Here is a 55,294-nt window from a genome sequence, read left to right as displayed (position 1 = left end):
CCGAATTTTGCAGTGTCCGCAGCAATGATGAAATCGCAAAGCATTGCCAACTCGCATCCCCCACCCAGAGCATAGCCCGCAACCGCGGCGATGATCGGTTTGCGAATCGCCAAAACCCGGTTGTTTGCATCAGCAAAAAGGTTGGTGGTGTAGACATCTACAAAGCTCATCTCGGACATTTCCCGGATGTCCGCGCCAGCGGCAAAGGCCTTGTCCGATCCGGTGATGACGATGCAACGCACCTTGTCGTTGCTATCCGCCTCTTCCAGCGCAGTACACAACTCACCCAGCAACTGGGAGTTCAGCGCATTCAACGCATCCGGTCTGTCGAGTTTGATTAGGGCGACGTGGTCTTCGATTTCGACGATGATCGTCTCAAAAGCCATGAGAAAGAAGCTTCCGGTTGTTCAGTTCAGTTACGAGTCCTTACCACGCGAATTCTCTGGATCAAGCTATCTTTGGCATTGCGCACAGTAGAAGGATGAGCGACCGGACTGGGTGATTCTCTGGATCAGACCATTGCAACCCTCGGTCCGGCAGGGCTTTCCTTCGCGGCCGTAGACATCAAAGCTATGCTGAAAATATCCAAGTTCTCCATCGGCTTGCCGGAAATCCCGCAGGGATGATCCGCCTGCTTCGATCGCGTCCTGCAACACCTTCCGAATGATCGGAACCAGCGACGATACACGTGCCGCAGATATTTGCCCTGCTTTGCGACGTGGCGACACCTTGCCGCGATAAAGCGCCTCGCAAACATAGATATTCCCCAATCCGGCAACGATTCCCTGATCCAGCAGAGCTGATTTGACAGGGGTATTCCTGCCTTTGAATGCTTCAATCAGGTGTTGCTCATGGAAATCATTACCCAAGGGCTCTGGTCCCAGAACCGCCAGAAGCTTGTGATCTTCGGCCGTGGCTGTGGGCAGTAGGTCCATCGCCCCGAACCGGCGTGGGTCGTTAAAGGTGATACGCGCCCCGTTGGCCATGTGAATAACAACATGGTCATGTTTCTCAGCGGCAGGATGTTCGCGCAGGAAATGACCCAGTGGGTCCCCTGACACCGTCATTCGCCCCGACATCCCCAGATGGATCAACAAGGTCTCGCCACTGCTGAGATCGGCCAGGATGTATTTTGATCGCCGCCTTAACCGATCCACCCGTTGCCCGGTCAGCCGTTCTGCCATGCGTTCGGGAAATGGCCAGCGAAGATCGGGGCGGTTCACATCGGCGCGTTCTATCACCATGCCCTCCATCGCGGGAGCAAGACCCCGTCTTACTGTCTCGACCTCGGGCAATTCTGGCATTACAGGGCTCCTATTCCAAAGGGCCGCATTGTGCCCCGCTTCCAGAGCCCTATAACAGAAGCGAAATTCGACAAACGGCAAGGCTTATGTCCGACAACAGCGACAACACCACTCATTTCGGGTTCGAAACCGTACGCGAGGCTGACAAGGCCGGGCGCGTGCAGGGCGTGTTCAACTCGGTCGCCTCGAAATATGACGTGATGAACGATGTCATGTCGATGGGTATCCACCGGGTTTGGAAAGATGCGATGATGGACTGGTTGGCGCCACGCCCCGGTCAGCGTTTGCTGGATGTTGCAGGCGGAACCGGTGACATTTCCTTTCGCTTTCTGAAACGCGCAGGCTATGGCCATGCCACGGTTCTGGACCTGACAGAACCCATGCTGGTCGAAGGACGGCAACGCGCCGAAGCCGACCAGATGGCCGACAGCCTGAACTGGGTGGTGGGCGACGCTATGGCCCTGCCGTTCGAAGACAAAACCTTTGATGTCTACACGATCTCGTTCGGCATCCGGAACGTGACCCGCCCGCAAGAGGCCCTGAACGAAGCCTTTCGCGTTCTGAAACCTGGTGGCCGCCTGATGGTGCTGGAGTTCAGTCAGCTTCCCAATGACGGGCTGCAAAAGCTCTATGACCTCTACAGCTTCAATGTCATTCCACGCATGGGAAAGCTGATCGCGAATGATTACGACAGCTATCAGTATCTGGTGGAGTCGATCCGCAAGTTCCCCGATCAGGAAACCTTCCTGAACATGGTCCGAACCGCTGGCTTCGAAAACGCGAAGTTCCGCAATCTCAGCATGGGTATCGCCGCGCTGCATTCCGGCTGGAAGATCTGACGCATGCGCGGTCCCCACAACATCATCCGCCTGATCCGAACGGGCGCCACGCTTGAGCGCACCGGTGCCATGAACGTGGTCCTCGACGCGTTCGAGGCACCAAGGGCTATCCGGTTTCTTGCCCACGCTCTAGGCAAACCGTTTTGGTGGCTGGGTTACAAGGGCGACCCAAAGATGCCGCCTGCAACACGTGCGCTCACCGCTCTGGGCCCGGCCTACATCAAGTTTGGTCAGGTGCTTTCGACACGCCCGGATGTTGTGGGCGATGAACTGGCTGTGCAACTTCGTGTTTTGCAAGACAAACTGCCGCCGTTCTCAAAAGCCGTGGCTTTGGCCGAAGTAGAAAGGGAACTGGGGCAACCTGTTGCCGAGATATTCAGCGAATTCAGTGAACCCATTGCAGCCGCGTCCATTGCTCAGGTCCACAAAGCCAAACTTGTTAGCACGGGCGAGGATGTCGCCGTCAAAGTTCTGCGCCCAGGGATCGAGCGCGCATTTCGCAAGGACGTGGACGCGTTTTACTTCGCCGCTCGCATAGTCGATTTGTTTGCGCCGGGTGCTCGCCGATTGCGTCCGATGGAGGTCATTGAACATTTTGATGGCGTTGTACGGGGTGAACTGGATCTGCGTCTGGAAAGCGCTGCTGCCTCGGAATATGCGGCCAACACAAAAGACGACAAAGGGTTCTGGCTGCCGCCTATATTGTGGTCACTGTCGGCACGGCGCGTGATGACACTCAGCTGGGCCGACGGTGTTCCATTGGGTGAAAATGACGCACTGGACGCCGCTGGCCACGATCGCCGCGACTTGGCTGAACGTGTGCTGCGCCTGTTCCTTCTTCACGCCCTGCGCGACGGCTATTTCCACGCCGATATGCATCAGGGCAACCTCAAGGTCGCCGCCAACGGTGATATCATCGCTTATGATTACGGTATCATGGGCCATATCGACGAATACACGCGCCGGGTCTATGCCGAGATTCTGTTCGGTTTCATCCGCCGCGACTACAAGCGCGTGGCCGAAGTGCATTTCGAAGCCGGTTACGTTCCTGCACATCAGGACGTCGATGAATTCGCCCGCGCCCTGCGTGCGGTTGGCGAACCGATCTTCGGTATGGATGCCTCGCATATTTCGATGGGCCGTTTGCTAAGCTATCTGTTCGAAGTGACAGAGCGTTTTGGCATGGAAACCCGAACCGAGCTGATCCTTCTGCAGCGCACGATGGTCGTGGTTGAAGGCGTTGCCCGGTCACTGGACGACCACATCAATATCTGGGAAGTTGCCCGCCCCGTGGTCGAAGATTACATCAAACAATCCATCGGCCCGCGCGCCGCGCTTCGTGACTTTGCCAAAACCGCTATGGTTCTGGCACGCTTTGGTCCGCGCCTGCCGACATTGGTCGAAAACGCGTTGATTGCACAGACGCACAAAGAAGAACCGGAAAACTCGGGTCTGTTGCCAAAATTCCTGCCCGCCGCTCTCGGTGCGGTTGCCGGCGCAGCCGTAGTTCTGTTGATCACTACACTCGGCTGATTGTGATCCGCAGCTTCATCTGGCTAAAAATATCCTCGGGGGGAATCGCGCCTTGCGCGATGGGGGGCAGACAGCCCCCCTTTGCCCAGACCCGGATCAGAGCCGCTCGATGGCAATGGCGATCCCCTGACCACCACCAATACACATGGTGATCAACCCTTTTGATCCGCCTGTGCGCTCCAGCTCATAAAGCGTCTTCATGGTAATGATGGCGCCCGTCGCACCGACAGGATGCCCCAGCGCAATCGCACCTCCATTCGGGTTCACCTTCGCTGCATTCAACCCAAGCTCCTGGTTGACGGCCAGCGCCTGCGCGGCAAATGCTTCGTTGCTTTCGATCACATCAAAGTCTTCCACTGACAAACCCGTCCTCCTGAGCAGGTTTTGCACAGCCGGTACCGGGCCAATACCCATGACTTCGGGGCGCACGCCAGCATGTGCATATCCGATCACGCGCGCTTTTGGCTTCAACCCGGCCTTTTCCGCCGCGTCTGCCGTTGCCAGCACCATCGCCGCCGCACCGTCGTTGATGCCCGAGGCATTGCCCGCCGTCACACGCCCATCTTTCTTGAACACTGGTCGCAACCCGGCCAGCGCATCGGCTGTCGTCGCTTTGGGATGCTCATCAACTTTGAAATCCACCATGTCGCGCTTGACCTTCACCTGAACGGGCACGATCTGGCTTTCGAAATATCCGGCTTCAATTGCGGCTGCCGCGCGGGTCTGGCTGGTCAGGGCGAAGTCGTCCATCTGTTCACGGCTGATCTGGTGTTCATCGGCAACGTTCTCGGCCGTCACACCCATGTGCCCTGTGCCAAAGGGGCAGTTCAACGCACCCAGCATCATGTCCAGCGAAGTGACATCACCCATTTTCGCGCCCCAGCGTGCCTGTGGAACAATGTAAGGGCTGCGCGACATGCTTTCTGCGCCACCTGCCACAGCGAAATCGGCATCGCCAAGCATCAAGGACTGCATCGCCGACACGATCGCCTGTGCGCCCGAGCCACACAGACGGTTTACATTCATCGCAGGGGTGCCATTCGGAATCCCAGCCTGCATCGCGGCAACACGCGACAGGTACATGTCCCGAGGCTCGGTATTGATGACGTGGCCAAATACAACATGCCCGATTTGCGCACCTTCTACCCCTGACCGTTCTAAGGCCGCTTCGGTGACCACCGTCGCCAGATCAATGGGTGCGGTTGACGCAAGTGCGCCACCGAAAGTTCCAATCGCGGTGCGCGCACCATCCAGCAATACGATGTCTGTCATGTCTTTCTCCTCTTGGAATCGTCGTCAGTATGCACATGCAGCATGATCCTGTCCTATAGGACGTGCCGTCACGGATGGAATTGACAAGCCGGGTCCCAACACGCATGGATTCCGTCATGACGGAGAATACAGACGATATCCTGAACCTTTTGCCTGCTCGCCTGAAAGAAGCACGCCGGGCCAAAGGACTGTCGCTGGAAGCAGTCGCAAACCTCAGTGGTGTGTCCAGGTCCATGGTTAGCCAGATCGAACGCGGGGAAAGCAGCCCGACGATCTCGACCCTCTGGAACCTGACCCGTGCATTACAGGTGGATTTTGCCGGTCTTCTGGAAGGATCAAAAGCCAGTGATCAGATCGAGGTGCTGCGCGCGTCCGAAGTGCCCAGCATCGACAATATGGGGCAGAACTGCCGCATTCGCATCCTGTCCCCACCGGAAGAAGCCGGTGGTCATGAGGTTTATGATATCGAGTTCGACAAAGGCGGGGCCTTGAACAGCCAGCCGCATGCGCGCGGCGCGCGTGAGCAGCTGACCGTGCTGGAAGGCGCCGTCAAAGTTAAATCGGGCAGTGCCGTGTCGGATCTGAGCCAAGGGGACACCGCCCGCTATGCCGCAGATATCGTGCATTCCATCTCGGCCAAAGAACCAGCGCGGGTGTTCTTAATCGTAAAGAACGCCTGACATCAGCAATTTTCCGCCTTCACGGAAATTTTTCCTGTATATTGAAATTCCCCTATTTGGGAAATTCATCCGCTATGTTAGATGTGCGACTCAGTTGAACGGAGGTCGCCATGGCAGATGCATTCCTGTCCCATATCACGGACACACTCGCACAGATCGAATCCGAGGGGCTGTATAAGCGCGAACGAATGATCACCTCGCCTCAGGGTGGTGAGATTACGGTGGGCGGCAAACGGGTGATCAACCTGTGCGCCAACAACTATCTGGGTCTTGCGGATCACCCCGCGCTGATCGAGGCCGCAACAAATGCGATGGGTCCGAAAGGATTCGGCATGGCCTCGGTCCGGTTCATTTGCGGGACGCAGGATATTCACCGGGAACTGGAACAGCGGTTGGCCAAGTTCCTGAACAAGGACGATGCGATCCTGTTCGCGGCCTGTTTTGATGCCAATGGCGGGCTGTTCGAACCGTTGCTGGGGCCTGAAGATGCCATCATCTCGGACAGTCTGAACCACGCCTCGATCATTGACGGGGTGCGGCTGTGCAAGGCCAAACGCTATCGCTATCTGAACAATGACATGAATGACCTTGAAGCGTGGCTGAAGCAGGCGCGCGAGGATGGCGCGCGTCACATCATGATCGCAACCGATGGCGTGTTCTCGATGGATGGCTATTTGGCCAACTTGCCGAAAATTCGCGAACTGGCTGATAAATACGATGCCATCGTCATGGTCGATGATTGCCATGCAACCGGCTTCATGGGCCCGCGTGGCGCCGGAACACCGGATCACTTTGGTGTTGATGTCGACATTCTGACAGGAACTTTGGGCAAGGCACTTGGGGGGGCAATCGGCGGCTACATCGCCGGGCCGCAGCCAGTGATCGACCTGCTGCGGCAGCGGGCGCGGCCCTATCTGTTCTCGAACTCGCTGCCGCCATCCATCGTCGCCGCAGGACTTGAGGCAATCCGCCTGGTCGAAGAAGGCGACATTCTACGCGCGCAGTTATTCGGAAACGCAAAGTACTGGCGTGCCGGTCTGGAAAAGCTTGGCTTTGACCTTTTGCCCGGTGAACATCCGATTATCCCTGTCATGCTGGGCGATGCAACGCTGGCACAAGAGATGGCCGCCAAGCTGTTTGACGAGGGCGTGTATGTCTCGGGCTTCTTCTTTCCTGTTGTTCCCCGCGGGCAGGCGCGGATCAGAACGCAGATGAACGCCGCCCTGACGCGGGACGAACTGGACCGCGCGCTGGCGGCCTTTGGCAAGGTCGGCAAGGAACTGGGGGTGATCTGATGCGACCCAACACGATGAAAGCGCTGGAAAAGTCGAAACCTGAAGAAGGGTTGTGGATGGTACAGGCCCCGGTCCCTGAAATCGGGCCTGATGAGGTACTGATCAAGATCAACAAGACCGGAATTTGCGGTACCGACATTCACATCTGGAACTGGGATGAGTGGGCCTCTCACACCGTTCCGGTTCCGATGATCACTGGTCATGAGTTCGCCGGGGAAATCGTCGAGATTGGGAGCAACGTCACCGGCCTGGACGTTGGGCAGCGCTGTTCCGGCGAAGGGCATCTGATCGGCACTGAAAGCCGTCAAAGCCGCGCAGGCAAATTTCACCTCGACCCCGGTACGCGCGGGATCGGGGTGAATGAACAGGGCGCGTTTGCGCAATACCTGAAATTGCCCGCCTTCAACGTTGTTCCCCTGCCGGACGATATCCCGGATGAGATCGGGGCAATCCTTGATCCGCTGGGCAATGCTGTACACACCGCGCTAAGCTTTGACCTTCTGGGCGAGGACGTCCTGATCACCGGCGCAGGACCCATCGGCATCATGGCCGCCGCCGTTGCCCGCCATGCAGGCGCCCGCAATGTTGTGATTACAGACATTAACGCCGAACGGTTGAAACTGGCCGAACATGTGGTGCCGTCGGTGCGGACCGTTGATGTTTCCAAGCAAGATTTGCACGACATCATCGCACAGCTTGGAATGAAAGAAGGCTTTGATGTGGGGCTTGAAATGTCCGGCTCACAAGCCGCGCTTGACCAGATGGTCGAAGCGCTTGTGATGGGTGGGAAAATCGCCCTGCTGGGGATACCGCCGGGGAAATCTCCGGTCGACTGGTCGCGTATCGTTTTCAAGGCGATCACAATCAAGGGTGTCTATGGTCGCGAGATGTTCGAGACCTGGTACAAGATGATCGCCATGCTGCAAAACGGTTTGGATGTGTCCCGCGTGATCACGCATCGCTTTGCGGTTGATGATTTTGCGGATGGATTTGCCGCGATGAAATCCGGCCTCTCTGGCAAGGTTGTCCTTGACTGGATCTAACCCGCTGGAAAGTTACGAACTCAACGCCTAGACAGGTGCAAGGATCGCACAAGGGAGGCATGAGATGGGCGAGAACAAAGACGATCGTCTGCTGCAAAGAGGTGTCGAAGACACTCTGGTCACTGATTTCGCCGAGACACATCGCAAAAGCTATGGAGATTTTCTGCAACTCAAAACACTGCTGAATCTGCAAAAGACTTTTCAGGACCCCGCGCAACCAGACGAGATGCTGTTCATTATCATCCATCAGGTCAGCGAACTCTGGCTGAAACTGATGCATCACCAACTGGTCGAGGTGCGCCGTTTTCTGCAACAGGACGAGTTTGGCCCAGCGATGAAAAACCTCGACCGCATCAAGGCCATTCAACGGCAGTTGATTGCGGCTTGGGAAACATTGCTGACCATGACACCTGCCGACTATATAACGTTCCGGCAGGCTCTCGGCAACTCGTCAGGGTTTCAGAGCTACGGCTACCGGCAAATCGAATTCATTCTTGGCAACAAGGATGCCTCAACACTGAAGGTCCATGCGCATGACCCAGAGGTGATGGAGATGCTGAATGCCGCACTGACCAAACCGTCACTTTATGACGAAGTGTTGCACATGTTGGCCCGCCAAGGATTCGATGTGCCCAAAGATCTGATTGAACGCGACTACGCCCAACCCTATTCCGGCGATTCGCGCGTGGTAAAAATCTGGGTCGAGGTATTCCGCAACACTGAAAAGTACTGGGATCTTTATGCTTTGGCCGAAAAACTGATGGATGTGGAAAGCCTGTTTCAACGCTGGCGCTTTGATCATGCCACCGCAGTTGAGCGCGTGATCGGGATGCAACCCGGCACTGGTGGCTCAAGCGGCGTGGCCTTTTTGCGAAAGGCGCTAGAGCTGCGGTTTTTCCACGACCTTTACGACGTGCGCACCGAATTGATGTACAGCGGGCAGACCTAAGACATGTTGTATCGAGGATTTTCGCAACCCGAGCTGGAGCGGGAGTACTCCCCCAGCACAATGATCGGCGGCGACCTAAGCCCGTATCTTGCCAGCTATAAGGCGCTAAGCGCTCAGGCGCGGGCCGACTATCCGGTACGGGAAAACCTGGCTTATGGTGACAGCCCCGTACAAATTCTGGATTTTTTTCCCGCTCGCGATGACAAGGCACCCCTGAACGTCTTCATTCATGGCGGGTACTGGCAAGCGCTCAGCCAGAATGAATCGTCTCTGATGGCACCAGGTCTGGTAGAACACGGGCAAGCTTTTGCGACTTTGAACTACACGCTGGCGCCCGATGCCCGGATTGGCGACATGATCGACGAATGCCGTGACGCGTTGTTGTGGCTGGCGGTCAAGGCGGGGGAGTTGGGGTTCGATCCGTCGCGGATCACCCTGTCAGGTCACAGTGCAGGCGCGCATCTGGCGGCGATGGTGATGGCAACCTCATCAGATGCCCTTGCCAAAGCGGGGCTCCGGGTGCGGGATGTGATTCTGATCAGCGGAATATACGACCTGGAACCGATCAGCCTGATGTCGGTGAACGATCCACTGCAATTGACGCCGGTCGAGGTCAACGATCTGTCACCCATCCGCAATCTGCCCCGGCCGGGTCCTCGATACCATGTTTCGGTAGCCGAACGGGATACAGGTGAGTTCATTCGCCAAAGCCGCGACTATGCTGAAAGGCTGCGAAAGGCCGGACACTCTGTCAGCTTTATGCTCGCGCAAGGAATGCATCATTTCGATATCATCATGCATTCAGATGCGTTTCTGCCCCAGACAAAATAAGCGCTTCGGTAAAAGAAAACAGCGGCCTAAGGGGGCCGCTGTTTTTCGTTTTCATCCTTTGCCGGGCTAGTCCAGCGTGCGGGTGACTTCTTCGCGCTCGAAGATTTCGATCACGTCGCCTGCGCGGATATCGTCGTAGTTTTCGAACGCCATACCGCATTCCTGACCCGACTGAACCTCGGCCACTTCGTCCTTGAAACGCTTCAGCGTCTTCAGCGTGCCTTCGTGAATCACCACGTTGTCGCGCAGCAAGCGGACACCGGCAGAACGACGCGCCACGCCTTCGGTGACCAGACAGCCAGCAACCTTGCCAACGCCAGTAACCTTGAAGACTTCGCGAATCTCGGCGTAGCCAATGAACTTCTCGCGAATTTCGGCGCTCAACAGGCCGGATGCGGCTGCTTTCACGTCGTCTACGAGGTCATAAATCACCGAGTAATAGCGAATCTCGACGCCCTTCTGGTTTGCGGTATTCCGCGCTGAGGCATTGGCCCGCACGTTGAAGCCAAAGATTGGAGCGCCCGACGCTTCGGCCAGACCGACATCCGTTTCAGTAATGGCACCAACACCCGAATGCAGAACGCGCACGCGTACTTCTTCGTTGCCGATCTTCTCCATTGCCTGAACGATGGCTTCCGCCGAACCCTGAACGTCTGCTTTCATCAGAATGGGCAACTCGGTGACGTTTTCGTCTTCCTTGGCCTTCTGCATCAACTGTTCAAGGGTCGTTGCGGCACCAGCGGCAGCGCGTTTGTCCTTGGCGGCCTGTTCACGGTAGGCGGCGATTTCACGGGCTTGTGCTTCGGTCTCGGTCACGTTCAGAACATCGCCTGCTTCAGGCGTACCGTTCAGACCAAGAACCTCAACGGGAACCGACGGGCCAGCTTCCTTGACGCGCTCACCCTTGTCGTTGATCAGAGCACGGACCTTACCATACTGCTCACCCACGACAAAGATATCGCCCTGACGCAATGTACCGTTCTGAACCAGAACCGTTGCGACCGGGCCGCGGCCCACGTCCAGCTGTGCCTCGATCACGGCACCTTGGGCAGCGCGATCAGGGTTGGCTTTCAGTTCCAGAATCTCGGCCTGCAATGCGATGGCTTCCAGCAACTCGTCCAGACCCTGACCGGTGATGGCAGACACTTCTACGTCCTGAACCTCACCCGACATCTTCTCGACGATCACTTCGTGTTGCAGCAGATCGGTGCGCACCTTGTCCGGATTTGCATCATGCTTGTCGATCTTGTTGATCGCCACGATCATCGGCACTTTGGCTGCCTTCGCGTGATTGATCGCCTCAATTGTCTGCGGCATGACCGCGTCATCGGCAGCGACGACCAGAACCACGATGTCGGTCACCTGGGCACCACGCGAGCGCATCGAGGTAAAGGCTGCGTGGCCGGGTGTATCCAGGAAGGTCAGCGTCGAGCCGCCATCGGTTTTCACCTGATAGGCGCCGATATGCTGGGTGATGCCACCGGCCTCACCAGCCACAACACGCGCATCGCGGATTGCATCCAGCAGCGATGTTTTCCCGTGGTCGACGTGACCCATGATGGTGATGACGGGCGGACGAGGCTTCAGATCGTCTTCGCTGTCTTCGACCTCTTTGATGACGTCCTCAACATCCGAATCAGAGACTCGGGTGACCTTATGGCCAAACTCTTCGATGATCAGCTCGGCAGTATCAGCGTCGATGGTCTGGTTCTGCGTGACCATCATGCCCATCTGCATCAGTGATTTGACCACGTCAGCCACGCGCTCGGCCATACGGTTGGCCAGTTCCGAGACCATGATCGCCTCAGGCAGTTGTACGTCGCGGATCACCTTTTCCCGCTCGACCGAACCGCCCATGGCTTTCTGACGGGCGCGTTCCTGCTTGCGCTTCATCGCTGCCATCGACCGCTGGCGGCTGCCTTGGTCACCGGTGGCCTGACCCAGTGTCAGCTTGCCCGAACGACGGTTGTCTTCACGACCCTTGCCACGACCGCGCTGTTCGCGTTCGCGATCCTGCTTGCGAGGTGCGGCAGCAGGCGCAGGTTTGCTGGCCGGGCTGCGTGCAGCTTTGGCTTCTTCAGGGGCCGGCGAAGCGGCAGCAGCAACAGCAGCACGCTTGGCTTCTTCTTCAGCCTCCACGCGCTTGCGCTCTTCATCTTCGGCTTTCTGACGCGCGCGCTCTTCGGCTTCACGCTGCTCGCGCTCTTTCGCTTCCTGTTCCGCACGACGGCGCACGCGCTCTTCTTCGCGTGCCTTTTCAGCGGCTTCGCGTTCAGCGGCCTCTTCGACCTCGCGGGCCTTGGCAGCCTGCAAAGCCTTCATACGGCGCGCCATTTCCGCGTCGGAAATACCTGCGGGACGACGCGACGGATCACCCGAAGGGGCGGCACCGCCACCCGGCTTTGCCGCGCCCGGCTTGGGGACCACCACGCGCTTGCGTTTGGTTTCCACCACGACATTCTTGGTGCGTCCGTGGCTGAAACTCTGTTTCACATTTCCGGGGCGTGCCCCGCCACGAAGACCCAATGTCTTTTTGCCGTCACTATCGCTCATAAAGCTTCTTACCCTTCCGCGCGGCCCTTGCCGCCGTCATCCGTTTCGCGCAAGCCACGCAGGCGCTGCGCTTCCTCTACAACACGTTTGGCGAGTCCGCCAGAGGCCAAGGCCGCATGAATCACCGTTTGGCGCCCAAATGCCTGCCCTAATTCGTCTGCCGTCAGCCAACCGATGTATTTTCCGAAGTGCGGCGTACTGAGCTTCGACTTGCCGCGCCCCGATCCATCAGTGGCCTGAATCAGCACCTGAGCCTCTTCCCGGTCCAGCCACGACTTGACCTTTTCATACCCGGCAACCGCGTCGCCGGACTTGCGCGCCAGACTGAGCAGCTCAATCACACGGCGCGCGATCTGCTTTTCAACTTCTGTCGCCAGGTCCTGAGGCACAGTCACCTGTGCCTTGAACCCCCGCGCAAACAGTTTCTTACCAATGGCCTTGTCCAGCGCAGCACGATCCGCCGCCACATAAACGCCCCGCCCCGGCAACTTTGCCGCGACATCCGGAAAGACCTGACCGCCCGGGCCCGTCACAAAGCGGATCAAGCCATATTTAGGCTGAACCTCGCCTGTGGCGATGCACTTGCGTTCGGGTCCGTCAGACCGATCCTTATGGACGCCACCGCGACCCATACGCGCCACCCGAGACCTGAGATCAGGCCTCGACCTCCTCGTCTGCTGCGTCGCCGTCGATGTCTTCTTCCGCCTGCTCCAACTCGGCCGGATCAACCCAACCCAACAGGATACGCGCAGTCATGACCATGTCTTGTGCTTCTTCGAGCGTGACGCCAAAGGGCTCCAGCACGCCATCATCCTTGACGCGTTCACCGTCGACCGTGGTCCAGCCACCGGCCAGTTCCCAGTCTGCACAGGTTGCGAAGTCTTCCAGCGTCTTCACATCGTCCTTGGCCAGCGCCTCTACCATCTGAGGTGTCAGGCCTTCGAATTCAATGAGGCTGTCCTCGGCACCCAGTGCGCGGGCCGCATCCAGAGCGGCTTTGGCCTGGGCTTCCAGGAACTCGCGCGCCCGGGTCTGAAGTTCCTGCGCAGTGCCTTCGTCGACGCCGTCAATGACCAGAAGTTCATCAATCTCGACATAGGCAACTTCTTCGAGGTTGGTGAAGCCTTCGGAAACCAGCAGTTGCGCAAAGAACTCGTCCAGATCCAGACTGTCCATGAACAGTTTGGTACGAGATTCGAATTCCTTCTGACGACGCGCCGATTCTTCAGCTTCGGTCATGATGTCGATATCCAGCCCGGTCAGCTGGCTTGCCAGACGCACGTTCTGACCGCGACGACCGATTGCAAGAGACAACTGCTCTTCAGGAACGACAACCTCGATCTTGCCTGCTTCTTCGTCCAGAACAACCTTCGAAACCTCGGCAGGTTGCAGTGCGTTCACCAGGAAGGTCGGTTGGTCTTCGTTCCACGGGATGATGTCAATCTTCTCTCCCTGCAGTTCGTTCACAACGGCCTGCACGCGGCTGCCGCGCATACCAACGCAGGCGCCAACAGGGTCGATCGAGCCGTCATACGAGATCACGGCGATTTTGGCGCGTGAACCGGGGTCACGGGCCACGGCCTTGACCTCGATGATACCGTCATAGATTTCCGGCACTTCCATCTTGAACAGCTCGGCCATGAATTCTGGCGCGGTACGCGACAGGAAGATCTGGTGGCCACGCACTTCGCGGCGGACTTCCTTGATATACGCGCGCACACGATCATTCGGACGATAGCTTTCGCGACCGATCTTGTCATTGCGGCGCAGAACAGCCTCGGCACCGCCGAGATCGACGATAACATTGCCGAATTCCTCGCGCTTGACGGCACCGTTGATGATGGTACCCGCACGATCCTTGAATTCTTCATACTGACGATCCCGCTCGGCTTCGCGGACCTTTTGCAGGATCACTTGCTTGGCCGACTGCGCCGCGATCCGGCCCATTTCGACCGGCGGCACTTCTTCAACGAAAACGTCACCGACCTGCGGATCTTCCATGTACTGCTTGGCTTGTTCGACGGTGAACTCGGCCTGATAGTTCTCAAGCTCCTCATCCTCGACCACGGTTCGCACACGGGTGAAGGTCGCCTTGCCGGTCTTGCGGTCGATGGACACGCGGATGTCCATCTCGGCACCGTAGCGGCTCTTGGCAGCGCGGGCGAGCGATTCCTCCATCGCTTCGACAACCAGACCGGGGTCGATCATCTTTTCGCGGGCCACGGCCTCGGCAGTCTGCAGCAGCTCCAGCTGGTTGGCTGAGGTAATTGCCATCAGTTCGTCTCCTCTTCGGACCCTTCGGTCTCAATCTCGTCGAAAGCGTTTTCGTTCAGGGCACCGGCGTCCTTGCGCTGGCGCAGCATTTCCTTGATCAGGTCATCGGTCAGGACCAGCTTGGCATCACTAAGCCAGTCGAATTGCAGGCCGATGGTGATCGTCTCGGACCCTTCGGGGATATTGATCAGAACCTCTTCCCCTTCAATCCCGGCCAGTTCCCCTTTGAACCGGCGGCGGCCATCGATCAGTTCAGAGGTTTCGATCTTGGCCTCATACCCCTCGAAAGTCTCAAAATCCTTGAGGCGGGTCAGGGGGCGGTCGATACCGGGGCTGGACACCTCAAGCGTATAGGCGTCAAGGATCGGGTCCTCGACATCCAGGGTGGCGCTGACCGCATTCGAAATCTCGGCGCAGTCATCCACTTCGATGCCGCCTTCGGGTTTGTCAGCCATGATTTGCAGCGTGGTCTGCTTGCCACTCATCAGCCGGACACGGACCAGCTCATACCCCAAGTCTTCGATCACCGGGGTGATGATCTCGGCAAGTCGCCGGTCAATGGCAGCTTTGGCTATCAGGTCGTTTGTCATCAGGTTCTCTACCCTGTCAATCGGGCACAAAAAAACGGGCGCGCGGCCCGTCGAATTTTCCGGTGGAGCCTTGGACCGGAAGTCCAACGCGCCGCTGTTGAAACTGCATATACGCAGGATGATCCGAGTCTGCAACCCCCGACAGAAGTGTCACCCGGAATTACACGATCCACCACCGTTCAGCGATACGCCCGTCGTCCAGAACCGTGCGTCCGGCAATCTGCCGCGGCAATCCCACCGCCCCAGAGACGGCCAGTGCCATATCGGTCTCGGAAGGATAGTAGCGAAGACCGCGCGTACCGCGGATCTCTGACGAATCGGGGAAGGCAGCGACATCGACATAGCCATCACGCAATGCCTCGGCGCGAACACGGGCATCGGGAATAACGATCACTTCGAATGCATCGACCCAACCGGCCTGACCGTCCTTGTAATGTTCCAAAACACGGCGACCCAGGAAATGCCGCCCGTCTTCGGCGCGTTCGACACGGTAACAACCCGTGCCATTGGCGTTGTGTAGCGGCGTGACGCCTTCGCCATTGCGGGCAATGATAAAACGACTGTCCGCCAAAAGGAATGGAAGGCCCGGATTTGCGTCGGCCAGTTCCAGCCGCAAACGGTTGGCGGTCAATGCCTCGGTATGCCCGACCTCGACCAATACGGCCGCAACGTCTGCGATGTCCAAAGACGCGCCGTCGTGGAACACCGCATCGTTGCGCAGATCAAAGCTCCAGACCCTCGCATCGGCGTCGGTTTGCCAGCCCGTCGCAAGCTCGCCCCGCAAAGTGCCATCCGGGGCGATCTCGGTCAGCGTGTCGAAAACCGCACCGCGCGCCACCTGCTCAAGACTGTCGTCGCGCGGTACGGCCAATCGCAGCGTGCCGCCTTTCTCAGGTCTGTCCGCCAGGGACGCGCCTGTCGCGGCAAGCAGCGCGGCAGCGGCACCCGAGGCAAACAAGGCACGGCGGTCGATGCGTGTCATGCCAAACCCTCCGCTACGCGATCCATGATCCGGATGAGTTCTGCGCTGATCCCGGGTTCAGAAAGCGCATGACCGGCCTGACGTACCATCTTGATCTCGGCATTCGGCCAGCGTTCGCTCAGCGACCAGGCGGCCTGTGGCGGGCAAATCATGTCGTATCGCCCCTGCACGATGTGACCCGGGATATGAGCAATCCGGTCCATTTGATCTAGGATCTGCCCATCCGTTTCCAGGAACGCCTTATTGTAGAAATAGTGATTCTCGAGCCGGGCAAATGTACGGGCGTATTCGCCGGGGCTTTCGCCCACTGATCCGTTCGTGTGGATCGACGCCAGCGCATTTTCCCAGTGCGACCATGCCCGCGCATACAGGGTCTCGGTCGCGCGGTCCCCCGAGAACAGGCGTTTATTGTAGGCGGTGATGGTGTCCTTCAGCTCCACCTCGGGCAACAGTGAGGTAAATTTCTGCCACTGTTCCGGCCAGAAACGTCCTGCTCCGCCGCCATAAAACCAGTCAAGTTCAGCGTCAGTTGCCAGGAACACACCGCGCAGCACCAATCGGCTGACCCGGTCTGGATGCGACTGCGCGTAGATCAACGCAAGGGTCGCGCCCCAGCTGCCGCCAAAAGCAATCCAATCATCAATCTCGAACAGGTCGCGCAACCGTTCAATATCGGCCACCAAATGCCATGTCGTGTTGTTTTCAACCGAAGCCGTGGGGCGAGACCGGCCACACCCACGCTGATCAAATAGAATCACCCTGTAGGCCTGTGGATCAAAATAACGCCGCATTGCGGGGCTGCAGCCACCGCCTGGGCCGCCATGCAGGATCACCACCGGTATGCCTTCGGGGTTACCGCATTGTTCCACATAGATACGGTGCCCGTCGCCCATATCGACCATACGCTGGTCGAACGGATCGATCGGCGGGTACAGATATTGAACTGCGCGCTTTTGGTCCGGGTACTTGTCCATTATGGCCCTATATAGTCCTTAAGCGTAAAAGAGCATACGGAGACAGGAATGCAAGCGCATCCGAACACGGTGGATCCATCCGAGATCGCAAAATTCGAAGCGATGGCGGCGGAATGGTGGGATCCTCATGGGAAATTCAAACCGTTGCACATGCTGAATCCTTGCCGTTTGGATTATATCACACAGCAGATTGCCGGTGAATTCGACCGTGATCTGAAAGCGCGAAATCCGTTCGAAGGGCTGCGCCTGCTGGATATCGGTTGTGGCGGTGGTCTGCTAAGCGAACCCATGGCACGTCTGGGGGCCGAGGTCGTCGGGGCCGATGCCGCCGGAGGCAACCTGCCTGTTGCGCGTATCCATGCCGAGCAATCCGGTTTGGAGATCGACTATCGCCACACCACAGCCGAAGACATGGCCGCCGCAGGTGAGCAGTTCGACGTGGTCCTGAACATGGAAGTGGTCGAGCATGTGGCCGACCCGGCGGGCTTCCTGACCGCCTCGCAAAAATTGCTCAAGCCGGGCGGGCTGCTGATCTGCTCAACCATCAACCGCAACCCGAAATCCTATGCCATGGCCATTTTCGGGGCCGAGGTCGTCATGCGCTGGCTGCCGCGCGGCACGCATGAGTGGAACAAGTTCATCACCCCTGATGAGTTGTTCGACCTGCTGCGTCAGGCCGGGATGGACCCGGTGGACCGCAAGGGGTTCGTCTTCAACCCGATCCTCTGGAGCTGGTCGATCTCGGACCGGGACTTAAGCGTGAACTATGTGACGGCGAGTGTGAAACCGGGCTGAGGGTTATTCCCCTTCCAGCTGTTTTCTCAGATCGCGCAGCACTGGCAGTGTCGACCGAACACGGTCGTCCCCCAACTCTCCGACCACGCGGTTGATCAACGGAGCAATCGAGGAAATCGCCTGATCCCGCGCGCGTTTACCGGCGGGGCTGATCGCGACCATCTTGCGGCGGGCATCGTCCCAGTCGGGGCGGATGTGGATGTATCCGGCCCATTCCAGCTTGGCCAAGGTGTTGGTCATCGCCCCTCGGGTCACGTGGAACGTGTTGGCCAGCTGCGCCGGGCTACGCTCATCCGCGACAAAAGCCAAGTGGTTCAGAACCGAGAAATGCGAGATTTCCATGCCCTTGGGCAGCACCCGGCTAAGCCGGTTCCGCAATAGCTGGTCGGCGGTCAGGATCTCGCTGAACAGCGTGACCGCAAGGGCATTGGTGTCGTCTGTCATTGTTCCGTTCTGTCAGGGTCCGTCGAAGGAACGGCGGTGGTGCAGTGAAGGGACACGTCGCCGTGCCTCAGTCACAGAACTATCATCCAAATCGAAAATGTGAATGCCTGGATCGGTCCCTGCGTCGATCAGCACCTTTCCCCACGGGTCGACGACCATGCTGTGACCGTGAGTATAGCGTGTTTTACCGCCGGTTTTTGGATGTTCGCCTGTTTGGGCCGGGGCCAGCACCCAGCACCCGGTTTCGATTGCACGTGCGCGCAGCAAGGCTTCCCAATGCGCGGCACCTGTGACCGGCGAGAACGCGGCCGGGACGGTCAGAATGCGCGCGCCCGCCTGCGCCAGTGCCGCGTGCAAATATGGAAAGCGGATATCGTAACAGATGGTCAGACCAACCTTGCCGAAATCCGTATCGGCGATAACCGCTTTTTCGCCTGGGCGGTAATTCTTTGATTCGCGGAACGTCTCGGTCTCGGTGACCTGCACATCGAACATATGGATTTTGTCATACCGCGCCACGATCTGACCTTGCGGTCCGATCATAAAGCAACGATTGGCAAAACGACCGTCATTGTCATGAGTCTTGAGCCCCAACGAGCCGATCAGCAGCCAAACACCCAGATCAGCAGCCTGTTCGCGCAGGCCCGCCAAGGTGATGTCATCTTCTTCATGTTGTAAAACCGCGCGCTGCCGTGTGGTGCTGGTTGAAACGCAATTCGTAACCTCTGGCGTCAGAACAAAGCGGGCGCCCTGTTCTGCCGCTTTGGCCATCATACCTCGGACCATCCCGAGGTTTTCTGCCGGATCGTCCGACGAGGTGATTTGCAGCAGCGCGGTTTTCATCAGGCCGCAAGCAGACGGTCAAGCTTGCCCTGACGCTCCAACTCGTACAAATCATCGCAACCGCCGACATGCGTAGCGCCGATGAAAATCTGGGGGACCGTGCGTTTGCCTCCGGCACGTTGAATCATTTCAGGTTTGCGTTTGGGGTGCATCAGCACGTCGATCTCCTTGAACTCGACACCTTTCTGCTTCAGCAGGCGTTTGGCTGCATGACAATACCCGCACAGTGGCGATGTATAGATCTCTACCGACTTCATTTTCCGTTCCCTTCGGATTTCGCGCAATCTTGGGCGAATTAGGCATCCTTGGCAACGCGCGCCAGAGCCAACACGAAAATATGATTTGCCCCCGCCGCCTGACAGGCACGAGTGCATGCGGCCAGTGTTGCCCCGGACGTCATCACATCGTCCACCAGCAAAATGTCCCGGCCAGTAAGATGGCGGGCTTTTCGGGGGTGAAGGCATATCGCGTCGCCCAAAATCTGTGCCCGCTCGGCTGCTGTTTTGCCGTCCAGTACCGGCGTCTTTTTTTTGCGAATCAACAGATCGGGTACACATTCCAATCCTGTCTCGCGCGCCAGGTTCTGCGCCAACAGCGCTGACTGGTTGTATCGCCTTTTTAGCAACCGAGACCAATGCAAAGGAACCGGAACAATCATCATATCCGGTCGCAACAATGGGCGCCCTGCCTGCACCATCCACTGCGCGGCAGGGCGGGCCAGTTCGGGCCGATCACCATGTTTCAACGCCAGGATCAGTGACCGCGCCTTGCCGTCATACAAAAGCGCGGCGCGTCCTGCCCTCCAGGGGCGCGCGGTCTTCAGGCAATCATCGCACTCGGTCCGAAACTCGTCCTGCCCCCCGATCAGGGGCAGACCGCAACTTTCACAGACCGTGCCGCCAATGAATGGCGTTTCCCGCCAACATGGGCCACACAGGCCAAAATCGGACTCGGTCAGGTCGCCGCACCCCATGCAACGTGGTGGATAAATCAGCGCAAGTGCGGTTTGAATCCGTTGCGCGATGCGATACTTGCCAGCTATGAAACTGCCCGAACCCACTGCACCCTCACTTTTTGACCGTGCCGCCATTCTGCGTCATCGCAGCCGCGCGCGGGATGACGCCCTTTTTCTGCACCGCGCCGCGATGGACGAGGCTCAGGATCGGCTCTCCATGGTTAACAAAACCTTTACGGCGGCAGCGATCGTGACGGCATACCCGCAGCTTTGGACGGGCGCGTTTCCCGAAGCCTCGATCATTGCGGATGACGACGTGCTGGCACTGCAACCCGGCGCCCATGACCTTGTTATCCACGCCATGACACTGCACTGCGCAAACGATCCGGTGGGTCAGTTGATCCAATGCCACCGCGCGCTGAAACCTGACGGGTTGTTGCTGGTTGTTTGTCTGGGCGGCGAAACGTTGCACGAATTGCGCGCGGCGTTGGGTCAGGCCGAGATTGACGTTACCGGTGGCCTCAGCCCCCGCATCGCCCCGATGGCCGGGTTGCGAGACTTCGGCGGTTTGTTGCAGCGGGCAGGTCTGGCCTTGCCAGTCGCAGACTCGGTGCCGCTCACGGCTGAGTACCGTGACATCTGGCACCTGATGCACGATCTGCGGCATATGGGTGAGGCCAATGCGTTATCCGGGCGACTGAAACACCCGACCAACCGCGCAGTATTTGAGGCCGCGCAAAACATTTACGCGTCTCATTTCACCACAGTATCGGGACGTCTGGCAGCCACGTTCGAACTGATCTGCCTGACAGGATGGGCCCCCCACGACAGTCAACCAAAGCCACTGCGTCCCGGGTCGGCGCAAACACGTTTGGCTGACGCCTTGCGCACGGACGAGGGCAAACTGCCCGATTGACGCGCGACCAAATCCCCTTATTTCAGGCCCTAACGCAAGAAATTCAGGAAGCCTCATATGTTTGATGCCACGCGACCCGCTCACGCTCCTACGGATCACCCCAAGATCAGGATGGGGCGCGTCGGCATATTGCTGGCCAATCTGGGCACGCCGGACGACTACACATATTGGCCGATGCGCCGATATCTGAATGAGTTTTTGTCGGACCAGCGTGTCATCGATTATCCAAAGTGGAAATGGCAGCCGATTCTACAGGCGATCATCCTGACCAAGCGACCTTTCAGTTCTGGCGAGGCATACAAATCGATCTGGAACCAGGAAAAAGGCGAAAGTCCGCTGATGACCATCACCAAGGACCAGACCGCCAAGCTGAGCCAGACGATGCAGGCACGATACGGTGATCAGGTCATGGTTGATTTCTGTATGCGTTACGGCAACCCGTCGACCAAATCCAAAGTGCGCGCGATGGTAGCGGCAGGGTGCGATCGCATCTTGTTTTTTCCGCTTTACCCTCAATACGCTGGCGCAACGACGGCCACCGCCAACGACCAGTTCTTTCGCGCACTGATGGACGAAGCCTGGCAGCCCGCGACGCGAACCGTTCCGGCCTATTTCGATGAACCCGTCTATATCGATGCGCTGGCACAGTCTGTTGAACGCGCATACGAGGCTATGGAGACAAAGCCCGACATTCTTGTCTGCTCATATCACGGGATGCCCGAGCGGTATCTTCAGCAGGGCGATCCCTATCACTGCCAATGCGCTAAAACGACGAGGCTGTTAAAGGAGCGGCTGGGCTGGACAGATGATCAATTGGTATCGACCTTCCAGTCGCGCTTCGGCCCCGAAGAATGGTTGAAACCTTACACGGTGGATCACGTGGCCGACCTGGCGAAGCAAGGCAAAAAGAACATTGCAGTTATTGCCCCGGCGTTTTCTGCGGACTGCATCGAAACGCTTGAAGAGATTAACGAAGAAATCAAAGAGAGCTTCGAAGAAGCAGGCGGCGAGACGTTTACCTATGTTCCATGCCTTAACGATGACGATGCCCATATCGCAGCACTTGGAAAGGTGATCGAAGACAATCTGCGCGGGTGGTTGGCGTAAAGCGTTTCCAGAGCAAAAACGGCATCTCTCATGAGAACGTCAAGCTCGGCTTGATACTGGCGCGTCAGTATCCCCCGGCGCGCAACAGGCTTGAAGACCTGTTGGAATAAAAAAGGCGGTGGATTGCTCCACCGCCTTTTTCATGAATTCCGTGTCGGCTTAGCCTGCAGCAACAGCAGCAGCAACGACGACCAGCAGGATCAGCGGCAGCAGGAGACCCTGCGACGAACCCTGTGTTTCTTCAACAACAACCGGTGCTTCAACAACCGGCTCTTCCAGGTTGCCAGCATATGCGGTCGAAGCTGCTGCAGTCAGAGCTGCGGCGAGAACGAGTTTCTTCATATTAACCTCCAGAATTTGCACGGCTCCAATGTCCGGAACCGCACATCTAAGACTTACCTCGTAGTTTTTTCTAATCAGCATTAGAGCGGGAATGCAATTGCAACTTGACGGGCAAGCAGGTTCGCACACGAAAATGTCGTCATATTAGCAACACTTGTGTGCCAACCTTAGCCATCGAAAACAGCTCGGCGATGTCTTCATTGAAAAGGCCGATGCAGCCGTTCGAAGATCTGCGGCCGATTTTACGCGTATCATGCGTGCCGTGAATGCGATAATACTTCCAGCTCAGATATAAAGCGTGCGTTCCCAAAGGGTTATCCGGACCGGGAGGAATATAGTCCGGCCATTCCGGATTTCTCTTCTTCATCGAAGGCGTTGGAGACCAGCTTGGGCCTTCTACCTTGCGGATCACACTGGTCCGCCCGCGCCGGGTGAGTTCTTCGGTCAGCGGAACCGACGACGGGTACAATTTGTACACTGATTGATCATCCGACCAATAATGCAGCGCTCTTGAGACGGTATCGACCAATATGGCGCCATTTCTGGTGTTCGAGAAATACGGTTGCCAATCCAATGCCCGGAACCCGGATACGTTGCGTCGAACTGCCGGTTCGGTTTCGGGTGCAGGGCGCAGCGGGTCGCCCGGGATATATTGCGCCAGTGCCGGTGTAGCCAGAGTGGCGGTAGCCCCTGCCAGAAACCCCCTGCGGGTGGGCGAATGAATGCGCTTTTTGACCATGACGACGGGTCCTGTGTTTAGGTGAGGTCTGAAATCAGAGGCATTCTATTGCCAGAATGCTTCAGTCGCAAACCAAACCGGCAGAATCACGCAAGTTGTGGCCATTGCGCGTTTGCTCAGAACAAGCAGGCGCGCTATGCCCTGTTGTGATACAATAATCAGGTCGAACATGACGCGCATCGTTTCTTTACTGTTGATTTGCTTTGTCGCACTTGCGGCATGTACCAACACTGGCTCAACCACTCTGGGATCTGATGGTCGCCCATTGCCGACCGTGTACAAGATCCGCGGCAATCCGGAAAAGCTGCAGTTCCGCATGCTTGATTCGGTCAATGCTTTGCGTCAGGCTCAGGGGTTGCAGCCCGTACAGCTGAACGCGCAGCTGAACGCAGCGGCAGCGACACATTCAAAGGATATGTCGCGGCAGAACCGGCCCTGGCACTTTGGGTCAGACGGTTCATCACCAATCGACCGGGCAGCGCGTGTCGGCTATTTCGGAACGTTCCTGGGGGAAGCCATTTCCGAAACCTACGAGACCGAGACGGAAACACTTGCCGCATGGATGCAGGAACCTGGACCAAGGTCTGTCATCATGGACGCCAAAGCCACCCAAATGGGATTCGCCTGGCATCAGGAAGGCGGTGGTAAAATCTGGTGGACGCTGGAAATGGGAACCGGTGGTTGATCCGGTCAAATGAAAAGAAAAAAGCCCCCGGTTTTCGGGGGCTTTTTTTGTTAATCAGGCGGCTTGCATAGACTGCGCCTCGGTCAGGATCGCATAGAGCTTTACCGGATCGGGGTTCGCCCGAAGTTTGGTGCAAACCGAAGTATCCCGCAATGTGCGAGACACCAGCGCCAGAGCTTTGAGGTGATCAACACCCGCCTCTTCCGGTGCAAACAGCGCGAAGGCGATGTCCACAGGCTGACGATCAACCGAACCGAAATCGATGGGCTTCTCAAGCATGACAAAAACACCTGAAACCGAATCAAGATCGGGCAGGCGCGCATGCGGCAGCGCCACACCATGGCCGACACCGGTCGGTCCAAGGCTTTCCCGCTCCAGCAGGAAATCAACCGCTTCCTGAGGATCGATGCCCAGCGTCGCCGCGGCGACGTCACCGATTTCCTGAAACAGCCGCTTCTTGCTGGAAGCCGCGGACAATACACGCACCGCTTCGGGCTTCAGTATGCTCGAAAGCTCCATGATCACGCTCCATGGCACGCACCCGCATCAGCGGGTGCAGCCCCGTATCCTTGCCTGTTACGGATCAATCCAGCCGATATTACCGTCTTCGCGACGATAAACGACATTCAATCCGTCCTTGTTTTCATTTCTGAACACCAGTACTGGCGCACCGGCAAGTTCCATTTGCATAACGGCCTCTCCAACGCTCAAAGATGGGATTTTTGTTTCCATCTCAGCCACAATCATTGGCTGAAGCGATTCGGGTTCATCGACCGACTCCGATTCATTAGAAGCGAGGATATAAGAGGACGCCCCAAAGAGTTCAACCGGTTCGGCCCGATCCTTGTGGTGGTCCTTCAGGCGGCGCTTGTAACGACGCAACTGTTTTTCCATTTTATCACAGCATGCCTCAAATGCCGCGTAGATCTCGGTTGCATGGGCCTTGGCCTGCGCCGTCAGGCCAGTGGACAGGTGCACCGTTGTTTCGCATACATATTCATGCGCCGAACGGGAAAAGACGACGTTAGCATCCGTAGGCCGCTGCGCATACTTGCCCACGACCTCATTCAGTTCGGTCTGCACGTGTGTCTGCAACGCCGCACCGATGTCGATCTGTTTTCCGCTGATTTGGTAACGCATGTGATCTCCTTCACAATTCACACCCATTCTGACGCCGCGAAACGCGGCGAGCTTGTTTTTATCGGGTGGGGGGTAGAGACATTTTCCGCGGTTGCCTTGTTTCCAGCCCTTCGAAGAAGGGACATCGAGATCCAGACTGGAACCGGGTAAATGCCATAAGCCAATTGAGGCAAGAGACGAGGGAAGAGTCAATCAAAACAGATGTGTATATACGCGATTTCCGCCATGCAATTGGCACAACTCCGCGCAAGGTTATGAAATGCGGAAATTCTCGCCCAGATAGACGCGGCGCACATTCTCGTTTTCGACAACCTCATCAGGTGTGCCGGACATCAAAACCTGACCGTCATGCAGGATATAGGCCCGGTCGACAATTTCCAGCGTTTCCCGGACGTTGTGATCGGTGATCAGCACACCAATACCGCGTTTTTTCAGATCCGCGACCAGATGGCGAATATCCCCGACACTGATCGGGTCAACGCCTGCAAACGGTTCATCCAGCAGCAGGTATTTGGGGTCTGCGGCCAAACAGCGCGCGATCTCGACCCGGCGGCGCTCGCCGCCTGACAACGCCAGAGCCGGGGCCCGGCGCAAGTGTTCGATCGAGAAGTCAGACAACAGCTCTTCCAAACGCTCTTTGCGCTTATGCGCATGAGAGACCGTGATATCCAGAACGGCAGCAATGTTGTCCTCGACGCTCATGCCGCGAAAGATCGACATCTCCTGCGGCAAATAGCCGATCCCCATCCGTGCCCGCCGGTACATCGGCAAAGTAGTCACATTCTGGCCGTCGATCGTGACTTTTCCTGCCTCGGGGAACACAAGGCCCGCAACTGAATAGAACGTTGTGGTTTTACCAGACCCGTTCGGCCCCAGCAGCGCCACCACTTCGGACCGACCCAACGTCATCGAAACATCGCGGATCACCGTCTTTTTTTTGTAGGACTTCCGCAGCTTCTCGATGCGCAGCCCGGAACTGCCTTCGGTCAGTTTCAGGTCGGGACGCGCCATCAGTTGTTTCCCTGCTGCAAGATCGTTTTGACCCGCCCGGTCATTGTCGCAGTGCCCGATGTCAGGTTAGCGTTCATCTGATCGCCACTGATGATGCTGGGGCCCTGTGTCAGAAGGACATTGCCCTTCATGACAATCTCACCCGAGCCGATCTTGTATTCAGCCCAGTCGCCTTCCGCTGCATCCGGCGGGCTGACCAGAACCACATTCTCGGTCGCCTCCATTCGCTCGATCGCCGAGCGTTCCTGATTGTAGATAACCAGCACGCGTTCGGCTGTCAGGCGCATTTCACCCTGTACGACGATGACATTCCCGATGAACTCGGCCGATCCGTCCTCTTGATTGACGTTCAGGGTTTCCGATGTCACCTCGACCGGCAGGCTCGGATCGGCATTCGCGGACCCAAAAGCCACCTGCGCCTCTTGCGCAGTCACGGGCGCGGCGCCCGCGATCAAGGCGAGGCACAAAGGAACAAATCGAAAATCGAACACAAGTTATCTTTCTGCTTTTTCAGGCTCGTATACCAGCTTCACACCGTCTGTAAAAACAATATGGACCGGCCCGTCCGTTTTTTCAGTGCCAAAGGTCATACGCCCCGCGGAAAAGTTACCGATCGGACCGGTTCCGTTCACCTGCCCCGGCGTATCGCCCCGGACTTCGTCCAACGAGGTATTGAGCAGATCCGTCGTAACCTTGAGCCCATCCGCCGTGGTGATGACCACATCACCAACAAAGGTTGCTGTTCCACTATCCGGACGGATCAGGCCGGAATTCGAATCCAGCGTAATTGTGCCGCCATTGAGCAGCCCAAATCGGCCGCGAAACTCGGACGCGGTCGGAACCGACGCCTCGGTGCCCTGCGTGGCTTGCACCGCCTCGATATGCACGGTCTCTCCCTTGCGGGTCGTTCCGCGGTAATCCGGCCGCGTTACCACCTGTTGTGCCAGTCTCTCATCAATGTCTTTCTGCGCGAAAGGCACGGAAACGTTTGTTTCGATGCTGCGGGACAGCAGGAATACCGTGGACAACATCACAATAGCCGCAAGCGGCAACAGCACCTTCAGGAACTGCACCATGCGGGAATACCTGTCCACTTCAGCCTCCCTCAGCCCAGACCGACGCGCAGGCAGTCGTGGATATGAAGCAGCCCCAAAGCCTGACCTGATGTCGCCTCGTCAACCACGAAGAGCGAGGTGATCTTACGGTCATTCATGATTGCTACCGCTTCTTCCGCCAACGCATCCGGGGATATGGTTGTGGGGTTGGGGGTCATGACCTGCTCGGTCGTTTTGTTCAGCAGCCCATCCATGTGGCGCCGCAAGTCACCGTCTGTAATGATCCCTGCCAATTGACCCTGCGGGTCTGTTACGCCAGCAACACCAAACCCCTTCTGGCTGATTTCGATCAGCGCATCGCTCATCGGAGTATGTGCCGCAACCAGAGGCAGGGCCTCTCCGACATGCATCAGATCCTGTACTGTGCTCAGCCGAGCACCCAGTTTGCCACCGGGATGGAAGGCACGGAAATCCTCGGGCCGGAAATCGCGGTATTTCATGAGGGCAATCGCCAGTGCATCCCCCATGGCAAGGGTCAGCGTTGTGGAGATCGACGGCACCATACCAAAACCGCAGGCCTCGCCCATCGACGGGATCAGAAGATGTACGTCGGCCTGTTTCATCAATGTGCTGTCAGGTTTGCTGGACAATCCAATCAGCGGAATGCCAAAGCGGCGCGTAAAGGCCAGCAGATTGGCAAGTTCCGGTGCCTCGCCCGAATTCGAAATCGCCAGAACCACATCACCCTTGGAGACCATGCCAAGATCACCATGGCTGGCCTCGGCCGGATGCACGAAATAGGCAGGCGTTCCGGTGCTGGCCAGCGTGGCCGCAATCTTGTGACCTATGTGGCCTGACTTGCCGATGCCGCTGATTATGATGCGCCCGGTGGCCTGAAGGATCAGCTGCACGGCTTCAGCAAAATGCGCGTCCAGACTGTCGGCAAGTACGCCCAGCGCGCGGGCTTCGTCAGTCACCACCTGACGGGCGGTTTTCAGGAATGCTTCGGTATCGGTCATGAGTGCGCAAAGATATCCGTTTCGGGCCAACCGGCGAGGTCCAGTTTCGCACGCATCGGCAGGAAGTCAAAACAGGCCTGCGCCATTTCAGTCCGGTCCTCGCGAGCCAGCCGAATGTTTAGCGCATCGCGCAGCTGATGCAGATAAAGAACGTCAGACGCAGCATAATCCAATTGAGCGTCCGTTAATGAGGCTGCGCCCCAATCGCTCATCTGTTGCTGTTTGGAAATATCGACACCGATGAGTTCCTGACACAGGTTCTTGAGCCCATGCCGGTCGGTATAGGTCCGCACCAGGCGGCTGGCGATCTTGGTGCAATAGACCGGCGCGGCTAGAGCACCAAATGTATGGTACATAGCGGCGATGTCGAAGCGCCCGAAATGGAACAGCTTCAGAATGTCAGGGTTTTCCAGCATGGCACATAGGTTCGGCGCCTCAGTCTGGCCTTTTTCCACCTGCACGATATGGCTGTTGCCGTCACCACCCGACATCTGAATCACGCACAAGCGGTCCCGATGTGGGTTCAGACCCATGGTTTCACAGTCAATGGCCACAACAGGGCCCAGATCCAGCCCGTCCGGCAGGTCGTTTTTGTACAAATGGTTCGCCACCCGACTATTCCTTTGTGCGGTATCGCCTCCGAGATAGGCGGTTTGGTCCATAAACTCAACGCCGTCCAAAAGTCACGGGTAAATCCCCGCAACAAGATTGACAATATCCCCATGGGGGGGATAGGGATACATCATGACAAGTTTACCCCGCGAGTCGCATCCGCATATCACGGCAAGGCTGAAACGGGCCCACGGGCATCTGGCAAAGGTCATTGCCATGCTTGAAGGTCAGGCGCCCTGTTCTGACATCGCCCAACAGCTGTTTGCCGTTGAAAAAGCGGTCACCAACGCCAAGCGCGCCTTGATCCATGATCACATCGACCATTGCCTGTCTTCCGATGGCGATAGCGGCGGGATCGAGGATTTCAAAGCCATTACGAAATACCTCTGAACCATGCTGAGCATTCTAACAAACCGGACCTACCGCCACCTGTTTGCTGCCCAGATCGTCGCCCTGACCGGAACCGGGCTGGCCACAGTCGCGCTTGGGCTGCTGGCCTTTGATCTGGCCGGAGACGCTGCTGGCCTTGTGCTGGGCACCGCGCTAACGATCAAGATGGTGGCCTATGTCACCGTGGCCCCCCTGGCCGCTGCATTTGCCGAGCGGCTGGACCGTCGGAAAATGCTGGTTCTTCTGGACCTGATCCGCGCCGCGGTCGCTGTATGCCTGCCTTTCGTGACCGAGGTCTGGCAAATCTATGTGCTGATCTTCGTGCTACAATCCGCCTCGGCGGGCTTTACGCCCGCCTTTCAGGCAACGATCCCGGACGTGTTGCCGGACGAAAACGAATATACCCGCGCTTTGTCACTGTCACGTCTTGCCTACGACATGGAAAGCCTGCTGAGCCCGATGTTTGCCGCGGCTCTTCTGTTGCTGGTCAGCTTCAACAGCCTGTTCTGGGGCACAGCGCTGGGATTTGTTGCTTCGGCATTGCTGGTGGTCTCGGTCGTCCTGCCCTCGCCCAAGCCCAGCAAACCACGCGGAATCTATGACCGCACGACACGCGGAATTCGCATCTATCTGAAAACGCCCCGGCTGAGGGGGCTGCTTGCGCTTAATTGGAGCGCCGCAGCGCTGAGTTCGATGGTAATCGTCAACACAGTGGTCATCGCGCGGGCCACCCTTGGCCTGTCAGAAAGCGCCGTGGCCATTGCACTGGCCGGATTTGGCGGCGGGTCGATGCTGGCGGCGTTTACTCTGCCCCGACTGCTGAATCGGATTGAGGATCGCAAGGTTATGCTGTCCGGAGCCATTCTTGCGTCGGGCGCTATGGCCGTCGCCTCGGTTCTGACCGCGACGATCCCGCTTACGCTGGGTGTCCTTGCCGTTTTTTGGGCTTTTACTGGCTTTGGATATTCTACAACCCTTACGCCTTCGGGTCGTTTGTTGACCCGTTCCGCCCATCCCGAAGACCGCCCCGCTGTCTTTGCTGCACAGTTTACTCTGTCACACGGCTGCTGGCTGGTGCTGTATCCGCTGGCTGGGTGGATAATGACCGTTTATGGGCCGACTGTTGCTCTCGGCAGTATGTCTATTCTGTCCATGGCAGGCGTGATTGCGGCAGTCAGTCTTTGGCCGCGTGACGATCAGGAACCGGTTGTTCACACTCACCCCGATCTGCCAGCCGATCATCCGCATCTGGCCGGGGCGGGCCCGCACGCGCACCCGATCATAATCGACGACCTGCACCCACGCATACCGCGTGAGCCTTGAGAAAGGATGTCAATCTGATCTAAACCCGGACTTACCGCAAACCGGAGCCCCAATGGACCAGCTTGACCGCCGTATCATCGCCGCCCTGCAAGCCAATGCACGTGCCTCGACCACGCAGATCGCGGCCTCGCTGGGTGTGGCCCGCACGACTGTGCATGAACGGATCAGTCGGCTGGAGCATCGCGGCGTAATCACGGGATACACCGTGCGCCTTGGGTCCACGGAAGACACGCCCAAAGTGCAGGTCATCGTCATGCTGGAAGTGCAGCAGAAGGAAACCAACCGGATCCTTAAACGGCTCGAGGCCTATCCCGAGGTCAAACTATGCCTGTCGATCAATGGCGAATTCGATCTGATGCTGACCGCTGATGCCCCGAGGCTGGAGGATCTGGACATTCTGGTGGACGATCTGGCGAAGATCCCTGGCGTCCTGCGCACCAATACAAGCGTTGTTTTTGGGCGCAGGATCGACCGAAACTGAGGCTGCGATAACCCTCTGTAAACCGATCGGCGGCTAGCTTGGCCGGGAACACCAGAATCCCGGACCGGCAGAATGCCAATTCGCAGAATACCGATTGCTTTCATGATACTGCATGTGCTGTTGGCGCAGGCGGGTTCTGCCATGCACGCAGCTCCGACAGGCGGGCTTTGTGATCAGGCCGCGCGCCGTGCGGCACTGTCCGAAGATGTTCCACTGGACGTGCTGCGCGCCATAACCCGCGTTGAAACCGGGCGAATAGTTGACGGGCTGTTGCAGCCCTGGCCCTGGACCATAAATGCCGAAGGTCAGGGGTATTGGTTCAAGTCCGAGGCCGAGGCCAAGGCCTATGTTTTCAAAATTTTCAAAGCGGGCTCTCGCAGCTTTGACGTCGGGTGTTTCCAGGTCAATTATCGCTGGCATGGTAAGGCCTTCCGCTCGATCGATGCGATGTTTGATCCGGATGCGAACGCAACCTACGCCGCCCGCTTCCTGAAAGACCTTTATTTCGAGCTTGGTTCGTGGCCTGCTGCGGCCGGGGCGTATCATTCCCGCACGAATGCTCTGGCCGAGGCTTATCGCGGTCGGTTCCAGACAGTGATGGCTCAATTGGACAACCCGCCCTCGCACGGGTTTTCTGGCAAGTCACCCGATCCGTTCACAAGGGCCGGAACGCCCTTGATTCCGATGCTAGTGGCCGCACCCGCCACCACTGCCCTGGGCTCTCTGGTCCCGACCAATAGCACAGCAACTGCTTTCATCCCTTTCAATTAGGAAACCTGCGTGCCCCAGATTGACATCCGGTCCCTGTTTTCACCCACTGTCCTGCTGGCACTGGCGCTGATGACCGTCATCGTCATGATGATCCTGCCCATGCCTGCCTGGGTGCTGGATGTGGGGCTAGCCGCCTCTTTCGCGCTGGCCATCCTGATTTTCACTCTGACGCTTTTCATCGAACGTCCGCTGGATTTCTCGTCCTTCCCAACGATCCTGCTGGCATCGCTGATGCTGCGCCTGTCGCTGAACGTCTCGTCGACCAAACTGATCATCGGTCAGGGGCATACTGGGCCCAACGCAGCTGGTGACGTGATTGAAGGGTTCGCCAATTTCGTCATGGGCGGCAGCATCTTTCTGGGCCTTGTGGTTTTCGGCGTGCTTCTGATCGTGAACTTCATGGTCATCACCAAAGGGGCCGCCCGTATGGCCGAGGTCGGCGCGCGCTTTGCCTTGGACGGGATGCCGGGTAAGCAGCTTGCCATCGACAGCGACATGTCAGCCGGGGCCATCGACCATCAGCAAGCCAAGGAACGGCGGGAACGCGAACAGCAGGAAACGACATTCTTCGGCTCGCTCGACGGTGCGTCGAAATTTGTCAAAGGTGATGCCGTTGCCGGCCTTCTGATCACTCTTTTGAACCTTGTTATGGGTTTGGTCATGGGGGTGATCGTGCACGGAATGCCGGTGGCTTCGGCGTTCGAGACTTATGCAATCCTGACCGTCGGTGATGGTCTGGTCTCGCAGATCCCCGCGGTAATCATCTCGATTGCCTCTGCATTGCTGCTGGCGCGCGGCGGAACACAGGGTGCCACCGACAATGCCATTTTCTCCCAGCTCGGGCGGCATCCGGCTGCGCTGTCTACCGTGGCAGTTCTTATGGTCCTGTTTGCGCTGGTGCCCGGCCTGCCTTTCCTGCCGTTCATCCTCGGTGCAGCTGTACTTGGTTATGCGGCCTACAGAATTCGGAAAAAGCAGAAAGAAACAGACCCGTCATTGCATTCGCAGGCGACCGAAACCGAGGCGCCGGTCTCGCAGGCTATTGGTGATATTCTGGACCTGGATGACGTGCACCTTGAATTCGCACCCGATCTGGTAAGCTTGGTTTTGAATCCCGGAACCGGGTTGGATGCCCGCATCGCCAATATGCGCAACTACGTGGCGTCTACCTTCGGATTGATCCTGCCCGAAATTCGCCTGACTGATCGAGCCGACCTGCCAACCGGAACCTATGTGATCAAGGTTCAGGGGGTCGAACAGGCGCGCGGCGTTCTGAACCCCGATCTGGTTCTGGCTCTGGTTCAGGACGGGTTCGATCTGTTGCCCGAAGGCAATGACGTGACCGAGCCGGTTTACGGCGCGCCTGCCCGCTGGATCCTGCCCAAACATCAGGAGGACGCAGCGCTGAACGGGGCCACTATCGTCTCACCGCCCGAGATCCTGGCCACGCATCTGCTAGAGATTATCAAGCAGAACTTCTCGCGCCTGCTGACGTTGAAATCCCTGCGCCGCCTGCTGACCGAAATGACCCGCCTGAGCGACCCAGTTCGGGCTGAGGCAAACCGCAAGTTGCTGGATGAATTGATCCCCGACAAAGTGCCAATGGACACATTGCACGCCGTTCTGCGACTGCTTCTGGAGGAACGGGTTTCGATCCGGAACATGGCCCTGATCCTTGAAAGCGTTGCTGAAGCACGGCTGACAACCACCCAGCCTGAAGGCATCTGCGAATTGGTGCGCCAGCGTCTCGGATTTCAACTGGTCGCCGATATGAAGCGTGAGGATGGCTCGATCCCGCTGATCCAACTGGCCCCTGAGTGGGAGGAAACGTTCACCACCTATCAGGTCGACGCGCCCAGCGCCGGACTGGATGTCGCGCTACCGCCGAACCTGTTTAACAAGCTGGCCGACGGCATGGTCAGCAGTATCGCCAGATCTGCTGATAACGGTTTGTTTCCTGCTGTCGTGACCTCGACCCGGCGACGCCGGTTGTTGCGTACGATCATGCATGCGCGCGGCGTTCCAAACCCGGTCCTTTCTTTTGAGGAAATCGGGTTGGAAGCCAAACCCGCGCTGGTAGGAACTGTTCCCGCGTGATCGCTCTGCCGCCAGAATTGTTGACGCAGCTGGCCGAACCGCTCTGGCAGGCCTTTGCGGTTTTTCTGCGCGTCTCTGCTTTGGTTTCGCTGCTGCCTGCTTTCGGCGAGCGCAGCATTCCAACACGGATGAAACTGGGGATATCCGTCGCCTTTACCCTGATCATTTTTCCGGCAACCCAACCATTGGACCTGTCTCTCAACCTGTGGACGCTGGGGCGGTTGGTTGGGACAGAAATCCTGATTGGGCTGGCGCTTGGAACCGGGCTGCGGCTGTTTGTTTTGGCGCTGCAAACCGCCGGATCCATTGCCGCGCAATCCACGTCATTGTCGCAATTGCTGGGTGCGGCGGCCACTGATCCTGTTCCGGCAATGGGATACCTGCTAACGATCGCGGGGCTAACGCTTGCCGTCATCATGGGCTTGCACGTACGGGCCGCGCAATTCCTGATCCAGAGTTATGCCCTATTCCCCATGGGGTTGGTGCCAAGCTCGGCAGATTTGTCCTATTGGGGTGTGCGACAAATCTCACGCAGCTTTGGGTTGGCCTTCTCGCTGGCAACGCCATTCGTCATCGCCTCGTTGATCTACAATCTTGCACTTGGGGTTATCAACCGGGCCATGCCGCAATTGATGGTCGCCTTCGTGGGCGCGCCAGCAATAACATTTGCCGGGCTGTTTCTGCTGTTTACGGGCGCACCATTGATCCTCTCTGTTTGGTCTGACGCGCTGATTGCCTTCTTCATGAACCCGATCGGAGGCCAGCGATGAGCGGTGCCGATGACGACAGCGACAAGTCATACGAGCCGACGCCGCAAAAGCTCCAGAAAGCCCGTGAAAAGGGTGAAGTTCCCAAGTCCAACGACTTGTCGGTTGTTGCGGCATATACCGGACTGCTGATCGCATTGTTGGCGGCAGGGCAGTACGCCGTCGCGCAATTGGGAACTCTGTTCATGGTCCTGATCGACCAATCCGACCAGATCGCGAACCTTCTGAAAATGGGACCTGCGACAGCGACGGTTGCCGGAATTCTGAGTGGCGCGGTGACACCCATTGCCGTGCTTTTCTGCCTGCCCGCGGTGGCCGTTCTGCTAAACCTGATTGCCCAACGCACGCTGGTGTTCGCCCCCAGCAAACTGAATCCAAAGCTTTCGCGGATTTCCCTTGTTTCGAATGCCAAAAACAAGTTCGGGCGCGGTGGCTTGTTCGAGTTCGCCAAGAGCGCAACCAAACTGGCGATTTACAGCCTGTGCCTCGCACTTTTCATCAAGTCGAATCTGGCCGAAATTCTGTCTGCCAGCGCGGCCCCGGCAAAGTCATCCATACTGCTGATGATGAACCTGTTGTTTCGCTTCCTGTTCATTGTGGTTGCCATCGCACTCGGCATTGGCGTTATCGACTTTCTGTGGCAATACGCCGAGCACATGCGCAAGAACCGCATGTCGCGCAAAGAGATCCAGGATGAAACTAAGGACGCCGAAGGCGACCCCTATGTAAAGCAACACCGCCGTCAACGTGCACAGGAGATCGCCTCGAGCCAGATGATGGCAGATGTTCCGGGCGCGGATGTTGTTATCGTAAACCCCACCCATTTTGCCGTTGCACTGAAGTGGTCCAGGGCTACTGGCAGCGCACCTGTTTGTGTCGCCAAAGGTGTGGATGCAGTAGCCGCTTCCATCCGTTCCGCTGCGGCTCAGGCTGGCGTTCCGATCCGCTCGGATCCTCCGACGGCGCGCGTGCTTCACGCAACTGTCGACATCGGGCAGGAGATCGCCGAAGAACATTTCCGCCCCGTTGCCGCTGCAATCAGGTTCGCCGAAGCGATGCGGAAACGTGCAAAGGAGCAGATCCGATGAAGGACACTCAGTTAAGCGGGCTGGACAAAATAGCCGACGTCGCTTTCCAGAAGCAATTTCAGACACTCCGCCCAATCCTCGAGGCCGAGGCCAGAATTCAGAACCAATTGGCGAAACTGGATCATCAGCTTGACCAGGTGCGCAAAGCCAGCGGTTGGACAGAAGGATATCAGATATCCGGGGCCGACATTCTTTGGAATGGCTGGGAATCTGCCACGCGCCGCGCGTTGAACATGCGACTTGCCCAAACGCGCGCTCAGAAACTGGCCGGTCTGGAGGCGCTCAGAATTGCATTTGGCCGCAAACAAGCCGTCGCAACCCTGCGGGAGCAGCAGCTAAAAAGCCATCGGCAGGCCGTTGCTCGAAAGCAAACCCGTTAATGCTGACCGGATCCGTGCCGTGAAGCGACCTTCGTCAGGTATCTTGACGGTTCACGCTCATGATCAGCACTTTTGAAACATCTTCACCCAGCTCTTTTTTCGCCACTTCCAACAAGGACTTACGCAAGACATCCAGATTCCGGGATTCTGTGAACGTCCCATCAAATCCCCCGGTATTTGCGTGATCAAACAGAACCTGAAGAAAGCCATCCCGCAACTTGGGCTCAATGGAATAAAAAGTTTCTTCAATTGCTGTGTTCGCCTCAAGGCTGAGGGACAAAGTGACCATCGCTTCGATTTCGTCATCCCCAACCACCGGAACGACAAAATGCTTGGTCAACTTTAGATACCCATAGGCTGGCTTTTTTTCCTTGGACTTTTCAGACTTCTCGTGACCGGCCTTCTCTTCTTTTGCCACTTCTTTTTCGGCGGCTGTTTTGTCGGACTTGCCCGAAGGTGACAGAAACAGCCCGGCACCGACACCCGCACCCAGGCCGACAATTAGGAGAACGACTGGAACCAGTTTTGCAATCACGGTCGCACCTCAGAATGGCAAGAGTGAATCAAGAACTTGCTGGCCGTATCGGGGTTGCTGGACATCTGTAATCTGACCTCTTCCACCATAAGACACCCGCGCCGAGGCGATCTTGTCGTAGGTGACTTCGTTTTGTCGCGAGATATCCTGAGGGCGGACATACCCGGCCACCAAAAGCTCGCGCAGTTCAAAATTGACCCGCAACTCCTGCGAGCCGGAAATCGAAAGAACCCCGTTCGGCAGAACATCCAGAACCGTCGCAGCGACACGCAGGGTTAGTTTCTCGTTTCGCCTCACAGATCCCCGCCCGGAACTTGTGGAATCCGCTTCGATGGACACGGCGTCATCCAGCGATGCCCCGTCAGGTAAGTGTTTTTGCACGCGCTGGGGCAAACCAAAGAGGCCAGGAACCTCAAGGTTTTCCGAGCCTGATCTGGACCGTCTGGTGTTGTTTGATATCTCAGCTTTTTCATCCAACTCGATGACTACAGTCAGGATGTCACCTTTCTTGATCGCTCGCTGATCGCCCAGCAAGGATTGCTGCCCTCCGCTCCAAAGAGATGAGCGGTCAACGGTGCGTTGTGGTTGCGTGTGCAAAGGCAGACCCGGCCACAGCATGGCAACCTGCTCGGGAGATTCTTCGTTTGGTGTAAAACTCGGGGGCTTGCCAAGATGATCCAGACGACCACACGCGGCCAAAGACAAAGCTATGAGAAGGAGAGTTTTCGACAGTCCGGTCATTACTTAACCTCGACTTGGCCATCCGCGCGGATTTGGCCGGTTACAGTTGTTCTGGACGACAGGTTCATGACCCGGATGCGATCCCCAGCAGCGCCACGCCCCAAGGCGCGGCCTTCCGCGGTTATCGACAAGGCTTGGCGGTCGAATATCAGGACGACCAGATCGTTGCGGTCAACGATGGCGGGGGGGCCTACATCAACTTCTCGGACCGGCCTGCCGGGATACAGTGCCACCCGCGCCTCTTGCCCGATCAGAAAATCAGGGTCAGTCACCGCACCTAGGACATCCGTCGGGCTTGTTTTCAAGTCAGTTGCAGAAATGATTTCTTTGGCCCGGATCGTGCGGGTTGGAACCACAATGTCAGCCTGTGCTGTGATTGGAGCCAGTAGTGCCAAACATATGCCGATCCCTCGCATCATCGCACCTGCGTTGTCGCGCTCATCATTTGATCCACAGCCGAGATGACTTTGGCATTCATCTCATAGCCGCGCTGCGCCTCGATAAGTTCGGTTACCTCGCGCACTGCGTCGACCGAGCTGTCTTCCAGATAACCCTGCCGCAATGTGCCCAGCCCATCACTTCCCGGAGTTCCCAGCACCGGGGCACCCGACGCCTCGGTCTCCTTGAACAGATTGCTGCCAATGGCTTCCAGCCCCTTGGCGTTCGAAAAGCTGGCAAGGACAAACTCACCCAGCAACTGCCCCTCGGGAGAGTCGTCGAAATAAGCATAGACCTCACCCGCGGCATTGATCGAAATTGACCGTGCGTCGTCGGGAACGGTGAGTTCCGGCGAAACCGCATAACCATCGGAGGTTACAATCAGACCCTCTGCCGACCGCTTGAGGCTGCCGTCACGCGTATACGCGGACTGACCGCTGGGCAGCGTGACTTCCAGATATCCGCGCCCCTCAATCGCCACGTCCAGATCACTGCCGGTGGCTGACAAAGCACCTTGTTCCAGTTGCACGGTAACAGCTGCGGGCCGCACACCCAGACCAAGTTGAATACCCGTCGGCAATACTGTTCCGTCCGAGGCGTTTACGGTTCCGGCGCGCGCCATCTGTTGATAATGCAAATCGGCAAATTCGGCCCGACGGGCATTGTAGCCGGTGGTGTTCATGTTTGCCAGGTTGTTCGAAATCGTTTCGACCCGCATCTGTTGCGCGGTCATTCCGGTGGCGGCAATTTTCAGGGCTCGCATGTCAAACTCTCCTTTTACCGTTCAGCGCATCAGCGCATCAGCGCCTTGAGCGCCCCGCGCACGCGTTCGTCTTCGCTGTCAAGAAAGCTTTGTCCCAGCTCATAGGCGCGCTGGATTTCCACCAAGCGGGTCACCTGCTGAATGGCATTGACGTTTGAACCTTCGAGAAAGCGATGCAAAACAACGGGTTCATCAACCGGGTTTATCGCACCATTGGCACGAAACCGCGTATTTCCTTCGCGGATCAGCTCCTGCGGATCAGCGACATTGAAAACGCCCAACTGGCCCAGAAATTGGCCGTTGACACTCAACGTCCCATCACTGCCGACATCAATCGTAGCTGCATCGGGTGGGATAAAGACCGGGGCACCGTTGGCATCCAGAACACGCGCACCATCCATCGCAACCAGATCGCCTTCGGCATTTGGCGAGAAGCTGCCCGCACGCGTCAGCCGGTTGCCATCCGGGGTTTCAACCATGAAAAACCCGTCCCCTTCGATGGCGAAATCAAACTGCCCTCCGGTTTTCGTAAGCACACCTTGTTGCAACGATGTGTTGCGCGCCTCGGCCCGGCTCATGGAGAGGGACGGATTGTTCGGAATGTCGCGCACGTATTCCGAAAACACCAGCCCCTGCTGGCGATATCCGGTCGTGTTGGCATTTGCGATGTTATTCGCCACCAGTCGCATTTCATTCATTAGCCCGGACTGGCGGGACAGGGTGACGTAAGCCGTGTCCATCAGCGGCCTCCTGCAATCAAGGGAACAAGCGTTCCGGTAAAAAACGTAACAAGGGTCTGAGTCATGAACCCCATCGAAATCCAGAACACGATGACAATGGCGATCAATTTGGGAACGAAGGTCAGGGTCATCTCTTGTATCGAGGTCAGCGCCTGGAACAGACCGACAATCAGGCCAGAAACCAGAGCAACGGCAAGGATCGGGACGGATGTAATGACCGCAACCCACAACGCCTGACGAACGATGTCATAAAAAAGCCCTTCGCTGAGCATCGGGTCAGACCGGCATTCTCAGGATTTCCTGATAGGCTTCGACCACTTTGTTGCGGACGATCACTGCGGTTTCTACCGCAAGTTCGGTCTGGGCCAGCGCCTGAACAAGTGCATGGGGATCAGCCTGACCGACCATCGCAGACTGAGATATCTGTTCGCTGTGTCTCAGCGTGGCTGCAAAGTCCTGAAAGGTCGCCCTCAATCCTTGTGCCGCCCCGCCATGATCGGGATCGGCCTGTGTGGCAGAGCGTGCGCCGGCATAATTCTGCGCGGCGTTGAGTGATCGGATATCCATTCTGGCTGTCCTTATTTTCTGAGCAATTCCATCAGCGACGACGACATTTGCCGCGTCTGATCAAACATCTTTAGGTTGGCCTCATAACTGCGCTGGGCTTCCCGCGCGTCCGCGATTTCAATCATCAAATCGACGTTGGAGCCCTGGTAGTGACCACTTTCATCTGCCAACGGATGACCGGGGTCGTAGATGCGGCTGAGCGAACGCTGGTCAAGCGTCACACGGCCAGCCTGCACCATGTCCCCACCGTTTTTCTGCACGGTTTCAAACGGTACGGTTTTGCGTCGATAGCCGGGCGTGTCCGCGTTCGAGATGTTTTCGGACACATGCCGCAACCGCGCGGATTGCGCGCGCAAAGCACTGGCTGACGCAGTAAGGGAATGGGAAAAATCGCTCATACCTGCCGCCCCTTATCCGCGACCCAAACTGGTGCGCAGAATGTCCATTGAGGATTTGTAGATCGCCAGCGCTCGGTCGTGCTGTCGTTTGACCTCGACCGATTTAAGCAACTCTTCCTCAAGCGACACACCATTGCCATTGGGATCACCTGATGGGACAGCTTCAACCTCAGCCCAGTTTTGCGCACCCATACGGCCGTGCAAATGGCCCGGCCGCGTGGCGTCCATGGTCACGTCATGCCCGGTGGTTTCGAAAGCTTTCTGAAAGGCCTCGATATCGCGCGGCTGATAGCCCGGCGTATCGGCATTCGCCATGTTGCGTGCAATGACCGCCTGCCGTTGCCCGGCATGGGTTGCCATTGCGTACGCTGTCTTAAAGACGTTCAGGTCATAGAACATCGGGGCTTCTCCCTCGATCAATTTCAATCAAGGCTTAACCCCGATTCCTTTAGAAACCGTTTTCAGAACTCAGTTGGAGACTCCACGATGTCTGATCTCGACCCGGTACTTCTGAAACATGAATTCGACAGGATGACCGCAGTTCGTCATGTGGGACTGGTTACCGGCGTCGCACAGGGTCTGATCGAAATCGGTGGTTTGAACACGCATGCCCGAGTCGGGGATTTGCTGACATTGCGGCGGCGCGTCGGGTCCGATCTTGCGGGCGAGGTGCTTCATGTCGGTTCTGGCCATATCAAAATGCTCCCCAATGCGGGCCCCGATGGAGTCAGCCTGGGGGATCGCGTCTACCTTGACCCATCACCGGATTTTGCACCGGGATTGCACTGGCTTGGACGGATAATCGACCCCTTTGGCAGGCCCTTGGATGGAAAACCGTTGCTGAGCGGATCGCAGACGCGCGATATCATGCAGGCCCCTCTACCAGCCGTGGCACGCAAACCATTGGGGCAGAGGATGGCCACCGGCTTGTCGGTTCTCAACACTGTGTTGCCCGTCGTACGCGGGCAGCGGGTGGGGTTGTTTGCCGGTTCGGGTGTTGGAAAATCGACCCTGCTTTCCACACTGGCCCGGTCCATGCAGTCCGATGTCGTCGTAGTCGCTCTGATTGGCGAGCGCGGACGCGAGGTGAATGAATTTGTCGCGCAGGCCATTGGCCCCGAAGCCATGAAACGCACAATCGTGGTGGCCGCCACCTCTGACCAGTCGGCATTGGCGCGCAGGCGGTGTGCCTGGTCGGCCACGTCGACGGCCGAGTATCTGCGGGATCTGGGTCTAAACGTTCTTTTTCTGGCTGATTCCGTGACCCGCTTCGCCGAGGCGCATCGTGAAATCGCTGTTTCTATGGGGGAATCCCCGTCTTTGCGGGGATATCCACCCTCTGTCACCCCCCTGATCGCCAGTCTTTGCGAACGCGCAGGTCCCGGAACGCAGGAACAGGGGGATATTACTGCGGTATTCAGCGTTTTGGTGGCCGGTTCGGACATGGATGAACCCATCGCTGACATTCTGCGCGGCGTTTTGGACGGGCACATTGTACTCAGCCGCGACATCGCCGAACGGGGGCGTTTCCCGGCCATTGACGTCAGCAGATCTGTGTCGCGGAGCCTGCCGGGAGCCGCATCCGAGGCCGAGAACCAGATGATCACAGAAACCCGAAAACTCGTGGGCAGTTACGAGCAGTCCGAAGTGATGATCAAGGCCGGGCTGTACGCCGAAGGGTCTGATCCGCTGCTGGATCAGGCCGTTCGCGTTCACGAGGAATTGGACGCCTTTTTTGCCAAACCGGAAGCTGAGGGAATCGAAAACAGTTTTGATCGCCTGTCATTGATACTGCGCCGTGCATCGATCAGCTTGCCACGCTAAGCAGAACTCTGAACAGTTTTAAGTATTAAGGCCACCTTAAGACCTGCGCTGCTAGGCAAAAAGTCGGGTGATAATATAGGTGGTGGAGATGGGTGCGCAGACCAATGTGGCGCCAATCATCATCAAGAAGAAGCGTGTGTCGGGTGGTGATGGTCACCACGGCGGTGCGTGGAAAGTTGCATATGCCGACTTTGTCACGGCCATGATGGCCTTCTTCATGTTGATGTGGCTGCTGAACGCGACAACTGAACAGCAACGCAAAGGGTTGGCGGATTACTTCGCCCCGACAATCCCTCTGAGCCCCGAATCCGGCGGCGGAGACGGTGCTTTTGGCGGCGACAGTATGTTGTCGGAAAAGACATTGCTGCGGGATGGTGCCGGGGCCAGCACCAAACACGCAACTGAATCCCGTCAGGCACGCGGGTCAACCGGTTTGGATGCCATCGGTGGTGGCAAAGGTGACACCGAAGACTTCTCGACGCTTGAAGCGCAGCTTTTGGGGCGAACCGGTGAAAGCGAGGTGTCGGATAAGCTTCTCAGGCATATCGTGACACGCGTCACCGACGAAGGATTCGTTGTTGAGCTATTCGATACGGACACCCAGCCACTGTTCGACCCCGGTTCCGGGAAACCAACCGGGATCTTGCGGGCGCTTGCTTTGATCATAGCGCGTTCTTCGGATCTCGTGACCAACCCGATTGCTGTCAAAGGCCATGTCAGCGCATCTCCTGTTGTGCAGGTTCGCAATACCGCATGGGGTCTGTCCACTGCCCGGGCGCAATCAGTCCGCCAGCTGTTACAGGACAAAGGCGTAGCGGCAAGCCGGATGGATCGCGTCACTGGTCATGCTGACCGAAAACTCTTCACCGACAATCCGATGGCGGTTCGGAACAACAGAATCGAAGTGGTATTTCTGCGGCGACCCTAAAGGATAGAACGCATTTTACTTGTTAGCGCGCTGTTAAGGGGCAGCGCGTTACCTGTTGCATCGAAGCTTGACGCAACAGAAGGGCGCGCCAATGACAATTTCCTCTTCGCTGAATGCCGGTGTGGCGGCGTTGAAGGCCAACGCCAACAGGTTGGCAACGATTTCCGACAACATCGCAAACTCTTCGACCTACGGATACAAACGAGTGGAAACTGACTTTCATTCGATGGTCACGTCTGGCCAGGGTGGCAGTTATTCGGCAGGGGGCGTGCGCACGACCAGCCAGCGCATGATTGATCAGCGCGGATCACTGGTGACCACCAGCAACTCTACCGATCTTGCAGTGCGCGGACGCGGCATGTTGCCGGTACGATCCAGCTCGCAGGTCGGCGCAAATTCGAACGAGATGTTGCTGACGACCACAGGTTCCTTCCGGACCAACGACGAAGGATATCTGGTGACCGAATCCGGCCTTGTTCTTTTGGGATGGCGTGCTGCGGCAGACGGGTCCATCCCGCCCGTTCCACGCGACACGCCCGCCGCGCTTGAACCAATTCAGTTGAGCGTCAACCAGTTATCCGGTGCCCCGACGACAAAGATGAACCTGCGTATGAACCTTCCCGCGACGGCAACAGATGCGGGTGCGCCGGGCGACACACAGCCTTTATCGGTCGAGTATTTCGACAATCTTGGGAAATCCGAAAGTATTGATATTCAGCTGATCCCGACCGTTCCCGCAACTGGCAGCAGCAATGAATGGACCATGGTTCTGCGCGATTCAGCATCCGGTGGCGCAATTATCGGGGAATACACTTTGACCTTTACCGATAATCGAACGGCTGGTGGTACGCTGGCCAGCGTCACTCCTGTATCCGGTGGCGCTTACGATCCGGTAACCGGCAGTGTCATGGTCAATGTCGCTGGCGGCCCGATGGAGGTCAATATCGGACTGATCGGCGATTCCGATGGCATTACTCAGCTGTCCGACACCTTCGCGCCAGTTTCAATCACGCGGGATGGCTCTGCCGTTGGTACGATGACCAGCGTTCAGGTCGATGAAAGTGGCTATGTCTATGCATTCTACGATACCGGCGTCAGCCGCCGAATGTTCCAGATCCCGCTGGCCGATGTTCCTAACCCCAATGGCCTGACGGCACTGGACAGTCAAACCTACGCGCCATCCCGCGAAAGCGGCACGTTCTTTCTGTGGAACGCGGGCGAAGGCCCAACCGGTGATATCGTTTCCTTCGCACGCGAAGAATCCACCACGGATGTGGCAACCGAGCTGACATCCCTGATCCAGACACAACGCGCCTATTCATCCAGCGCCACGGTGATCCAGACGGTGGACGAGATACTTCAGGAAACGACCAACTTGAAGCGCTGATCCAGGCGCTGACCAAAGGAAAGGAGCGGCCTCATGAATATGTCGACCGCACTCAATAACGCATTGGGCGGGCTGACAGCGGCCAGTCGCGGGGCTGCTGTGGTGTCGGGGAATATCGCGAATGCCCTGACACCGGGCTATGCGCGCAGGTCCCTTGAACTGGCAACAAGCCCCATATCTGGAAATGGTGTGCGTACGGTTGGGGTGATCCGGCATCAGGACCCGGTTCTGACGGCCAACAGACGGTCGTCAGACGCCGAGCTTGCCTTTCAATCCTCCATTTCGGATTTCCGTTCACGGTTCGAAAACCTTGTAGGAACAGCAGACAGCACGCCATCCCTTGCCAGCCGTATGTCTGCCTTGGAAAACAGCTTCATCACCGCAGCCAGTCTACCCGACTCGATCGAAAGGCTTGATCAAGTGGCGCGCGCGGCGCGCGATCTTACGGCAGAGCTTAACGCGGCTTCTGAGGGTGTGCGACAGGCACGCTCGGACGCGGACCGCAAGATAGGTGCTCAGATCGAAAGCCTGAACCTGGTTCTGAAAGATATCGAAGTTCTGAACGCAAAGATTCCGGCCATTCAAAATTCCGGCGGCGATATCGGGGCCTTGCTGGATCAACGGCAAGTCCTGATCGATCAGGTCAATACTTTGATCCCGGTCAACGTTGTGCCACGTGCCAACGATCAGGTATCGCTCTATTCAGACGGCGGGTTGATACTTCTTGAAGGTAAGGCGTCCGAGTTCACCTTTTCCACGACCGGTGAGACGAAACCCCACATGACGGTTGCAAATGGTCTCCTGTCCGGATTGGCTATGAACGGCAACCCGGTACGCACCAGCGGGGACACTGCGCAAATCCGCGGCGGCGCGTTGATAGCCCAGTTTTCAATTCGCGATGAATTGGCGGTTGAGGCGCAGCTGCAGCTTGATACCGTTGCCCGCGATCTTATCGAAAGATTTGAAACGCCGGGCTTGGATCCCACGGCACTTGCGACAGATCCCGGTCTGTTCACAGACAACGGAAATCGGTTCGACCCGACAACCTTTGTCGGGCTGTCATCGCGCATTTCGGCGAATTCGGTTGCGGACCCCGACAACGGCGGGAACAGCTGGAAGCTCCGCGCCGGGCTGGGTGCCGCAACGCCGGGCGATCCCGGACAAGCGTCGCAACTGCGTGCTTTCGGTGCCATTCTGAATGATGCGCGCACCGTACCTGGCGGGCTGTTTGGCACTGGAAACATGCGCGCCGCCGAGTTGACCGAGGCGCTTATGTCGAAAGCCGGGGCGCAATCTCACGCTGCAGAGCAGCGGAAGGTTTTTGCCAGCAACAGCCAACAACAAATGTCACAGATTGAGGCCGAACAAGGCGTCGATACGGATCAGGAATTACAGCGCCTCATGCAGATCGAGCAGACATACGCAGCAAACGCGCGTGTCATCTCGGTCGTCGATGGGCTTATGGAAACGCTTCTGAGGTTATGAGCATGAACTTGACTGCTATCGGCGATCTGGCGCGCGGTATGACCCTTCGCACCCGCGCCACTGAAATCAAAACACAGATTGAAACCCTCTCTTACGAGATGTCCACCGGCAAAGTGCAGGATATATCTGGTCGGCTTGGCGGAGATTACTCTCAGATCCTGGATCTGGATCGCTCGCTTGCCAGGCTCGACGCCTTTGGCATCGCCACAGCCGAAGCGGCCCTTTTCACGGATGCCATGCAGTTGAGCCTGAAGACATTTGGAGATTCGGTTGGCGAAATGACCGCGTCTCTGTTGGCCTACGGAACGGCCAATCAGCCGGTAAATCATGCGCAGGCGTCAGATCATGCCAGGAATGAGCTCGACACGATGGTATCGGCGCTCAACATGCGAGTTGGTGGGCGCAGTCTGTTTTCGGGTACAGCCACGGATGTCTCGCCACTGCCCTCGACTGACACGCTGTTGGCTGCGTTAAAGACACAACTGACGGGGGCTGTGACCGTCGCCGACATGCGCTTGGCTGCCGACACATGGTTCAATAGCCCTGCCGGGTTTGACGCCATGATTTATCAGGGCGCGAGCACCACACTCTCTCCTATGCAGATCTCGGAAAATGAAAGCGTTACGCTGCCACTCACGGCAACCGACCCGGCATTCAAGGCGGCCCTAAGGGATGTTGCAATAGCGGCATTAGCCACCGACAATACGTTGGCTCTTTCTTCCGACCAGCGCACCGCCCTGTTCACCCAGCTGGGCGTTGATCTGGCGAACGCACGGGATGCAACGGTAAACTTGCAGGCCCAGGTCGGCAGCGCCGAGGCCCGCATCGAACAGGCCGCCACGCGAAATTCGATGGCCCGAACCAGTCTGGAATTCAGCCGGAACGAACTGATCGCGGTCGATCCTTATGAAACAGCGGCGAAATTGCAAACGGTGCAGTTTCAGTTGGAAAGTCTCTATTCGGTAACCGTTCGCAATGCGAACCTTTCGCTGGTGAATTTCCTGAGATGAGGGCGCTGATACTTCTCCTGATCCTTGTTCCCGGTATAGCCTGGGCGGGGGCAATCCGCCTCAAGGACCTTGTCGATTTCGACGGTGTACGGGGTAATGATCTTGTGGGTTATGGCCTGGTTGTCGGTTTGAACGGAACCGGCGACGGATTGCGCAACTCCCCTTTCACCGAAGAGATCATGTCCAACATCTTGGAGCGCTTGGGTGTCAACGTAACGGGCGAGGATTTCCGGCCCAAGAATGTGGCAGCGGTTTTGGTGACAGCCAGTCTGCCGCCTTTCGCCAGAGTCGGCGGCCAAATTGATGTAACGGTTTCGGCGATAGGCGATTCAAACAGTCTGTTGGGTGGGACACTGGTTATGACCCCACTGAACGCAGCAGATGGGCAAATCTATGCGGTTGCACAAGGCACAATCCTTGCAGGTGGCGTTTCCGCTGAAGGAGAGGCTGCGTCAGTCGTGCGTGGGGTGCCAACCTCGGGTGTAATCCCGTCCGGCGCGCGTGTTGAGCGTGAAATTGAGTTCGACTTGTCAACTTTAACCCAAATGCGCCTTGCGTTGAGAGAACCCGATTTCACCACGGCCGCGCGTATCGAATTCGCCATAAACACCGAGTTCAACAGAGCTGTGGCAATCATGCGCGATTCAGGCACGGTTGAACTCAACATTGCTGCAACTCAGGCAGTGTCGACGGCCCATGCCATTGGGCGTATCGAGAATATTCTGGTCGAGCCGGAAGCAAAGGCGCGTGTGGTGGTCGATCAGCGGTCTGGCACCATCGTAATGGGGCAGGAAGTCCGGATATCGCGTGTGGCTGTCTCTCAGGGTAATCTGACCCTGACAGTTCAGGAAGCACCGATTGCCGTGCAACCCAATCCGTTTGCCAGGGGCGAAACAGTGGTCGTTCCGCGCACTATTGCAGGGATCGAAGAGGAAGAAGGAACCGGCCTTGCCGAAATCCCCGAAGCTACGACCCTGTCCGAGGTTGTCGCAGGTCTGAACGCGCTGGGGGTATCACCCCAGGATATGATCGACATTTTGAAAACCATCAAAGCGGCGGGCGCCTTGCACGCAGAATTTGTTGTCAGGTAGCCGATATCTTTGGTCCAACGGGCGTGCCACAAACACGCCCGCGACGTTAAGGCCTATTTCGATTTCCAGCTGTCCAGCCAGCGCTGAAATCTGTTTCGGCGTTCTTCAATCGCGTCACCGGCCGCATAAAAGCCGTCTTCCACATTCTCGATCATCGGATCAATTCGGGCCTTTCGGAACCTGCGCCAGCGCACCCAAACCGCCCAGACCAGCGCGGCGAAAATTGTCAGGAAAATGATGTTGAACCAGGGAATGACCTGCGCATCCGGCCCGTCCACATGTTTGATGAAAATGGCGTTGGGAAAGATCGACATGAACTCGTTGCGCCACCCGTAATGGGTCACGACCACCCATTTCGGATTTTCCTTGGTCGATTTCGCATCATTGGCTTCGGTGTAAAGGTTCGCCGTATCGAACTTGAAGTAGGGTGGCCACCCCCACCCGGTGTCTTCGTTTCGGTACACGATCGGCTTGCCATTTTCGCGCACGGCCTGAATGAATTGCACATCCCGGTTGGACAGGCTGGTGGATTGGTCTTCGGGTTCGGACCAGAAAATCCGTGTCCAGTCGTTCAGATCCTGCCGCTCTTCGTAGGTGTTTACGATACGCACAACATCATGTTGCGGCAGCGAGTATTGCAGGACCGCCGCGATCGTTCCCCAGAAGATGATGATGAACGCCCATTTCACATAGGCCATGCCTAAACCCTCACATGTAATTCACGATGTAGATCAGCGCGCCAATCGCCACCCATGGCACAATATAGACACCCAGGATCAGTTTGCGCCGGAACGAATTGTCATACACATGCAATCCGCGTTCGACAAAAGCGTCCTTGTTGCCCGTCTTGCCCTTCTCATCCCACCAGCTTTCCAGTTTGCGACGGCGTATCCCGCGCGAGTAGAAAGACAGCGCGACATAGGCGATCGTCTGGATCACCAACAAGATCAGCAAAAGGCGCAATAACCCGAACATTTCAGCCTTTCCTTACCGAACCCCACGGACCAACACGCGAGATTATGTCATCGCTGACCCGGTCTTCTCCGCTCATATCCGGCTCATGGCCGAACAGCGCGGCACGGGCCCCTTGCTTGTCCACCTGATACTCGCGCGCGAGGAAGTCGGCAACATAGGCTTTCTTGCTCTCGGGCCATCTGGAATAGGTGCTATAGAACAGCTCTTTGTGGCAAATGAACATCTGGCGCGGGTCCAGCGGGGCCAGTTCGGCCAGCAGCATGTTCACCAGATCACGGTTCGGCGTGTCAGCGGCGCGCAAAGTGTAGAAATAAGCCGGATGATCCGACGTGATACGCGGCCACGGCCCCCCGTCGCTTGCCCAGCGCAACAGTTGCGCAAGGCCGTGATAGGCTTCGGGCAAGCGATCCGAGTGATTGCGCGCCAACCGCCGCATATCGCTTCGGTCCAGCCCGGTCAGGTCGACATCCGCATCCGCCGCCGCATCGACAGTCAGGAAATCCATCTTCTGCTGCAGGATTGCGGCGGCGTCTACACCGCGCGCCTTGACGATGGGTTCGACCAGATCATTGTAATCCAGAAACTTTGCAATCTGGTTCCGCTGCAACGGGTCAAAAACGTATTTGATCGGCAAATCGTCAGGCTTGTCACCCATACAAATCGCCGCCGGGTGATCCAGGTCCGGGAACAGGTACAGCCCGCCGAAATGCGCCGTCCAGAAGTTGCGTTGCTCAAAATCCGTGTGGCGCAGATGGACGGGGTTGCGCGTGACGTCGCCGGTCTCCTTGGCGGTCTCGATCATCCTGGCGATCAGCACATCGTCGAACCAGGCGTCCTCTTCTGTCTTGAATTGTTCCACCATGCCCGCCAGTTGCTGTGCCTTGCGCAAGGTGCCGCCTGCGGTGTCGGCCTCAATCTCGATTTTGCGCAGATTAAACAAATCACGGGGGCTGCTGAGCTTGAAGACCGAGTTCACCAGCTCTCCGGCCACCGCATCGGTGGCGGTCAGGGCAAACAACTGCGCCTCGTTCATCTCGATGAATTCCCGCAGGATATCGCGCGAGGTCGAGAATTTGACGTTCAGCAAAGGCGCGCGTTTCTGCTCGGTCGTCAGCAGGATGAACTGCCGGTTAACCCCGTTGGGGTTGAGGTAGAGCTCATCCTCCAGCTCAATCCCCACTTCAGGCGAATAGCCCGAGATATCAACATGGAAATCCGAAAGCTGAGTGGTCTTGCCCGCCAGATGCTGCAACGCGCGGTTATACCGCTCGACCAGAGCCGGGCTGGAGATGTGGACGAGGTTGCCGAACATCAGGCCTTTTTTGATGAGACGGATCATAATTGCGACACGTCAAGTTTAGTTTTCAGGAAATTCTCCATGTTTGATACCGCTGAGTGAAGATCGCTCTGAAAGCTATCATCCGTTCTAGTCGGTTCAATAACTATGTCTTCATACTCTTTGAAAGCAGCCGCCGATATCTCATGATCCTCCGCATTGTTGGAGGGATCATCTAGGCGCAAAAACCATTCCAACCCCATAAGTAGCTTAGTATGAAGTTCGAATATCTTGCTAGATTCTTCTTCTGATGGCCAACCCCAGATCGCTCTTGCCTCCAAAGAAATAGCTTCGAACTCCACTTTGATTTTTCTGGCGACATCGGTTTTCTTAACGACGTGTTCGGCGATCTCTTGGAAATGGCCAGCGTCGTCTAGTGACACGCCACTTTTTTCTCGTAGAATATCCGGTATCTCTATTTGAGGAACTAGAGCTGGGCTGAGCGTCCTAAATCTCAATTCGTTAATCGCGGATTGATATCTAATCAAAGACACTAAAAATCGACGTGCTAATTCGTTGTCACGCTCCCAACGCCTTTGTGCTTTCCAAGATCGTAAGCCAGCGAAACCAATGCCCGCGCCAAACAAGCTAGCAATAGTTAACGCCGCATTTCTGATTAGATCACTCCATTCTAGTGGCGTCACCCCTTCCCCTCCAGATACCGCCGCTTGGCCTCTTCCATCCGGCCCATCTCGCGCACCGCGTTCTCGATGGCGACCTCGTCGCTCTTGTCGGCATAGCGGAACTCGCTGTCGGCGTAGCGGTTGATCTCCTGTATCACCATTTCCACCGTGATCGGCTGGCGCAGGTCCTCGATCATCGCTCTCTTCGTATCGTAGTCGCGGAACAGGAACAGGTCGGGGTTTTCCATCCACTCATCGGGCAGTTCGAAATCCATCGCGCGGACCTTGACCGCGTCGGTGATGTTCTTGATCGCGCGACCGGTAAAGCGCTCATCCGCCTGCTGGATCGCCTTGAGGTAGGTGCCCATCTTGGCAATCGTATCCATCTGGCCGATATCGCCGGACACCCGGTCATAGACCTGCAACAGCGCGTCCTCATGCGGGCGGGAGTGACTTTCGAAACTGGCGGCGACAGCCTTTTTGATTTCCTGCGCGGCATAGGCCTCGTGCTCACCCAGCGGGATGTCATGGTTGCGGCCCATCAGCAGGTGTAGGATGTCGATGTAATCCTCGCGCGTCTGTGGCCCGTCCACCAGAAACCGCGCACCCGCCCGCTGGCGCAGGGCGTCGTCCACATTCTCAGGGTAGTTCGAGAACATACCAAAGGTGCAGTTGCCGCGCACGACGGTGTTGGCACCGGCAAAGCTCTCCATCAGAACGGCGGTGATCTCCAACTGCCCGGCTGACGACTGCCGGTCACCGCGCTTACCCGCCAGCTGGTCGATATCGTCGATGGTGCCAAAGCCGATGACCGAGGGGTCGATGATCGTGTTGATAAACGCCTTGGCGTTCTGGCCGGATTTGCCCTGATAGCTGTCGATATTGTCGGTGCTCAGGTTCTGATAGCGGAACGGATAGCCTGCGTTCTGGCAATACTCGTTGATCAACCCGGCCATCATCTGGATCAGCGTGGTCTTACCGGTGCCCGGCTTTCCGTCACCCATGAATGTAAAGATGAACCCGCCAAGTTCCGCAAACGGGTTCAGGCGGCGGTCGAAATCATAGGCCATCACCATCTTGGCCAGCTTCATCGCCTGATATTTGGCGATATGGTTGCCGACCACTTCGTTCGGCTTCTTGAACGTCATGGTCAAGGTGGTGGATTTGGCCTTGGAGGCCGGCTCGAACCCCCGGATCGTCAGATCGTCGGCTTCTACATGCCAGGCTGCGTTCTGGAACGGGGCCAGATAACCTGCGGACCCTGCGCGCAGGGCTGACTTCTCCATCAGTTGCTCGGCATAGGCACTGGTGGCGGCGATCAGATGGGCATCGTCCGAGGCGTATTTGGCCAGCGTCTGGTCCAGTTCCCACAACGCGCCGTGCAGGGCGAGCTGGCCATTGTCTGTCAGGACCTCTTCGATCTCACCAATATCAACCGTGGTCTCACCCAGATGCGAGGATAACAGATAGGCCAGCGCATTGCCGAACGTGTGCAACGTGATCAGCGCTTCGGCTGTCAGAACCTCCGAAAACTCGGTCTTCCGCGCGGCGGGCAGATCTCCCGCCAGGTTCGCGCGTTTCAGATCCGCAAGCGGGGTCTGTTCCGCATAAGTATCGGCCACGGCCAAAGCGATTGCGATGGCGCGGCGGATCGCCTGTTGCGCCGTCGCTTGCGGCGGCGAAACCAAGGCGTCACCATCGTCCGAGGCTTCGATCCTCTCAACCAGATGCACCCCGTCTGCGCGCACGGTCCGGCGTGTCACCAACCCCGGTGTCGTCGAGCGAAACCGCCGACCAGTCGAAACACCTGGTGAGCGTTCAACGGTGGTTTCCACGGCTTTGGCGATCCGCGGCGCGTGTTCGAACCCGTTCAGCAAAGCGGTTGCTGCCGGATAATGCTTGCGAATGTCGTCTTCGCGCAATTCCATCTGATCTGACGTCAAACTCATCTAAGAAACCGCCCTTGCTTCATCTTTTCTAAAATACTCTCGCCGGAGGCGAAAATTAGTACCTCAAAACCTGCCCGGCATTGCTGACGACGAACTTGCGCACATCGGCAAAGCCCGGCGGGTTACGTTCGGCCAGCACCTGAAACGGGCGCTGTGGCAGGATGATCGACCGTTGGGTGCGGGTGGCGCCGGTTTCGGCCCCCTGCCCGCCGAAAGGATCCAGCGCAAAGACCTCGCGCTCGACAGTTGAAAACCAGCCCGCGCGCTCCTCGATGACCTCTTCGCTGTGCAGCTCTTCGGTTGTCCAGGCCAGCGCCCAATCCTGCCCTTGCGGAGATTGCGCATCCTCCAACACCTGCCGCAAAGGGCCGGATTGTTCGGTATAGGCCGAGGAATACATCGGCCCCACATGGATTCGACGAAGGTGTTTGGGATGCAGGTCATCGAAATCTTGATCAAAGCCCTTGGCGATGGTCACCAATTTCAGACCGCCCAGCGATTGCGCCATCAGATGTGCCTGCACCTCGGGCCAGCGGCGTTGGTCCTTGGGCAGGGCGGTTTTGCCTGTGTCCTCCAGCTGCATCAGATAGATGACGGGCAGGTTGACCTGACTGTCATAGACCGCCCAGTGGATCAAGAACTTGCGCCGCTCGCCCTCATTCCCGATCCAGTGACATTCGGGATCGTTGCGGGCCCAGAACAACTGACCCTTAAGCAACTCTTCGTAATAAAGCCTTTGCGACAGCGCAAATTGCAGCTTGGTTGGAATTTCCCGGTCGCCAATGATCGTGCGGACCATGTCGGTTTTCAGGTCATCTTCCGAGGGCATATTCGCCAAATGCACCTGCGCCTGTTGCGCGTCATTGGCCATGGTCAGCAACTCAGCCGCCACTGGAAAGCCGCTGTCGCGCTTGTCCATGGCGAGGCTGCCAAAGAACCGCCCCGTATCGCGCCCAACCAGCAGGTATTTCATGCTAAGCGCGCGAAAGGTGTAGAGCAGCCCCGAGAGGTAGCGCGACACGATCCGCACCTCTTGCTTCGAGATCGCACCCTCCGCCTCCATCGTCGCAGCCACGCGCAACAGGTGGACAGTGATCACCTCGAATTTGCGGAAATACCGGCGCGAAGCGAAAGTGTCGGTCAGGCCAACATGGTCTTTGGTGGGGTCAGCTACCAATTGCTTTCTCCCACAGTCTAAGAAAGTCCGCAGACGCTACCTGGCGCTGTTTGCGAACAGAACCAAGCAAATCCGCTGGAGAGAAATGGTGAGCGCGCTGCCAGATAATTCCACATTTCTGAATTATGCCAACATAAGCAGGGCCTACAAACCTCGCTACTTGCCAAACGAGAAACGCCAAAGAAATTGGCGACAGCAATATTAGTGAAATTCCCATGGCAGTTTCGTTGCCACCGGTAATCCAAAACGTAACCGCAAAGCTAATGGCAAATGCCACCATCAAAGGTAGCGCAAAGAGAAAGTACCACCCCCCGATATATGCCACCGCAAGCACTGCACCGAAGATACCATTAACCCAACGAAGGGGCGACCAACCAAACTGCTCTGACCGGCTTATATTCAATCGGCCCAACCTCAACCCCCATACAAATTCTTATCATGCTTCTCGACAATCGAGGCGAACCGGCGGGCAAAGCGTTCATCCGCCTTGGCCTTTTTCTCCAGCACGTCGCGAGCAAAGACCATGTGGTCCTCGTGTGCCTCAAGCATGTCGGCCATCTTCTGGTTGGTCGCTGTGCCGATGGCGGCCATCGCCGTCTGCGCCTCTTGGTCCGTCTGCACACCGATCTCGTTGATGCGGTGGGCCACGTCCTGCTGCTGCGCGGTTTTCAGCGATTTGGTCAGGGCGTCATACAGCACCACGCGCTGCTGCGTGTCTGTCTGCAGCTTGTTGATCAGCACCATCTGCGTCGCCGCCTGGTTCTGCAGTGAATCGACCCAGGTCTTACCCTTTTCGATATAACGCTCCAGCGTCTGAGACTTGGCCAACTTGACCTGCTCTTCCTGAACCTTGGCGTTGTATTGCTTGTTCAGCTCGGCCAGCTGAGTTTCCAGCTGGGTGCGCGCGGCGGCGTCCTGTTCGACACTGATCTTGTTTTCCAGCGTGATAATCGCCGGGTCCATGCCCTGGATCTCGGCCCGCAGTGCTTCCAGTTCGGCCACGGTTGCCTCGCGATCGTCCAGCGTGCCTGTCAGGTTATCCTCGACCTTTACGCGTTGCTCTTCCAGCACAGTCAGCTGCCCTTGCAACAGCTTCACGATCACATCGGATTTGGCGATCAGGTCCTGCAATTTGTCGTCGATATTGGCCGTTCGCATCCGCTCTTGCCGGAGCGACTCGGATTTTCCCTTGGAAAAGATGCCGACAAACGACTCCCACCCGGTTTTCGAGCGCATCTCGTCGAAATC

At 57.4% G+C, this 55,294-nt stretch carries 63 protein-coding genes (2 of these 63 only partly in view); 25 read left to right on the top strand and 38 right to left on the bottom strand.

Annotated features, from left to right (window positions below):
• A protein-coding gene (gene acuK / locus AC2FPW_RS01195; protein ID WP_267363125.1) for an acryloyl-CoA hydratase crosses the window boundary here: on the bottom strand, positions 1-386 show its 5' portion. The gene continues 391 nt to the left of window position 1, outside the view; the window shows 386 of its 777 coding nt (coding positions 1-386); its start codon is at positions 384-386; its stop codon lies off the left edge, out of view.
• Positions 387-452: 66 nt separating this feature from the next.
• Positions 453-1,304: a bifunctional DNA-formamidopyrimidine glycosylase/DNA-(apurinic or apyrimidinic site) lyase gene (mutM, locus tag AC2FPW_RS01190; RefSeq protein WP_496812310.1), complete on the bottom strand. Its 852-nt coding sequence runs from the start codon at positions 1,302-1,304 to the stop codon at positions 453-455.
• Positions 1,305-1,390: 86 nt separating this feature from the next.
• Here mutM and ubiE point away from each other — a divergent pair, with 86 nt between their 5' ends.
• Together ubiE and ubiB are read left to right on the top strand one after the other, a co-directional pair.
• Positions 1,391-2,143 carry a bifunctional demethylmenaquinone methyltransferase/2-methoxy-6-polyprenyl-1,4-benzoquinol methylase UbiE gene (gene ubiE / locus AC2FPW_RS01185; protein ID WP_496812309.1) on the top strand — a complete coding sequence of 251 codons (753 nt, stop codon included), beginning with the start codon at positions 1,391-1,393 and terminating at the stop codon, positions 2,141-2,143.
• A 3-nt stretch (positions 2,144-2,146) separates the two neighbouring features.
• Positions 2,147-3,676 (top strand): 2-polyprenylphenol 6-hydroxylase, encoded by a 1,530-nt coding sequence (ubiB, locus tag AC2FPW_RS01180; RefSeq protein ID WP_496812308.1) that lies wholly within the window; start codon positions 2,147-2,149, stop codon positions 3,674-3,676.
• 96 nt (positions 3,677-3,772) lie between these two features.
• Here the strand turns inward: ubiB and AC2FPW_RS01175 are convergent, their stop codons facing one another.
• Positions 3,773-4,948: an acetyl-CoA C-acyltransferase family protein gene (locus tag AC2FPW_RS01175; protein ID WP_480488107.1), complete on the bottom strand. Its 1,176-nt coding sequence runs from the start codon at positions 4,946-4,948 to the stop codon at positions 3,773-3,775.
• A 116-nt stretch (positions 4,949-5,064) separates the two neighbouring features.
• On the opposite strand from AC2FPW_RS01175, the gene AC2FPW_RS01170 reads away from it, so the two are divergent.
• The 5 genes from AC2FPW_RS01170 (at position 5,065) to AC2FPW_RS01150 (ending at position 9,746) form a co-directional block, all read left to right on the top strand.
• Positions 5,065-5,628: a helix-turn-helix domain-containing protein gene (locus AC2FPW_RS01170; protein WP_267363118.1), complete on the top strand. Its 564-nt coding sequence runs from the start codon at positions 5,065-5,067 to the stop codon at positions 5,626-5,628.
• A gap of 110 nt (positions 5,629-5,738) precedes the next feature.
• Positions 5,739-6,923 (top strand): glycine C-acetyltransferase, encoded by a 1,185-nt coding sequence (locus AC2FPW_RS01165; protein ID WP_480832896.1) that lies wholly within the window; start codon positions 5,739-5,741, stop codon positions 6,921-6,923.
• 14 nt (positions 6,924-6,937) lie between these two features.
• Positions 6,938-7,966, top strand: coding sequence for an L-threonine 3-dehydrogenase (gene tdh, locus AC2FPW_RS01160; RefSeq protein WP_496812322.1), 1,029 nt, complete (start codon positions 6,938-6,940; stop codon positions 7,964-7,966).
• 64 nt (positions 7,967-8,030) lie between these two features.
• Positions 8,031-8,915 carry a tryptophan 2,3-dioxygenase gene (locus AC2FPW_RS01155; protein WP_496812307.1) on the top strand — a complete coding sequence of 295 codons (885 nt, stop codon included), beginning with the start codon at positions 8,031-8,033 and terminating at the stop codon, positions 8,913-8,915.
• 3 nt (positions 8,916-8,918) lie between these two features.
• Positions 8,919-9,746: an alpha/beta hydrolase gene (locus AC2FPW_RS01150; protein WP_496812306.1), complete on the top strand. Its 828-nt coding sequence runs from the start codon at positions 8,919-8,921 to the stop codon at positions 9,744-9,746.
• A 66-nt stretch (positions 9,747-9,812) separates the two neighbouring features.
• On the opposite strand, the gene infB is transcribed toward AC2FPW_RS01150, so the two are convergent.
• The 6 genes from infB to pip form a co-directional block, all read right to left on the bottom strand.
• Complete coding sequence (gene infB, locus AC2FPW_RS01145) at positions 9,813-12,299, bottom strand: translation initiation factor IF-2 (RefSeq protein ID WP_496812305.1); 2,487 nt, start codon at positions 12,297-12,299, stop codon at positions 9,813-9,815.
• 8 nt (positions 12,300-12,307) lie between these two features.
• Positions 12,308-12,931: an RNA-binding protein gene (locus tag AC2FPW_RS01140; RefSeq protein WP_267363113.1), complete on the bottom strand. Its 624-nt coding sequence runs from the start codon at positions 12,929-12,931 to the stop codon at positions 12,308-12,310.
• 22 nt (positions 12,932-12,953) lie between these two features.
• Complete coding sequence (gene nusA / locus AC2FPW_RS01135; RefSeq protein ID WP_480488115.1) at positions 12,954-14,573, bottom strand: transcription termination factor NusA; 1,620 nt, start codon at positions 14,571-14,573, stop codon at positions 12,954-12,956.
• Positions 14,573-15,163 (bottom strand): ribosome maturation factor RimP, encoded by a 591-nt coding sequence (rimP, locus tag AC2FPW_RS01130; RefSeq protein ID WP_267363111.1) that lies wholly within the window; start codon positions 15,161-15,163, stop codon positions 14,573-14,575. The genes nusA and rimP overlap by 1 nt, the downstream gene beginning before the upstream one ends.
• Positions 15,164-15,323: 160 nt before the next feature.
• Entirely contained in the window at positions 15,324-16,145 is an 822-nt protein-coding gene (locus AC2FPW_RS01125) for an ABC transporter substrate-binding protein (RefSeq protein ID WP_496812304.1), read from the bottom strand.
• Positions 16,142-17,119 (bottom strand): prolyl aminopeptidase, encoded by a 978-nt coding sequence (pip, locus tag AC2FPW_RS01120; protein ID WP_496812303.1) that lies wholly within the window; start codon positions 17,117-17,119, stop codon positions 16,142-16,144. The genes AC2FPW_RS01125 and pip overlap by 4 nt, the downstream gene beginning before the upstream one ends.
• 48 nt (positions 17,120-17,167) lie before the next feature.
• Here pip and ubiG point away from each other — a divergent pair, with 48 nt between their 5' ends.
• On the top strand, positions 17,168-17,914 hold the full coding sequence (gene ubiG / locus AC2FPW_RS01115) for a bifunctional 2-polyprenyl-6-hydroxyphenol methylase/3-demethylubiquinol 3-O-methyltransferase UbiG (protein ID WP_496812302.1): 747 nt from the start codon (positions 17,168-17,170) through the stop codon (positions 17,912-17,914).
• A gap of 3 nt (positions 17,915-17,917) precedes the next feature.
• Here ubiG and AC2FPW_RS01110 read toward each other — a convergent pair whose 3' ends face one another.
• The 4 genes from AC2FPW_RS01110 to AC2FPW_RS01095 are packed head-to-tail and all read right to left on the bottom strand — an operon-like array spanning position 17,918 to position 20,261.
• Complete coding sequence (locus AC2FPW_RS01110; RefSeq protein WP_267363106.1) at positions 17,918-18,358, bottom strand: MarR family winged helix-turn-helix transcriptional regulator; 441 nt, start codon at positions 18,356-18,358, stop codon at positions 17,918-17,920.
• Between the two features lie 12 nt (positions 18,359-18,370).
• Complete coding sequence (locus AC2FPW_RS01105) at positions 18,371-19,201, bottom strand: carbon-nitrogen hydrolase family protein (protein WP_496812301.1); 831 nt, start codon at positions 19,199-19,201, stop codon at positions 18,371-18,373.
• Positions 19,201-19,458 (bottom strand): glutaredoxin 3, encoded by a 258-nt coding sequence (grxC, locus tag AC2FPW_RS01100; RefSeq protein WP_480483930.1) that lies wholly within the window; start codon positions 19,456-19,458, stop codon positions 19,201-19,203. Before grxC ends, AC2FPW_RS01105 begins: the two co-directional genes overlap by 1 nt.
• A gap of 38 nt (positions 19,459-19,496) precedes the next feature.
• Positions 19,497-20,261, bottom strand: coding sequence for a double zinc ribbon domain-containing protein (locus AC2FPW_RS01095; RefSeq protein WP_496812300.1), 765 nt, complete (start codon positions 20,259-20,261; stop codon positions 19,497-19,499).
• Here AC2FPW_RS01095 and AC2FPW_RS01090 point away from each other — a divergent pair.
• Together AC2FPW_RS01090 and hemH are read left to right on the top strand one after the other, a co-directional pair.
• Positions 20,242-21,072: a methyltransferase domain-containing protein gene (locus tag AC2FPW_RS01090; protein WP_496812299.1), complete on the top strand. Its 831-nt coding sequence runs from the start codon at positions 20,242-20,244 to the stop codon at positions 21,070-21,072. The two genes, AC2FPW_RS01095 and AC2FPW_RS01090, sit on opposite strands and share 20 nt — an antisense overlap.
• Positions 21,073-21,129: 57 nt before the next feature.
• Entirely contained in the window at positions 21,130-22,179 is a 1,050-nt protein-coding gene (hemH, locus tag AC2FPW_RS01085; protein ID WP_496812298.1) for a ferrochelatase, read from the top strand.
• A gap of 159 nt (positions 22,180-22,338) precedes the next feature.
• On the opposite strand, the gene AC2FPW_RS01080 is transcribed toward hemH, so the two are convergent.
• Together AC2FPW_RS01080 and AC2FPW_RS01075 are read right to left on the bottom strand one after the other, a co-directional pair.
• Complete coding sequence (locus AC2FPW_RS01080) at positions 22,339-22,521, bottom strand: hypothetical protein (protein WP_480507214.1); 183 nt, start codon at positions 22,519-22,521, stop codon at positions 22,339-22,341.
• Positions 22,522-22,660: 139 nt separating this feature from the next.
• Positions 22,661-23,260 carry a L,D-transpeptidase gene (locus tag AC2FPW_RS01075; RefSeq protein ID WP_480507212.1) on the bottom strand — a complete coding sequence of 200 codons (600 nt, stop codon included), beginning with the start codon at positions 23,258-23,260 and terminating at the stop codon, positions 22,661-22,663.
• A 169-nt stretch (positions 23,261-23,429) separates the two neighbouring features.
• Between AC2FPW_RS01075 and dalA the strand changes: the two genes are divergently transcribed.
• The gene (gene dalA, locus AC2FPW_RS01070; RefSeq protein WP_267363096.1) at positions 23,430-23,945 is read left to right on the top strand and encodes a divisome-associated lipoprotein DalA; all 516 of its coding nucleotides are present in this window, start codon (positions 23,430-23,432) and stop codon (positions 23,943-23,945) included.
• 54 nt (positions 23,946-23,999) lie between these two features.
• Here dalA and AC2FPW_RS01065 read toward each other — a convergent pair whose 3' ends face one another.
• The 7 genes from AC2FPW_RS01065 to AC2FPW_RS01035 all read right to left on the bottom strand — a co-directional run bounded on the left by AC2FPW_RS01065 (position 24,000) and on the right by AC2FPW_RS01035 (position 28,781).
• Complete coding sequence (locus AC2FPW_RS01065) at positions 24,000-24,464, bottom strand: PTS sugar transporter subunit IIA (RefSeq protein WP_267363095.1); 465 nt, start codon at positions 24,462-24,464, stop codon at positions 24,000-24,002.
• Positions 24,465-24,521: 57 nt separating this feature from the next.
• The gene (gene hpf / locus AC2FPW_RS01060; RefSeq protein ID WP_267363094.1) at positions 24,522-25,085 is read right to left on the bottom strand and encodes a ribosome hibernation-promoting factor, HPF/YfiA family; all 564 of its coding nucleotides are present in this window, start codon (positions 25,083-25,085) and stop codon (positions 24,522-24,524) included.
• Positions 25,086-25,337: 252 nt separating this feature from the next.
• On the bottom strand, positions 25,338-26,096 hold the full coding sequence (gene lptB, locus AC2FPW_RS01055) for an LPS export ABC transporter ATP-binding protein (RefSeq protein ID WP_480474775.1): 759 nt from the start codon (positions 26,094-26,096) through the stop codon (positions 25,338-25,340).
• Positions 26,096-26,587, bottom strand: coding sequence for an LptA/OstA family protein (locus AC2FPW_RS01050; protein ID WP_480483925.1), 492 nt, complete (start codon positions 26,585-26,587; stop codon positions 26,096-26,098). Before AC2FPW_RS01050 ends, lptB begins: the two co-directional genes overlap by 1 nt.
• Positions 26,588-26,590: 3 nt before the next feature.
• The gene (gene lptC, locus AC2FPW_RS01045) at positions 26,591-27,190 is read right to left on the bottom strand and encodes an LPS export ABC transporter periplasmic protein LptC (RefSeq protein WP_267363092.1); all 600 of its coding nucleotides are present in this window, start codon (positions 27,188-27,190) and stop codon (positions 26,591-26,593) included.
• Between the two features lie 11 nt (positions 27,191-27,201).
• Complete coding sequence (locus AC2FPW_RS01040) at positions 27,202-28,170, bottom strand: KpsF/GutQ family sugar-phosphate isomerase (RefSeq protein WP_496812297.1); 969 nt, start codon at positions 28,168-28,170, stop codon at positions 27,202-27,204.
• Positions 28,167-28,781, bottom strand: a complete 615-nt coding sequence (locus AC2FPW_RS01035) for a ribonuclease D (RefSeq protein WP_267363090.1) — start codon at positions 28,779-28,781, stop codon at positions 28,167-28,169. Before AC2FPW_RS01035 ends, AC2FPW_RS01040 begins: the two co-directional genes overlap by 4 nt.
• Positions 28,782-28,914: 133 nt before the next feature.
• Between AC2FPW_RS01035 and AC2FPW_RS01030 the strand changes: the two genes are divergently transcribed.
• The 8 genes from AC2FPW_RS01030 to AC2FPW_RS00995 all read left to right on the top strand — a co-directional run bounded on the left by AC2FPW_RS01030 (position 28,915) and on the right by AC2FPW_RS00995 (position 36,079).
• Entirely contained in the window at positions 28,915-29,172 is a 258-nt protein-coding gene (locus tag AC2FPW_RS01030) for a metal-sensing transcriptional repressor (protein WP_496812296.1), read from the top strand.
• A 3-nt stretch (positions 29,173-29,175) separates the two neighbouring features.
• Positions 29,176-30,495: an MFS transporter gene (locus tag AC2FPW_RS01025; RefSeq protein ID WP_496812295.1), complete on the top strand. Its 1,320-nt coding sequence runs from the start codon at positions 29,176-29,178 to the stop codon at positions 30,493-30,495.
• A 52-nt stretch (positions 30,496-30,547) separates the two neighbouring features.
• Entirely contained in the window at positions 30,548-30,976 is a 429-nt protein-coding gene (locus AC2FPW_RS01020; protein ID WP_480474766.1) for an Lrp/AsnC family transcriptional regulator, read from the top strand.
• A gap of 72 nt (positions 30,977-31,048) precedes the next feature.
• The gene (locus AC2FPW_RS01015; RefSeq protein WP_496812294.1) at positions 31,049-31,747 is read left to right on the top strand and encodes a transglycosylase SLT domain-containing protein; all 699 of its coding nucleotides are present in this window, start codon (positions 31,049-31,051) and stop codon (positions 31,745-31,747) included.
• Positions 31,748-31,756: 9 nt separating this feature from the next.
• The gene (gene flhA, locus AC2FPW_RS01010; protein ID WP_496812293.1) at positions 31,757-33,844 is read left to right on the top strand and encodes a flagellar biosynthesis protein FlhA; all 2,088 of its coding nucleotides are present in this window, start codon (positions 31,757-31,759) and stop codon (positions 33,842-33,844) included.
• The gene (locus tag AC2FPW_RS01005; RefSeq protein ID WP_267363081.1) at positions 33,841-34,614 is read left to right on the top strand and encodes a flagellar biosynthetic protein FliR; all 774 of its coding nucleotides are present in this window, start codon (positions 33,841-33,843) and stop codon (positions 34,612-34,614) included. The genes flhA and AC2FPW_RS01005 overlap by 4 nt, the downstream gene beginning before the upstream one ends.
• A complete protein-coding gene (locus AC2FPW_RS01000) occupies positions 34,611-35,699 on the top strand; it encodes an EscU/YscU/HrcU family type III secretion system export apparatus switch protein (RefSeq protein WP_496812292.1) in 1,089 nt (362 codons plus the stop codon). The genes AC2FPW_RS01005 and AC2FPW_RS01000 overlap by 4 nt, the downstream gene beginning before the upstream one ends.
• Positions 35,696-36,079, top strand: coding sequence for a hypothetical protein (locus AC2FPW_RS00995; protein WP_480483918.1), 384 nt, complete (start codon positions 35,696-35,698; stop codon positions 36,077-36,079). The genes AC2FPW_RS01000 and AC2FPW_RS00995 overlap by 4 nt, the downstream gene beginning before the upstream one ends.
• A gap of 34 nt (positions 36,080-36,113) precedes the next feature.
• On the opposite strand, the gene AC2FPW_RS00990 is transcribed toward AC2FPW_RS00995, so the two are convergent.
• The 9 genes from AC2FPW_RS00990 to AC2FPW_RS00950 are packed head-to-tail and all read right to left on the bottom strand — an operon-like array spanning position 36,114 to position 40,660.
• Complete coding sequence (locus AC2FPW_RS00990; RefSeq protein WP_480559439.1) at positions 36,114-36,614, bottom strand: flagellar basal body-associated protein FliL; 501 nt, start codon at positions 36,612-36,614, stop codon at positions 36,114-36,116.
• Between the two features lie 9 nt (positions 36,615-36,623).
• Entirely contained in the window at positions 36,624-37,355 is a 732-nt protein-coding gene (gene flgH / locus AC2FPW_RS00985; RefSeq protein WP_496812291.1) for a flagellar basal body L-ring protein FlgH, read from the bottom strand.
• The gene (gene flgA / locus AC2FPW_RS00980) at positions 37,355-37,771 is read right to left on the bottom strand and encodes a flagellar basal body P-ring formation chaperone FlgA (protein WP_480483964.1); all 417 of its coding nucleotides are present in this window, start codon (positions 37,769-37,771) and stop codon (positions 37,355-37,357) included. The genes flgH and flgA overlap by 1 nt, the downstream gene beginning before the upstream one ends.
• Positions 37,771-38,556: a flagellar basal-body rod protein FlgG gene (flgG, locus tag AC2FPW_RS00975; RefSeq protein ID WP_480483915.1), complete on the bottom strand. Its 786-nt coding sequence runs from the start codon at positions 38,554-38,556 to the stop codon at positions 37,771-37,773. Before flgG ends, flgA begins: the two co-directional genes overlap by 1 nt.
• Before the next feature lie 29 nt (positions 38,557-38,585).
• Positions 38,586-39,296, bottom strand: a complete 711-nt coding sequence (locus tag AC2FPW_RS00970; RefSeq protein ID WP_480773977.1) for a flagellar hook-basal body complex protein — start codon at positions 39,294-39,296, stop codon at positions 38,586-38,588.
• Positions 39,296-39,568: a flagellar biosynthetic protein FliQ gene (locus AC2FPW_RS00965; RefSeq protein ID WP_480488141.1), complete on the bottom strand. Its 273-nt coding sequence runs from the start codon at positions 39,566-39,568 to the stop codon at positions 39,296-39,298. The genes AC2FPW_RS00970 and AC2FPW_RS00965 overlap by 1 nt, the downstream gene beginning before the upstream one ends.
• Positions 39,569-39,572: 4 nt before the next feature.
• Positions 39,573-39,863 carry a flagellar hook-basal body complex protein FliE gene (fliE, locus tag AC2FPW_RS00960; protein WP_480773976.1) on the bottom strand — a complete coding sequence of 97 codons (291 nt, stop codon included), beginning with the start codon at positions 39,861-39,863 and terminating at the stop codon, positions 39,573-39,575.
• Positions 39,864-39,874: 11 nt separating this feature from the next.
• Entirely contained in the window at positions 39,875-40,261 is a 387-nt protein-coding gene (gene flgC / locus AC2FPW_RS00955; protein WP_267366989.1) for a flagellar basal body rod protein FlgC, read from the bottom strand.
• A 12-nt stretch (positions 40,262-40,273) separates the two neighbouring features.
• On the bottom strand, positions 40,274-40,660 hold the full coding sequence (locus tag AC2FPW_RS00950; protein ID WP_496812290.1) for a FlgB family protein: 387 nt from the start codon (positions 40,658-40,660) through the stop codon (positions 40,274-40,276).
• Between the two features lie 87 nt (positions 40,661-40,747).
• On the opposite strand from AC2FPW_RS00950, the gene AC2FPW_RS00945 reads away from it, so the two are divergent.
• From AC2FPW_RS00945 to AC2FPW_RS00920, 6 genes are all read left to right on the top strand, one after another.
• The gene (locus AC2FPW_RS00945; RefSeq protein ID WP_496812289.1) at positions 40,748-42,085 is read left to right on the top strand and encodes a FliI/YscN family ATPase; all 1,338 of its coding nucleotides are present in this window, start codon (positions 40,748-40,750) and stop codon (positions 42,083-42,085) included.
• 88 nt (positions 42,086-42,173) lie between these two features.
• Positions 42,174-43,013: a flagellar motor protein MotB gene (locus tag AC2FPW_RS00940; RefSeq protein WP_496812288.1), complete on the top strand. Its 840-nt coding sequence runs from the start codon at positions 42,174-42,176 to the stop codon at positions 43,011-43,013.
• A 91-nt stretch (positions 43,014-43,104) separates the two neighbouring features.
• Positions 43,105-44,400 carry a flagellar hook protein FlgE gene (locus AC2FPW_RS00935; protein ID WP_496812287.1) on the top strand — a complete coding sequence of 432 codons (1,296 nt, stop codon included), beginning with the start codon at positions 43,105-43,107 and terminating at the stop codon, positions 44,398-44,400.
• 33 nt (positions 44,401-44,433) lie between these two features.
• Entirely contained in the window at positions 44,434-45,885 is a 1,452-nt protein-coding gene (gene flgK, locus AC2FPW_RS00930) for a flagellar hook-associated protein FlgK (protein ID WP_496812286.1), read from the top strand.
• Positions 45,886-45,887: 2 nt separating this feature from the next.
• The gene (locus AC2FPW_RS00925; protein WP_496812285.1) at positions 45,888-46,895 is read left to right on the top strand and encodes a flagellin; all 1,008 of its coding nucleotides are present in this window, start codon (positions 45,888-45,890) and stop codon (positions 46,893-46,895) included.
• Positions 46,892-47,986 (top strand): flagellar basal body P-ring protein FlgI, encoded by a 1,095-nt coding sequence (locus AC2FPW_RS00920; protein ID WP_480483905.1) that lies wholly within the window; start codon positions 46,892-46,894, stop codon positions 47,984-47,986. The genes AC2FPW_RS00925 and AC2FPW_RS00920 overlap by 4 nt, the downstream gene beginning before the upstream one ends.
• 53 nt (positions 47,987-48,039) lie before the next feature.
• On the opposite strand, the gene AC2FPW_RS00915 is transcribed toward AC2FPW_RS00920, so the two are convergent.
• The 7 genes from AC2FPW_RS00915 to AC2FPW_RS00885 form a co-directional block, all read right to left on the bottom strand.
• Entirely contained in the window at positions 48,040-48,684 is a 645-nt protein-coding gene (locus AC2FPW_RS00915; RefSeq protein ID WP_496812284.1) for a DUF1523 family protein, read from the bottom strand.
• Positions 48,685-48,694: 10 nt separating this feature from the next.
• Positions 48,695-48,961: a hypothetical protein gene (locus AC2FPW_RS00910; protein WP_209599214.1), complete on the bottom strand. Its 267-nt coding sequence runs from the start codon at positions 48,959-48,961 to the stop codon at positions 48,695-48,697.
• 1 nt (position 48,962) lies between these two features.
• Positions 48,963-50,300: a DUF6638 family protein gene (locus AC2FPW_RS00905; RefSeq protein ID WP_496812283.1), complete on the bottom strand. Its 1,338-nt coding sequence runs from the start codon at positions 50,298-50,300 to the stop codon at positions 48,963-48,965.
• Positions 50,297-50,941, bottom strand: a complete 645-nt coding sequence (locus AC2FPW_RS00900) for a hypothetical protein (protein WP_496812282.1) — start codon at positions 50,939-50,941, stop codon at positions 50,297-50,299. Before AC2FPW_RS00900 ends, AC2FPW_RS00905 begins: the two co-directional genes overlap by 4 nt.
• Positions 50,938-52,869 (bottom strand): AAA family ATPase, encoded by a 1,932-nt coding sequence (locus AC2FPW_RS00895; RefSeq protein ID WP_496812281.1) that lies wholly within the window; start codon positions 52,867-52,869, stop codon positions 50,938-50,940. Before AC2FPW_RS00895 ends, AC2FPW_RS00900 begins: the two co-directional genes overlap by 4 nt.
• A 55-nt stretch (positions 52,870-52,924) precedes the next feature.
• A complete protein-coding gene (locus AC2FPW_RS00890) occupies positions 52,925-54,046 on the bottom strand; it encodes a hypothetical protein (RefSeq protein ID WP_496812280.1) in 1,122 nt (373 codons plus the stop codon).
• Between the two features lie 414 nt (positions 54,047-54,460).
• Positions 54,461-55,294 carry the 3' portion of a hypothetical protein gene (locus tag AC2FPW_RS00885; RefSeq protein WP_496812279.1) on the bottom strand. It continues 246 nt past the right edge of the window, so only the last 834 of its 1,080 coding nucleotides appear in the window; its start codon lies off the right edge, out of view; the stop codon is at positions 54,461-54,463.

Source organism: Ruegeria sp. SATB027 (genome assembly GCF_059613825.1).
This window is presented reverse-complemented; position numbering and strand designations above follow the sequence as displayed.

Bases quoted from the DNA above. Each gene is read 5' to 3' on its own strand.
- mutM (WP_496812310.1), bottom strand. From the start codon at position 1,304: ATGCCAGAATTGCCCGAGGTCGAGACAGTAAGACGGGGTCTTGCTCCC.
- ubiE (WP_496812309.1), top strand. From the start codon at position 1,391: ATGTCCGACAACAGCGACAACACCACTCATTTCGGGTTCGAAACCGTA.
- ubiB (WP_496812308.1), top strand. From the start codon at position 2,147: ATGCGCGGTCCCCACAACATCATCCGCCTGATCCGAACGGGCGCCACG.
- AC2FPW_RS01175 (WP_480488107.1), bottom strand. From the start codon at position 4,948: ATGACAGACATCGTATTGCTGGATGGTGCGCGCACCGCGATTGGAACT.
- AC2FPW_RS01170 (WP_267363118.1), top strand. From the start codon at position 5,065: ATGACGGAGAATACAGACGATATCCTGAACCTTTTGCCTGCTCGCCTG.
- AC2FPW_RS01165 (WP_480832896.1), top strand. From the start codon at position 5,739: ATGGCAGATGCATTCCTGTCCCATATCACGGACACACTCGCACAGATC.
- tdh (WP_496812322.1), top strand. From the start codon at position 6,938: ATGAAAGCGCTGGAAAAGTCGAAACCTGAAGAAGGGTTGTGGATGGTA.
- AC2FPW_RS01155 (WP_496812307.1), top strand. From the start codon at position 8,031: ATGGGCGAGAACAAAGACGATCGTCTGCTGCAAAGAGGTGTCGAAGAC.
- AC2FPW_RS01150 (WP_496812306.1), top strand. From the start codon at position 8,919: ATGTTGTATCGAGGATTTTCGCAACCCGAGCTGGAGCGGGAGTACTCC.
- infB (WP_496812305.1), bottom strand. From the start codon at position 12,299: ATGAGCGATAGTGACGGCAAAAAGACATTGGGTCTTCGTGGCGGGGCA.
- AC2FPW_RS01140 (WP_267363113.1), bottom strand. From the start codon at position 12,931: ATGGGTCGCGGTGGCGTCCATAAGGATCGGTCTGACGGACCCGAACGC.
- nusA (WP_480488115.1), bottom strand. From the start codon at position 14,573: ATGGCAATTACCTCAGCCAACCAGCTGGAGCTGCTGCAGACTGCCGAG.
- rimP (WP_267363111.1), bottom strand. From the start codon at position 15,163: ATGACAAACGACCTGATAGCCAAAGCTGCCATTGACCGGCGACTTGCC.
- AC2FPW_RS01125 (WP_496812304.1), bottom strand. From the start codon at position 16,145: ATGACACGCATCGACCGCCGTGCCTTGTTTGCCTCGGGTGCCGCTGCC.
- pip (WP_496812303.1), bottom strand. From the start codon at position 17,119: ATGGACAAGTACCCGGACCAAAAGCGCGCAGTTCAATATCTGTACCCG.
- ubiG (WP_496812302.1), top strand. From the start codon at position 17,168: ATGCAAGCGCATCCGAACACGGTGGATCCATCCGAGATCGCAAAATTC.
- AC2FPW_RS01110 (WP_267363106.1), bottom strand. From the start codon at position 18,358: ATGACAGACGACACCAATGCCCTTGCGGTCACGCTGTTCAGCGAGATC.
- AC2FPW_RS01105 (WP_496812301.1), bottom strand. From the start codon at position 19,201: ATGAAAACCGCGCTGCTGCAAATCACCTCGTCGGACGATCCGGCAGAA.
- grxC (WP_480483930.1), bottom strand. From the start codon at position 19,458: ATGAAGTCGGTAGAGATCTATACATCGCCACTGTGCGGGTATTGTCAT.
- AC2FPW_RS01090 (WP_496812299.1), top strand. From the start codon at position 20,242: ATGAAACTGCCCGAACCCACTGCACCCTCACTTTTTGACCGTGCCGCC.
- hemH (WP_496812298.1), top strand. From the start codon at position 21,130: ATGTTTGATGCCACGCGACCCGCTCACGCTCCTACGGATCACCCCAAG.
- AC2FPW_RS01080 (WP_480507214.1), bottom strand. From the start codon at position 22,521: ATGAAGAAACTCGTTCTCGCCGCAGCTCTGACTGCAGCAGCTTCGACC.
- AC2FPW_RS01075 (WP_480507212.1), bottom strand. From the start codon at position 23,260: ATGGTCAAAAAGCGCATTCATTCGCCCACCCGCAGGGGGTTTCTGGCA.
- dalA (WP_267363096.1), top strand. From the start codon at position 23,430: ATGACGCGCATCGTTTCTTTACTGTTGATTTGCTTTGTCGCACTTGCG.
- AC2FPW_RS01065 (WP_267363095.1), bottom strand. From the start codon at position 24,464: ATGGAGCTTTCGAGCATACTGAAGCCCGAAGCGGTGCGTGTATTGTCC.
- hpf (WP_267363094.1), bottom strand. From the start codon at position 25,085: ATGCGTTACCAAATCAGCGGAAAACAGATCGACATCGGTGCGGCGTTG.
- lptB (WP_480474775.1), bottom strand. From the start codon at position 26,096: ATGGCGCGTCCCGACCTGAAACTGACCGAAGGCAGTTCCGGGCTGCGC.
- AC2FPW_RS01040 (WP_496812297.1), bottom strand. From the start codon at position 28,170: ATGACCGATACCGAAGCATTCCTGAAAACCGCCCGTCAGGTGGTGACT.
- AC2FPW_RS01030 (WP_496812296.1), top strand. From the start codon at position 28,915: ATGACAAGTTTACCCCGCGAGTCGCATCCGCATATCACGGCAAGGCTG.
- AC2FPW_RS01025 (WP_496812295.1), top strand. From the start codon at position 29,176: ATGCTGAGCATTCTAACAAACCGGACCTACCGCCACCTGTTTGCTGCC.
- AC2FPW_RS01020 (WP_480474766.1), top strand. From the start codon at position 30,548: ATGGACCAGCTTGACCGCCGTATCATCGCCGCCCTGCAAGCCAATGCA.
- AC2FPW_RS01015 (WP_496812294.1), top strand. From the start codon at position 31,049: ATGCCAATTCGCAGAATACCGATTGCTTTCATGATACTGCATGTGCTG.
- AC2FPW_RS01000 (WP_496812292.1), top strand. From the start codon at position 34,611: ATGAGCGGTGCCGATGACGACAGCGACAAGTCATACGAGCCGACGCCG.
- AC2FPW_RS00995 (WP_480483918.1), top strand. From the start codon at position 35,696: ATGAAGGACACTCAGTTAAGCGGGCTGGACAAAATAGCCGACGTCGCT.
- flgH (WP_496812291.1), bottom strand. From the start codon at position 37,355: ATGACCGGACTGTCGAAAACTCTCCTTCTCATAGCTTTGTCTTTGGCC.
- flgA (WP_480483964.1), bottom strand. From the start codon at position 37,771: ATGCGAGGGATCGGCATATGTTTGGCACTACTGGCTCCAATCACAGCA.
- flgG (WP_480483915.1), bottom strand. From the start codon at position 38,556: ATGCGAGCCCTGAAAATTGCCGCCACCGGAATGACCGCGCAACAGATG.
- AC2FPW_RS00970 (WP_480773977.1), bottom strand. From the start codon at position 39,296: ATGGACACGGCTTACGTCACCCTGTCCCGCCAGTCCGGGCTAATGAAT.
- AC2FPW_RS00965 (WP_480488141.1), bottom strand. From the start codon at position 39,568: ATGCTCAGCGAAGGGCTTTTTTATGACATCGTTCGTCAGGCGTTGTGG.
- fliE (WP_480773976.1), bottom strand. From the start codon at position 39,863: ATGGATATCCGATCACTCAACGCCGCGCAGAATTATGCCGGCGCACGC.
- flgC (WP_267366989.1), bottom strand. From the start codon at position 40,261: ATGAGCGATTTTTCCCATTCCCTTACTGCGTCAGCCAGTGCTTTGCGC.
- AC2FPW_RS00950 (WP_496812290.1), bottom strand. From the start codon at position 40,660: ATGTTCTATGACCTGAACGTCTTTAAGACAGCGTACGCAATGGCAACC.
- AC2FPW_RS00945 (WP_496812289.1), top strand. From the start codon at position 40,748: ATGTCTGATCTCGACCCGGTACTTCTGAAACATGAATTCGACAGGATG.
- AC2FPW_RS00940 (WP_496812288.1), top strand. From the start codon at position 42,174: ATGGGTGCGCAGACCAATGTGGCGCCAATCATCATCAAGAAGAAGCGT.
- AC2FPW_RS00935 (WP_496812287.1), top strand. From the start codon at position 43,105: ATGACAATTTCCTCTTCGCTGAATGCCGGTGTGGCGGCGTTGAAGGCC.
- flgK (WP_496812286.1), top strand. From the start codon at position 44,434: ATGAATATGTCGACCGCACTCAATAACGCATTGGGCGGGCTGACAGCG.
- AC2FPW_RS00925 (WP_496812285.1), top strand. From the start codon at position 45,888: ATGAACTTGACTGCTATCGGCGATCTGGCGCGCGGTATGACCCTTCGC.
- AC2FPW_RS00920 (WP_480483905.1), top strand. From the start codon at position 46,892: ATGAGGGCGCTGATACTTCTCCTGATCCTTGTTCCCGGTATAGCCTGG.
- AC2FPW_RS00915 (WP_496812284.1), bottom strand. From the start codon at position 48,684: ATGGCCTATGTGAAATGGGCGTTCATCATCATCTTCTGGGGAACGATC.
- AC2FPW_RS00910 (WP_209599214.1), bottom strand. From the start codon at position 48,961: ATGTTCGGGTTATTGCGCCTTTTGCTGATCTTGTTGGTGATCCAGACG.
- AC2FPW_RS00905 (WP_496812283.1), bottom strand. From the start codon at position 50,300: ATGATCCGTCTCATCAAAAAAGGCCTGATGTTCGGCAACCTCGTCCAC.
- AC2FPW_RS00895 (WP_496812281.1), bottom strand. From the start codon at position 52,869: ATGAGTTTGACGTCAGATCAGATGGAATTGCGCGAAGACGACATTCGC.